Origin of the sequence: Streptomyces sp. NPDC000594, assembly GCF_040299965.1 — a bacterium.
Classification (GTDB): Bacteria; Actinomycetota; Actinomycetes; order Streptomycetales; family Streptomycetaceae; genus Streptomyces.
Window position 1 is genome coordinate 171,474 of the sequence record NZ_JBEPCY010000002.1, and the last position, 57,671, is coordinate 229,144.

The 57,671-nt window shown below is 72.7% G+C and carries 43 protein-coding genes and 1 tRNA gene (2 of these 44 cut by a window edge); 30 read left to right on the forward strand and 14 right to left on the reverse strand.

Annotation, left to right across the window (positions count from 1 at the left end; translation table 11 throughout):
* From ABT354_RS03510 to ABT354_RS03520, 3 genes are all read right to left on the reverse strand, one after another.
* Positions 1–1,453, reverse strand: the 5' portion of a protein-coding gene (locus ABT354_RS03510) for a glycoside hydrolase family 3 protein (RefSeq protein WP_351488407.1). It extends 392 nt beyond the left edge of the window; only the first 1,453 of its 1,845 coding nucleotides appear in the window; its start codon is at positions 1,451–1,453; its stop codon lies off the left edge, out of view.
* A 664-nt stretch (positions 1,454–2,117) separates the two neighbouring features.
* The gene (locus tag ABT354_RS03515) at positions 2,118–3,053 is read right to left on the reverse strand and encodes a sugar phosphate isomerase/epimerase family protein (protein WP_351488409.1); all 936 of its coding nucleotides are present in this window, start codon (positions 3,051–3,053) and stop codon (positions 2,118–2,120) included.
* Between the two features lie 483 nt (positions 3,054–3,536).
* Positions 3,537–4,667 carry a LacI family DNA-binding transcriptional regulator gene (locus tag ABT354_RS03520; RefSeq protein WP_351488412.1) on the reverse strand — a complete coding sequence of 377 codons (1,131 nt, stop codon included), beginning with the start codon at positions 4,665–4,667 and terminating at the stop codon, positions 3,537–3,539.
* Positions 4,668–5,294: 627 nt separating this feature from the next.
* Between ABT354_RS03520 and ABT354_RS03525 the strand changes: the two genes are divergently transcribed.
* From ABT354_RS03525 to ABT354_RS03555, 7 genes are all read left to right on the forward strand, one after another.
* Entirely contained in the window at positions 5,295–6,455 is a 1,161-nt protein-coding gene (locus ABT354_RS03525; RefSeq protein WP_351488414.1) for a Gfo/Idh/MocA family protein, read from the forward strand.
* Positions 6,452–7,639 carry a dihydrodipicolinate synthase family protein gene (locus tag ABT354_RS03530; RefSeq protein ID WP_351488417.1) on the forward strand — a complete coding sequence of 396 codons (1,188 nt, stop codon included), beginning with the start codon at positions 6,452–6,454 and terminating at the stop codon, positions 7,637–7,639. Before ABT354_RS03525 ends, ABT354_RS03530 begins: the two co-directional genes overlap by 4 nt.
* Positions 7,636–8,502, forward strand: a complete 867-nt coding sequence (locus ABT354_RS03535; RefSeq protein ID WP_502983308.1) for a sugar phosphate isomerase/epimerase family protein — start codon at positions 7,636–7,638, stop codon at positions 8,500–8,502. The genes ABT354_RS03530 and ABT354_RS03535 overlap by 4 nt, the downstream gene beginning before the upstream one ends.
* 290 nt (positions 8,503–8,792) lie before the next feature.
* The gene (locus ABT354_RS03540) at positions 8,793–9,293 is read left to right on the forward strand and encodes a SigE family RNA polymerase sigma factor (RefSeq protein WP_502983325.1); all 501 of its coding nucleotides are present in this window, start codon (positions 8,793–8,795) and stop codon (positions 9,291–9,293) included.
* Complete coding sequence (locus tag ABT354_RS03545) at positions 9,290–10,096, forward strand: hypothetical protein (protein ID WP_351488422.1); 807 nt, start codon at positions 9,290–9,292, stop codon at positions 10,094–10,096. Before ABT354_RS03540 ends, ABT354_RS03545 begins: the two co-directional genes overlap by 4 nt.
* A gap of 350 nt (positions 10,097–10,446) precedes the next feature.
* On the forward strand, positions 10,447–12,654 hold the full coding sequence (recD2, locus tag ABT354_RS03550; RefSeq protein WP_351488425.1) for an SF1B family DNA helicase RecD2: 2,208 nt from the start codon (positions 10,447–10,449) through the stop codon (positions 12,652–12,654).
* A 227-nt stretch (positions 12,655–12,881) separates the two neighbouring features.
* Positions 12,882–14,171 carry a citrate synthase gene (locus ABT354_RS03555; protein WP_351488428.1) on the forward strand — a complete coding sequence of 430 codons (1,290 nt, stop codon included), beginning with the start codon at positions 12,882–12,884 and terminating at the stop codon, positions 14,169–14,171.
* A gap of 754 nt (positions 14,172–14,925) precedes the next feature.
* Here ABT354_RS03555 and ABT354_RS03560 read toward each other — a convergent pair.
* The 3 genes from ABT354_RS03560 to ABT354_RS03570 form a co-directional block, all read right to left on the reverse strand.
* Positions 14,926–15,249: a heavy-metal-associated domain-containing protein gene (locus ABT354_RS03560; protein WP_351488431.1), complete on the reverse strand. Its 324-nt coding sequence runs from the start codon at positions 15,247–15,249 to the stop codon at positions 14,926–14,928.
* Positions 15,250–15,479: 230 nt separating this feature from the next.
* Complete coding sequence (locus ABT354_RS03565) at positions 15,480–15,674, reverse strand: helix-turn-helix transcriptional regulator (protein WP_351488433.1); 195 nt, start codon at positions 15,672–15,674, stop codon at positions 15,480–15,482.
* Positions 15,675–15,976: 302 nt separating this feature from the next.
* A complete protein-coding gene (locus ABT354_RS03570; RefSeq protein WP_351488436.1) occupies positions 15,977–16,888 on the reverse strand; it encodes a sugar phosphate isomerase/epimerase family protein in 912 nt (303 codons plus the stop codon).
* A gap of 147 nt (positions 16,889–17,035) precedes the next feature.
* On the opposite strand from ABT354_RS03570, the gene iolC reads away from it, so the two are divergent.
* The 5 genes from iolC to ABT354_RS03595 all read left to right on the forward strand — a co-directional run bounded on the left by iolC (position 17,036) and on the right by ABT354_RS03595 (position 23,576).
* Positions 17,036–18,118 carry a 5-dehydro-2-deoxygluconokinase gene (iolC, locus tag ABT354_RS03575; protein WP_351488439.1) on the forward strand — a complete coding sequence of 361 codons (1,083 nt, stop codon included), beginning with the start codon at positions 17,036–17,038 and terminating at the stop codon, positions 18,116–18,118.
* Positions 18,115–18,999, forward strand: a complete 885-nt coding sequence (locus ABT354_RS03580; protein ID WP_351488441.1) for a Cgl0159 family (beta/alpha)8-fold protein — start codon at positions 18,115–18,117, stop codon at positions 18,997–18,999. The genes iolC and ABT354_RS03580 overlap by 4 nt, the downstream gene beginning before the upstream one ends.
* 82 nt (positions 19,000–19,081) lie before the next feature.
* Complete coding sequence (iolB, locus tag ABT354_RS03585) at positions 19,082–20,080, forward strand: 5-deoxy-glucuronate isomerase (protein ID WP_351488443.1); 999 nt, start codon at positions 19,082–19,084, stop codon at positions 20,078–20,080.
* On the forward strand, positions 20,077–22,020 hold the full coding sequence (iolD, locus tag ABT354_RS03590) for a 3D-(3,5/4)-trihydroxycyclohexane-1,2-dione acylhydrolase (decyclizing) (RefSeq protein WP_351488445.1): 1,944 nt from the start codon (positions 20,077–20,079) through the stop codon (positions 22,018–22,020). Before iolB ends, iolD begins: the two co-directional genes overlap by 4 nt.
* A 53-nt stretch (positions 22,021–22,073) precedes the next feature.
* On the forward strand, positions 22,074–23,576 hold the full coding sequence (locus tag ABT354_RS03595; RefSeq protein ID WP_351488448.1) for a CoA-acylating methylmalonate-semialdehyde dehydrogenase: 1,503 nt from the start codon (positions 22,074–22,076) through the stop codon (positions 23,574–23,576).
* 132 nt (positions 23,577–23,708) lie between these two features.
* Here ABT354_RS03595 and ABT354_RS03600 read toward each other — a convergent pair whose 3' ends face one another.
* A complete protein-coding gene (locus tag ABT354_RS03600) occupies positions 23,709–24,902 on the reverse strand; it encodes a S8 family peptidase (protein WP_351488450.1) in 1,194 nt (397 codons plus the stop codon).
* Positions 24,903–25,436: 534 nt separating this feature from the next.
* On the opposite strand from ABT354_RS03600, the gene ABT354_RS03605 reads away from it, so the two are divergent.
* Positions 25,437–28,172 carry an alpha/beta fold hydrolase gene (locus ABT354_RS03605; protein ID WP_351488452.1) on the forward strand — a complete coding sequence of 912 codons (2,736 nt, stop codon included), beginning with the start codon at positions 25,437–25,439 and terminating at the stop codon, positions 28,170–28,172.
* Complete coding sequence (locus tag ABT354_RS03610; RefSeq protein WP_351488455.1) at positions 28,169–29,029, forward strand: ABC transporter permease; 861 nt, start codon at positions 28,169–28,171, stop codon at positions 29,027–29,029. Before ABT354_RS03605 ends, ABT354_RS03610 begins: the two co-directional genes overlap by 4 nt.
* A gap of 121 nt (positions 29,030–29,150) precedes the next feature.
* Here the strand turns inward: ABT354_RS03610 and ABT354_RS03615 are convergent, their stop codons facing one another.
* Positions 29,151–29,915: a class I SAM-dependent methyltransferase gene (locus tag ABT354_RS03615; RefSeq protein ID WP_351488458.1), complete on the reverse strand. Its 765-nt coding sequence runs from the start codon at positions 29,913–29,915 to the stop codon at positions 29,151–29,153.
* A gap of 227 nt (positions 29,916–30,142) precedes the next feature.
* On the opposite strand from ABT354_RS03615, the gene ABT354_RS03620 reads away from it, so the two are divergent.
* From ABT354_RS03620 to ABT354_RS03645, 6 genes are all read left to right on the forward strand, one after another.
* Positions 30,143–30,601 carry a hypothetical protein gene (locus ABT354_RS03620; RefSeq protein ID WP_351488460.1) on the forward strand — a complete coding sequence of 153 codons (459 nt, stop codon included), beginning with the start codon at positions 30,143–30,145 and terminating at the stop codon, positions 30,599–30,601.
* Between the two features lie 47 nt (positions 30,602–30,648).
* Entirely contained in the window at positions 30,649–32,133 is a 1,485-nt protein-coding gene (locus tag ABT354_RS03625) for a sensor histidine kinase (protein ID WP_351488463.1), read from the forward strand.
* Positions 32,036–32,695: a response regulator transcription factor gene (locus ABT354_RS03630; protein ID WP_351488465.1), complete on the forward strand. Its 660-nt coding sequence runs from the start codon at positions 32,036–32,038 to the stop codon at positions 32,693–32,695. Before ABT354_RS03625 ends, ABT354_RS03630 begins: the two co-directional genes overlap by 98 nt.
* Before the next feature lie 281 nt (positions 32,696–32,976).
* A complete protein-coding gene (locus ABT354_RS03635; protein WP_351488468.1) occupies positions 32,977–33,579 on the forward strand; it encodes a carbonic anhydrase in 603 nt (200 codons plus the stop codon).
* 284 nt (positions 33,580–33,863) lie between these two features.
* Positions 33,864–35,795 (forward strand): SulP family inorganic anion transporter, encoded by a 1,932-nt coding sequence (locus ABT354_RS03640; protein ID WP_502983326.1) that lies wholly within the window; start codon positions 33,864–33,866, stop codon positions 35,793–35,795.
* Entirely contained in the window at positions 35,792–36,133 is a 342-nt protein-coding gene (locus tag ABT354_RS03645) for a hypothetical protein (RefSeq protein ID WP_351488470.1), read from the forward strand. Before ABT354_RS03640 ends, ABT354_RS03645 begins: the two co-directional genes overlap by 4 nt.
* Before the next feature lie 399 nt (positions 36,134–36,532).
* Here ABT354_RS03645 and ABT354_RS03650 read toward each other — a convergent pair whose 3' ends face one another.
* Positions 36,533–37,453 (reverse strand): AurF N-oxygenase family protein, encoded by a 921-nt coding sequence (locus ABT354_RS03650; protein WP_351488473.1) that lies wholly within the window; start codon positions 37,451–37,453, stop codon positions 36,533–36,535.
* A gap of 88 nt (positions 37,454–37,541) precedes the next feature.
* On the opposite strand from ABT354_RS03650, the gene ABT354_RS03655 reads away from it, so the two are divergent.
* From ABT354_RS03655 to ABT354_RS03665, 3 genes are all read left to right on the forward strand, one after another.
* The gene (locus ABT354_RS03655; protein ID WP_502983309.1) at positions 37,542–39,500 is read left to right on the forward strand and encodes an acyl-CoA dehydrogenase family protein; all 1,959 of its coding nucleotides are present in this window, start codon (positions 37,542–37,544) and stop codon (positions 39,498–39,500) included.
* Between the two features lie 82 nt (positions 39,501–39,582).
* The gene (locus ABT354_RS03660) at positions 39,583–40,644 is read left to right on the forward strand and encodes an NAD(P)-dependent alcohol dehydrogenase (RefSeq protein ID WP_351488478.1); all 1,062 of its coding nucleotides are present in this window, start codon (positions 39,583–39,585) and stop codon (positions 40,642–40,644) included.
* A gap of 277 nt (positions 40,645–40,921) precedes the next feature.
* Entirely contained in the window at positions 40,922–41,725 is an 804-nt protein-coding gene (locus ABT354_RS03665; RefSeq protein ID WP_351489166.1) for a nucleotidyltransferase domain-containing protein, read from the forward strand.
* Between the two features lie 41 nt (positions 41,726–41,766).
* Here ABT354_RS03665 and ABT354_RS03670 read toward each other — a convergent pair whose 3' ends face one another.
* A complete protein-coding gene (locus tag ABT354_RS03670; protein ID WP_351488481.1) occupies positions 41,767–42,459 on the reverse strand; it encodes a response regulator in 693 nt (230 codons plus the stop codon).
* Positions 42,444–43,667 (reverse strand): sensor histidine kinase, encoded by a 1,224-nt coding sequence (locus tag ABT354_RS03675; RefSeq protein WP_351488483.1) that lies wholly within the window; start codon positions 43,665–43,667, stop codon positions 42,444–42,446. The genes ABT354_RS03670 and ABT354_RS03675 overlap by 16 nt, the downstream gene beginning before the upstream one ends.
* 111 nt (positions 43,668–43,778) lie before the next feature.
* On the opposite strand from ABT354_RS03675, the gene ABT354_RS03680 reads away from it, so the two are divergent.
* From ABT354_RS03680 to ABT354_RS03700, 5 genes are all read left to right on the forward strand, one after another.
* Complete coding sequence (locus tag ABT354_RS03680; protein WP_351488485.1) at positions 43,779–44,549, forward strand: ABC transporter ATP-binding protein; 771 nt, start codon at positions 43,779–43,781, stop codon at positions 44,547–44,549.
* A complete protein-coding gene (locus ABT354_RS03685; RefSeq protein WP_351489168.1) occupies positions 44,549–46,930 on the forward strand; it encodes an ABC transporter permease in 2,382 nt (793 codons plus the stop codon). The genes ABT354_RS03680 and ABT354_RS03685 overlap by 1 nt, the downstream gene beginning before the upstream one ends.
* 102 nt (positions 46,931–47,032) lie before the next feature.
* On the forward strand, positions 47,033–47,512 hold the full coding sequence (locus ABT354_RS03690; protein WP_351488487.1) for a MarR family winged helix-turn-helix transcriptional regulator: 480 nt from the start codon (positions 47,033–47,035) through the stop codon (positions 47,510–47,512).
* Positions 47,509–48,399: an ATP-binding cassette domain-containing protein gene (locus ABT354_RS03695; RefSeq protein ID WP_351488489.1), complete on the forward strand. Its 891-nt coding sequence runs from the start codon at positions 47,509–47,511 to the stop codon at positions 48,397–48,399. The genes ABT354_RS03690 and ABT354_RS03695 overlap by 4 nt, the downstream gene beginning before the upstream one ends.
* Before the next feature lie 166 nt (positions 48,400–48,565).
* Positions 48,566–49,366: an ABC transporter permease gene (locus tag ABT354_RS03700; protein ID WP_351488491.1), complete on the forward strand. Its 801-nt coding sequence runs from the start codon at positions 48,566–48,568 to the stop codon at positions 49,364–49,366.
* A gap of 66 nt (positions 49,367–49,432) precedes the next feature.
* On the opposite strand, the gene ABT354_RS03705 is transcribed toward ABT354_RS03700, so the two are convergent.
* The 3 genes from ABT354_RS03705 to ABT354_RS03715 form a co-directional block, all read right to left on the reverse strand.
* Positions 49,433–50,662 carry a right-handed parallel beta-helix repeat-containing protein gene (locus ABT354_RS03705; RefSeq protein WP_351488493.1) on the reverse strand — a complete coding sequence of 410 codons (1,230 nt, stop codon included), beginning with the start codon at positions 50,660–50,662 and terminating at the stop codon, positions 49,433–49,435.
* A 613-nt stretch (positions 50,663–51,275) separates the two neighbouring features.
* Positions 51,276–53,147 (reverse strand): TerD family protein, encoded by a 1,872-nt coding sequence (locus ABT354_RS03710; protein ID WP_351488495.1) that lies wholly within the window; start codon positions 53,145–53,147, stop codon positions 51,276–51,278.
* A 675-nt stretch (positions 53,148–53,822) separates the two neighbouring features.
* Positions 53,823–53,895 (reverse strand) — tRNA-Arg (locus tag ABT354_RS03715).
* A gap of 307 nt (positions 53,896–54,202) precedes the next feature.
* Here ABT354_RS03715 and ABT354_RS03720 point away from each other — a divergent pair.
* Together ABT354_RS03720 and ABT354_RS03725 are read left to right on the forward strand one after the other, a co-directional pair.
* The gene (locus tag ABT354_RS03720; protein WP_351489170.1) at positions 54,203–55,810 is read left to right on the forward strand and encodes a dynamin family protein; all 1,608 of its coding nucleotides are present in this window, start codon (positions 54,203–54,205) and stop codon (positions 55,808–55,810) included.
* 2 nt (positions 55,811–55,812) lie between these two features.
* Positions 55,813–57,671, forward strand: the 5' portion of a protein-coding gene (locus ABT354_RS03725; RefSeq protein WP_351488497.1) for a YfjP family GTPase. 148 nt of this gene lie beyond the right edge of the window; only the first 1,859 of its 2,007 coding nucleotides appear in the window; it begins with the start codon at positions 55,813–55,815; its stop codon lies off the right edge, out of view.

Consider the following 57,671-nt stretch of genomic DNA (forward strand, 5'->3'; position numbering starts at 1 on the left):
AGCCCTGCTCGGTGAGGGCGGCGGTCAGGACCGGTACCGAGCTGACGGTACGGCTGGTGGGAAGGATCGGATCCGCCCCGGTGACCAGCAGCTTCCGCTGTCGCCGACGGCTCAGCGGCAGCACCCCGCCCCGGTTGACCAGCAGGGTGAGCGAGTTCTCGGCGATCCGGTCGGCCTTCGAGCGGTGGCGGCGGGCGCCCACCACCCGGTCGACCTCCGAGACCGGTACATAGGGGCGGCGCAGCAGCCCGAGCCGGTCCTTCAGCCGCAGCAGCCGAAGGATCGATTCATCGAGACGGGCCTCGGTGATCTCCCCGTCGCGCACCGCGGCCAGGACCGCGTTCCAGGCGAGCGGCAGATTGTTGGGGTAGAGCAGCTGGTCCACGCCCGCCTTCAGGGCGAGCACCGGGACGCGCTCCTCGCCGTACTTGGTGAGCACCCCCTGCATGTTCAGGGCGTCCGTCACGATCACACCGTCGTAGCCGAGTTCCCGGCGCAGCACCCCGTCGATGATGGGGCGGGAGAGCGTGGCCGGGTCGCCGGACGGGTCCAGGGCGGGGACCTGGAGATGGGCGGTCATGATGGAGTCGGCGCCCGCGGCGATGGCGGCGCGGAACGGCGGGGCGTCCAGCCTGCTCCATTCCTCCCGGGTGTGGTTGATGACCGGCAGGCCGTAGTGGCTGTCCACGGAGGTGTCCCCGTGGCCGGGGAAGTGCTTGGCGCAGGCGGCGACGCCCGCCCGCTCGTACCCCTGGACCTGGGCGGCGACCAGCCGGGCGGCGGCCCGGGGATCGGCGCCGAAGGAGCGGACGTTGATGACGGGGTTGGCCGGGTTCACATTGACGTCGGCGACGGGCGCGTAGTTCTGCCGGATGCCCAGCGCGGCCAGTTCGGTACCGGCGATCCTGCCCGCGGTACGGGCGTCCTGGACGGAGCCGGAGGCGCCCAGCCCCATCGCGCCGGGGAGTTGGGTGGCCGGGGCACCGATCCGTACGACCGCGCCGTGCTCCTGGTCGATGGAGATCAGCAGCGGCAGTCCGGATGAGGTGTCGGCGGCGGCGCGCTGGAGGCCGTTGGACAGCTCGGCGATCTGGCGGGGGGCGGCGAGATTCCCCGACCAGAGGAAGTAGATGACCCCGCCGAGATGCCAGCGGGCGATGGCCTCGGCGCCGGTACGGACGCCCAGGAGCTGCTGGTTGACCTCGGCGGCCTCGTCACTGGGCTCGGTGGCGTGATGGCCCGCCACCCAGGTGCAGAAGACCTGTCCGACCTTCTGTTCCAGGGTCATACGCGAGACGATGCCGCGCAGCCGTCGGTCGCGGGCGGTCGTGGACTCGGCGGGGGCGGCGGTCCCGGTGGCGCCGGCCGGGGCGGCCGTGGTGGTGGCGTAGAGGGCGGCGGTGGCGGTGGAGGCAGCGAGGAGGGTGCGTCTGGAGACTCTCCGGTGGAGCATGGTTCCCCTTCCGGCCTTTCGCGAAAAGAAAGTTGAAGGAAACTTTCAGAGATATACGGATAGTCGGAAAGTAACTAACCCGTCAATGGTCCGGCAAGCAAAAACGCACACGGTGAAGAAAAGGTCACCGATACGGCTGGGGTTTGTCCGTGAACGAGGGGTGGGCCGACCCGGGCGTATGAGAAGTACGGGAAGTACGGCGGGAAGTACGGCGGGATGGGTGGGGAAGGGGGCGGCGGGGGTGGCTCGGCGGGGTCCCGTGGGAGCGTCGGCCGGGGTGGCGCGCGGGCGGCCGGCCGAGAACGCGCGCGGCACAGGAAAGCGCCTGCCACCGGCGCGATCAGGAGGTGACGCACCGATGGCAGGCGAGGATCCACCGACCGTGCGCGGCTGGAGAGGGGTGCCGTGGCGGGACGCACCGAACGACCCGGGACGGCGCCGCGCGCGGACCCACCCGGCGGAACCGGTCGGTTAGACGGAAAGTCCGGGCGCCGGGTTCCCCTGATTCCGTGATGACTGGTCAGCGCGGTGTGATGCACCGCGTGATGTCCGCGTGATGAAATCGTGCCCGGCGATCACGTGATGGGATCATCCGCTGGAGAGGGAAAAGGGGATCAGGCTGTTCCGGTTATCCCGGCGGAATTAAACGAAACATGGAATCCGATCAGACGGGCCCGCCCGCCCCCACCGCCGCGATCAGGGTCTCCAGATGGATCCGCCCCGGTACGAGCAGTTCCGGCAGTTCCGCCGCCCCGGGATACCAGCGCTTCTCGTACTCCCAGCTGATCCAGGTGCCGGGGGCGAGCGGCGCCAGGCACGCGGCGAGCGGTACCGCGCCGGCGCCCAGCCGCAGCGGGGTGAGATCGTCCGGTCCGGCCACATCCTTCACCTGGACATAGCCGAGGAAGGGGGCGAGGGCGGCATGGGTGACGGCCGGGTCCTCGCCGCCGAGCCAGGGGTGGAGCACGTCCCAGAGCGCCCCGGCGCCCCGGTGGCCCACGGGGCCGAGCACCCGGGAGACATCGACACCGGTGCGGTGCGAGTCATGGGTCTCCAGGAGCAGCCGGACACCCGCGCTCGCGGCGGTCCCGGCCGCCCTGCCGAGCCTGCGGGCGGCGAGGGCGTCGGCGCCCCGGGGGAAGGGCCGGGGCTCGTCCGCCACGGGCCCGTCGTCCGGGGACCCCTCCTCCGGCAGCGCGGCCTCCAGGGGGCCGGTCTCCATCGGGCCGGCCGATCCCACCGGGCGGGGGCCGGGGATCTCCGCCTCGCCGGCCTCGGGGTCGGCGCCGGGGAAGACCCGTACATAGGAGGCCCCGAGATCCCGGGCCAGCCAGATCAGCTCCCCGATCTCGTGCAGCACCCGGGTGTCGTCGTCCGCCGCCGCGACCCGGGTGTAGCCGCAGACGGAGAGGATCTCCACACCGGCCCGTGCGAACTCCTCGGCCACCTTGTGGCGATCGTGCTGGGTGAGACCGGGGTGGACCGGCTCATCCGGGGCGCACCTCAGCTCCACCCCCTGGTAGCCGCTGTCGGCGGCGAGGGCGGCCACCTCGGCCGGGGGCAGATCGGGGACTCCGAGTGTCGAGAACGCGTACCTCATGGCACGCGCCTGCCCGCCCACTCCCGGTCCATGCCCCCGCTCACCCGTCCGGCCGCCACCTGGCCTTCCGCCCCGGAGGTGTGACCGGGCGCGGGCTGGTCGTGTCCGCGCACGGGTGCGGCGGCTCCGGCCCGAGGTGCGCGGCGGCGGCACGACGACGGCGGGTGACCGCCCCGGCCCTGCGGTCTCCCTCCCGGGCCGGCCGACATCCGGCCCCGGGGTACCCGAACCGTCGCCCCGGGTGCGCGGCACGGTCGCGGGCCTCCGGTTTCCGGCCCGTGCCCCGCGCGCGGAAGCGGTATCGCGATGCCCCGGGACGCCGGACAGCGGTCCGGTGCGCCGGTGCGCCGGTGCGGTCGTCCGAGCCCAGGGCCGCACCCCTGGGCGTCAGCGCCCGCGCGGTCCGGGCGGACATGCGCGGCGTACGGGGGCGGGGTGGCGCCCACGGGGGCGGGGTGCGGTGTACGGGCGCGCGGCAGGGGCTCAGTCGTGGGGGCGGGCCGTCGAGGCGCGCGGCAGCAGGGTCGCCGGCAGCATGGCGATGCCCCCCTGCGGCACCCGCTCCCGGCCCCGGGCCAGCCGCCCGGCCCGCGCCCCCGCCTCGATCAGCGGCAGCCGTACCGTCGTCAGCGCCGGACCCATGTCCCGGGCGAACGGCAGATCGTCGAAGCCCGCCACCGCGATGTCCTCGGGGATCCGCAGCCCCAGCTCCCGCAGGGCCGCGTACGCCCCCAGCGCCACCGTGTCATTGGCCGCGACCACGGCGGTCAGCCCGGGGTCCCGCAGCAGCAGCTCCCGGGTCCCCTGCTGGCCCGCGTCCCGGGTGTAGGGGCCATGGACGGTGACACGGTCCTGGTCCCCGGTGATCCCCGCGGCGGCCAGCGCCGCCCGGTGGCCCTCCAGCCGGTGCCGGGTGGTGGTGCGCCCGGCGGGCCCCGCGAGATATCCGATCCGGCGGTGGCCGAGGGCGATCAGATGGTCCGTCAGCAGCCGCCCGCCGCCCCGGTTGTCGAAGGTGACCGCCGCCGGTATCCGGGCGGCCAGGGGCCCGGCGCCCGCGCCCGACGCGCCGGCCGGGCTCCCGGCGCCCGGGGCGGGCAGCGGCGGGCGCCCGCAGAGCACCACCGTGGTCCCCGCCTCCATGAGCCGGGTGAGCTTCGCCGCCATCGCCGTGATGTGCGCGGGGTCCTCCAGCGCGCCCCCGGTGATCACGACCGCCGAGGCGCGCTGCCGCTGGAGCAGGGTGAGATAGGTGAGTTCGCGCTCGGGGGAGCCGCCGGTGTTGCAGACCACCGCCAGCTTCTCGCCCCCCGCCCGGCCGTTGCCGTTCGGTCCGCCGTCCCCGGCCGCCCGGCCGATCTCCGTCTGGGCCGCCCCGGCCATGATCCCGAAGAAGGGGTCGGCGATGTCGTTGACGAGGATGCCGACCAGATCGGAGGTGGCGGCGGCCAGCGCGCTCGCCGGTCCGTTGAGGACGTAGTCCAGCTCGTCCACGGCGCGCAGCACCCGTTCCCGGGTCTCGGCGGCGACGGGATAGTTCCCGTTCAGCACGCGGGAGACGGTCGCCGGGGAGACCCGCGCACGGGCCGCGACATCCGCCAGGGTGACTGTCATCGCTTCCTCCGGGGAGAAGGGACGGGGTCTTGTCCGCGCCGCTGTCGGCAGGCTAGCGTCTCCTCTCGTAGAAAGCGCTTGCTATCGCCCTGCCCCGACATGCCCCGCTCCGGCACGGTCCGTTCCGGCACCCTCCGTCCCGGCACCGCGGTAAGCCCCGTAGGTCGTCTCTTTCGGGTCTTGCTGGGCTCGCGTGCCCTGGCACCGCACCTCGCGGCGTTGTCGTCAATCACCAATGCTCCGCAGTGGCTCAATCCTCCGCCTTGCGATGCACGTCACCAGACCCCGCTCCCTGATCCAGCCTGATCCGAAAGAAACTCCCTAGGCGCCCCGGGTGCCCGGCGCCCCGGCCCCCCTCTCCCGTACCCCCGTACATCCGTCCACCCATGCCCCGCCGTCCGGCGGCCCGCCCTGGGCCGGGCCAGGGACGACAGGGCGGTTCCCCGGCACGGTCGCCCCCCGCGCACCACCCGTCCCGTATCCGCCGCAGACGCGCGCCCCGTCCCGTATCCGCGGCGGATACGTCCGCCACGCTCCCGCCGCACCCGGCGGCCACCGGCCCGCGCCGCCCCCCGTACCGCAGCGGCCCGGACGCCCCGGGTGCCGCCGTCGCAGAAAGGACAGGTCATGACCCGCAGAACCGTGCGGATCGCCATGAACGGCGTCACCGGCCGCATGGGGTACCGCCAGCATCTGGTCCGGTCCCTCCTCGCCCTGCGCGAGAGCGGCGGACTCGACCTCGGCGGCGGCGACACGCTCTGGCCCGAGCCGGTGCTGGTGGGCCGCCGCCCCGACGCGCTGCGCGCCATCGCCGAACGCCATGGCCTCGCCCACTGGACCACCGACCTCGACGCGCTGCTCGCCGCCGGCGGGGAGGACGCCGTCGACATCTACTTCGACGCCCAGATCACCTCCGCCCGCCCCGACGCGGTCCGCCGGGCCATCGCCGCCGGGAAACATGTCTATGTCGAGAAGCCGACCGCCCCGGACCTCGCCGGTGCCCTGGAACTCGCCCGGCTCGCCGAGACCGCCGGGGTGTGCCACGGCGTCGTCCAGGACAAGCTCTTCCTCCCGGGGCTGCGCAAACTGAAACGCCTGATCGACGGCGGCTTCTTCGGCCGGATCCTCTCCGTGCGCGGCGAGTTCGGCTACTGGGTCTTCGAGGGCGACTGGCAGGCCGCCCAGCGCCCCTCCTGGAACTACCGCACCGCCGACGGCGGCGGGATCGCCGTCGACATGTTCCCGCACTGGGAGTACGTCCTCCACGATCTCTTCGGCGGGGTCACCAGTGTGTACGCGCAGACCGCCACCCATCTCCCGGACCGCTGGGACGAGCGCGGCGCCCCGTACACCGCCACCGCCGACGACGCCGCCTACGCCGTCTTCCAGCTCCGGGGCGGCGCGGTGGCCCAGATCAACTCCTCCTGGGCGGTACGGGTGATGCGCGACGAACTCGTCGAGTTCCAGGTCGACGGCGTCCAGGGCTCGGCCGTCGCCGGACTGCGCCGCTGCCGGGCCCAGCACCGCGCGGCCACCCCCCGGCCGGTCTGGAACCCGGATCTGCCCACCGGCGAACCCTTCCGCGAACAGTGGCAGGAGATCCCCGACAACCAGGAGTTCGACAACGGCTTCAAGGCCCAGTGGGAGCTGTTCCTGCGCCATGTCGCCCTCGGCGGCCCCTACCCCTGGGATCTGCGGGCGGGCGCGCGCGGGGTGCAGCTCGCCGAACTCGGGCTGCGCTCCTCCCGGGAGGGCCGCCGGATCGCGGTGCCGGAGCTGGCGCCATGACCCTGCTGCTGCCCGCGTCCGACGGGACCCTGCGCGCCCACACCCCGAACCCCGCGCCCCGGGTCTTCCCCCCGGGGCCGCCGCCCGTCTCCCGTACCGTCCTCGCGGCGGCGCATGTGGTGGCCGACCCCCGCGCCGACCCCGCCGGGCCGCCCGCCGTGGACTGGGAGGCCACCCTCGCCTTCCGCCGCCATCTGTGGTCGTACGGGCTGGGGGTCGCGGAGGCGATGGACACCGCCCAGCGCGGTATGGGCCTGGACTGGCCCACGGCCGCCGAACTGATCCGGCGCAGCGCCGCCGAGGCGAAGGCGGTGGGCGGGGAGCTGGTCTGCGGGGTCGGCACCGATCAGCTCCCGGACCCGCCCGCCCGCCGTGCACCGGACCCGGCCCGCCGGGGGCGACACGCCCTGGACGCGGTCCGCCGCGCCTACGCCGAACAGCTCGCCCTGGTCGAGGAGGCGGGCGCGCGGCCGGTGCTGATGGCCTCCCGGGCGCTGGCGGCGGCGGCCCGGGGCCCGGAGGACTATCTCGCCGTCTACGGTGAGCTGCTGCGGCAGTCGGCCACCCCGGTGGTGCTGCACTGGCTCGGCCCGATGTTCGATCCCGCGCTCCAGGGCTACTGGGGCAGTGCCGACCCGGACCGGGCCACCGACACCCTGCTGGAACTGATCGCCGCGCATCCCGGACGGGTCGACGGCGTCAAGATCTCCCTGCTGGACGCGGAGCGGGAGCGGGAGGTGCGGCGCCGGCTCCCGGCGGGGGTCCGCTGCTACACGGGCGACGACTTCCACTACCCCGAACTGATCGCGGGGGACAGCGAGGGTTTCAGCCATGCCCTGCTGGGGGTGCTGGACCCGCTGGCGCCGGTGGCGGCGGACGCCCTGCGCGCCCTGGACGCGGGTGACACCGCCGGGTTCCGGGAGCGGCTGGATCCCACGGTGCCGCTCGCCCGCCATCTCTTCGCCCCGCCGACCCGCTACTACAAGACGGGTGTGGTGCTGCTGGCCTGGCTCGCCGGCCATCAGCGGCACTTCACCCTGGTCGGCGGTCTCCAGTCGGCGCGCTCCCTGCCCCATCTCGCCCGTGCCTACACCCTCGCGGACGGGCTGGGGCTCCTCCCCGATCCGGAGCTGGCCCAGGCCCGGATGCGGGCCCTGCTCACGGTGTACGGGGTGGACGCGTGACGCCCCCGTCCGCCGGGGCGGTCCGGCCCCCGGCCGCCGGACGGGAGCGGCTCAGTGTCAATCAGATGACGGTCCGCCAACTTTCCCTGCCGGAGCTGGCGGACGGCTGCCGCCGGCTCGGGGTCACCGGGGTCGGGCTCTGGCGCGAACCCGTCCGCGCGTACGGGGTGGCCGCGGCGGGCGCTCTCCTTCGGGACGCCGGGATCGCCGTCACCAGCCTCTGCCGGGGCGGCTTCCTCACCGCGGGCGACCGGGCCGGGCGCCGCCGCGCGCTGGACGACAACCGCGCCGCGCTGGACGAGGCCGCCGGGGTGGGCACCGACACCCTGGTCCTGGTCTGCGGCGGGCTCCCGCCGGGCGACCGCGACCCGGCCGGGGCGCGGGAGCGGATCGCCGACGCGATCGGCGAACTCGTCCCGTACGCCGCCGAACGGGCGGTGCGGCTGGCCGTCGAGCCGCTGCACCCGATGTACGCCGCCGACCGCTGTGTGGTCTCCACCCTCGGCCAGGCGCTGGAGCTGGCCGGGAGATTCCCGGCGGAGCGGGTGGGTGTGGTCGTGGACACGTACCACGTCTGGTGGGACGACACCGCCCCCGCCGCGCTCGCCGCCGCCGGTGCGGCCGGGCGGCTGGCCGCCTTCCAACTGGCGGACTGGGTCACTCCGCTGCCCCGGGGGGTTCTCGACGGGCGCGGCCAGCTCGGCGACGGCTCGGTGGAATTCCGTTACTGGAGACGGCTGATGGACGCGGCCGGATATACCGGGCCCATCGAGGTGGAGCTGTTCAACGACGGGCTCTGGGTCCGGGACGGGTTCGAGGTGCTGCGGGAGACGGTCGCCCGCTTCCACGCCCATGTGCTGTGACCAGCAGGGCGGGTACGGGGCCGGCCCGCTCGGCGCGGGTGCTGTGACCCGTCCCGGGAGCCGCCCGCGCACCACCCGTACCGGCGGCGGGGAAATTTCTCGCCGCGTATGACATAGCCGCGGGGGTCCGCGACCGTCTGAGGGGTGTACGGGTTCACACGGCGCGGGCTCCGGGCGCGTGGCGCGTGGGCCCGTCCGGCGGATTTGCGGCCCCCGACGGGGAGGACCGGACGGTGAATTCGAGCACGGAGGCGGAGTTCCGGGCTTTTGTGGCGAGCCGATGGCCACGGATGCTACGGACCGCCCGCCTCTTGACGGGGAACCATCACGATGCGGAGGACCTGGTGCAATCGGCGCTGGTCAAGACCTATGTGAAATGGGAACGGGTGCGCCGTGCCGAGGAACTCGACGCCTATGTCTGGCGCATCATGATCAACACCAATAGGGACCGGGTCCGGCTGAACCGGGTGCGCGAGTGGCTCACCACCCGGTTCCCGGAGACGGCCGCTCCGGAGCGCGCGGACGGCATCGCGGAGGCCGGGGCGCTGGCCGAGGCGCTGTCACTGCTGCCCGCCCGTCAGCGAGCGGTGATCGTGCTCCGCTATCTGGAGGACCGCAGCGAGACCGAGGTGGCCAGGATCCTGGGCACCCATGTCGGTACGGTCCGCAGCCACGCCGCACGCGCCCTCTACCGGCTCCGGGAGCAGCCCGGGGTCCTGGAGGAGTGGGCGGGCCTTCCCGACCGGGCCCGTACGGGGGTCGGGCCGAGGGTCGAGGAGGCCCGCTCATGACCGGCGGCGAGGACGAACCGGGAGGTACCAGGCGGGCCGGAGGAGGCCGGATCAACGGCACACCGATCTCCGGGGCGCGTCTCCTGGTGGACCCGGAGGCCGCCCTGAGGGCAGCCCTGTTGCGGGAGGCGGCGGCCTTCCCGCGGGCGCCCGCGCCGGTGCTGCGGGTGGTCCGGCTGGGCCGGGAGGCCCGCGCCGCCCGGGCCCGGCGGGGCGGTTCGGTGGCGGTCTCGGTGGCGGTCTGTCTGGTCCTCGGGGTGCTCACGGGGGTGGCCTGGCCGGGGTGGATGAAAGGGCGGGACACCGGCGGCGGGAGCAGGGTGACCCCGCTGCACGCCGTCGAACCCTCCGTCGCGGCCGTGGAGGAGAGCGGCGCCGCCCCGGGAACCGTGCTGGTGCGCCCCGGTGAGACGATCCGCCCCGGTCCGGGGATCGAGGTGCGGCTGGGGGCGGGGGAGGACGCCAACTACTCCGTCGAGCAGACGGACGGCAACAGCACCCGGTGCACCAAGTGCGTCGCCGGGGAGAGCGTGACGCTCGCCTTCTGCACGAAGTCGGGGCTGATCAGCGGGGCCTTCCGGACCACCGAACCGCCCCGGCGGATCGTCGTCCGGTACGGCGCCGAGTCCCATCGCGCCACCGTCGTGCGGCTGCGCGGTGCCTATCGGGGATGGGGGATCTTCTACGCCCTCGCGATTCCGCTCAAGGGGCCGTCCCCGATGGAGGTATCGGTCTACGGGGCGGGTGCGAAGCCCCTGATCCAGCAGGAGCAGCTCGTTCCCGGTACGGGGGAGATCCCGTAGGACCCGGCGGGCCGGGCCGGGCTCGCGCGGAACGTAAAGAATGGGCTCCGGGCGCAACCACGGCCGCGCCGGCGGAGTCCTCAACGACGGCAGGGATCCCGGGGGAAACGGTTCGGGGGGACCGGGGAGACCTGCGGGGGGAAGGCGGGGCCCGGACCGAGCGTCCGGGCCCAGTGCCCCGCTCCCGCCCCTTTTCCCGCTCCCGCCCCTTTTCCCGCTCTCGTCCCGCAGCCGTCGCGTACCTGTCCGGTGCCTGCCGTACGGCCGTCGCGCACCCGCTCCGAGCTGCGCGGGGCCGGAGTTATCCACAGGCCGCCCCGAGTGTCCGAGCGCGGCGGTAGCGTCGGGGCATGTCCAATCTGGCAGTGCTCGAAGGCGTTCTGGAGCGCATCACCTACGCCAATGAGGAGAACGGCTGGACGGTGGCGCGGGTCGACACCGGCCGGGGCTCCGGCGATCTCCTCACGGTGGTCGGCTCGCTGCTCGGCGCGCAGGTGGGCGAGTCGCTGCGGATGGAGGGCCGCTGGGGCTCCCACGCGCAGTACGGCAAGCAGTTCACCGTGGAGAACTACACCACCGTCCTGCCCGCCACCGTCCAGGGCATCCGCCGCTATCTCGGCTCCGGCCTGATCAAGGGCATCGGACCGAGGATCGCCGAGCGGATCGTGGACCACTTCGGCGTGGAGACCCTCGATGTCATCGAGGAGCGCCCCGAGCGGCTGATCGAGGTCCCCGGCCTCGGCCCCAAGCGGACCCGGCTGATCGGTGACGCCTGGGAGGAGCAGAAGGCCATCAAGGAGGTCATGGTCTTCCTCCAGGGCGTCGGGGTCTCCACCTCCATCGCCGTGCGCATCTACAAGAAGTACGCGGACGCCTCGATCTCCGTGGTGCGGCACCAGCCCTACCGGCTCGCCGCCGATGTCTGGGGCATCGGCTTCCTCACCGCCGACCGCATCGCCCAGGCCGTCGGCATCCCCCACGACAGCCCGGAGCGGGTCAAGGCCGGTCTCCAGTACGCCCTCTCCCAATCCACCGACCAGGGCCACTGTTTCCTCCCGGAGGAGCGGCTGATCGCGGACGCCGTGAAGCTGCTCCAGGTCGACACCGGTCTGGTCATCGACTGTCTGGGCGAGCTGGCGGCCGAGGAGGAGGGCGTGGTCCGCGAGCCGGTGCCCGCGCCGGACGGCGGGGAGCCGGTGACGGCGGTCTATCTGGTCCCCTTCCACCGCGCCGAGCTGTCGCTCTCGGGCCAGCTCCGCCGGCTGCTGCACGCCGAGGACGACCGGATGCCCGCCTTCCAGGACGTGGACTGGGACCGGGCGCTGAAGTGGCTGGCCACCCGCACCGGGGCGGAGCTGGCCCCCGAGCAGGAGGCGGCCGTCCGGCTCGCGCTCACCAGCAGGGTCGCCGTGCTCACCGGGGGACCGGGCTGCGGGAAGTCCTTCACCGTCCGCTCGGTGGTGGAGCTGGCGCGGGCCAAGCGGGCGAAGGTGGTGCTCGCCGCGCCCACCGGGCGGGCGGCCAAGCGGCTGTCGGAGCTGACCGGGGCCGAGGCGTCCACGGTCCACCGGCTGCTGGAGCTGAAGCCCGGCGGTGACGCCGCCTTCGACCGGGACCGCCCGCTGGACGCGGATCTGGTGGTGGTCGACGAGGCGTCCATGCTGGATCTGCTCCTCGCCAACAAGCTGGTCAAGGCGGTCGCCCCGGGGGCGCATCTGCTGCTGGTCGGGGATGTGGACCAGCTGCCCAGTGTGGGGGCGGGGGAGGTGCTGCGGGATCTGCTCGCGGAGGGCGGCCCGGTCCCCCGGGTGCGGCTCACCCGGATCTTCCGGCAGGCCCAGGAGTCCGGTGTGGTGACCAACGCCCACCGGATCAACTCGGGTGTGCCGCCCCTCACCTCGGGCCTGCCGGACTTCTTCCTCTTCGCCGAGGAGGAGTCGGAGGACGCGGGACGGCTCACCGTGGAGGTGGCGGCCCGTAGGATCCCGGCCAAATTCGGTCTCGATCCCCGACGGGATGTTCAGGTTCTGGCCCCTATGCACCGGGGTCCTGCGGGCGCGGGCGTCCTCAATGGCCTGCTCCAGCAGGCGATGACACCCGCCCGCCCCGATGTGGCCGAGAAGCGCTTCGGCGGACGGATTTTCCGGGTCGGCGACAAGGTCACCCAGGTCCGCAACAACTACGAGAAGGGGGCCAACGGCGTCTTCAACGGGACCGTGGGCGTGGTCACCGCCCTTCATCTGGAGGAACAGCGGCTGACCGTGCGCACCGACGAGGACGAGGAGGTCCCCTACGATTTCGACGAACTGGACGAACTGGCCCATGCCTACGCGGTGACCATCCACCGCTCCCAGGGCAGCGAGTATCCCGCCGTGGTGATCCCGGTCACCACCGGGGCCTGGATGATGCTCCAGCGGAACCTCCTCTACACCGCTGTCACACGTGCCAGGAAGCTGGTCGTGCTGGTCGGTTCCCGCAAGGCGATCGGGCAGGCGGTACGGACGGTTTCCGCAGGCAGACGCTTTACCGCCCTCGATCACCGGCTCTCCGGAGGCTGAGCCGGAGGGCTGCGCCGGGCGGGGGAAGCCCCCGGGTGCCGGGGTGGGAAACGCCACCTGGGCTTCCGGAATCAGGGCGAACGGGGCAGGATGAGCAGGTTGGCGGCACTCAGTGCCGCCAATAGGCCCAACGGTCGACCCCGAGTGCACTCTGCTGGGCCAAATGGGGGATGGTAGAGACAGTCAGGGCACCTCGAAGAAGAGGCACTACGTCGGTGAGGGATGACGTGAGCGACAACTCTGTAGTACTGCGGTACGCGGACGGTGAATACACCTACCCGGTGGTCGAGAGCACCGTCGGTGACAAGGGCTTCGACATCGGGAAGCTCCGAGCCCAGACCGGTCTGGTGACCCTGGACAGCGGCTACGGCAATACGGCCGCCTATAAATCCGCGATCACCTACCTCGACGGCGAGCGGGGCATCCTGCGCTACCGCGGTTACCCGATCGAGCAGCTGGCGGAGCGGTCCAGCTTCCTTGAGGTGGCCTACCTCCTCATCAACGGCGAGCTGCCGACCGTGGACGAGCTGGCGGCGTTCAAGGGTGAGATCACCCAGCACACGCTGCTGCACGAGGACGTCAAGCGGTTCTTCGACGGCTTCCCGCGCGACGCCCACCCGATGGCCATGCTCTCCTCGGTGGTCAGCGCGCTGTCGACGTTCTACCAGGACAGCCACAACCCGTTCGACGAGCAGCAGCGCCACCTCTCCACGATCCGGCTGCTGGCCAAGCTGCCGACGATCGCGGCGTACGCCTTCAAGAAGTCGATCGGCCACCCCTTCGTCTACCCGCGCAACGACCTGGGCTATGTCGAGAACTTCCTGCGGATGACGTTCTCCGTCCCCGCGCAGGAGTACGAGCTGGACCCGGTGGTCGTGGCGGCCCTGGACAAGCTGCTCATCCTGCACGCGGACCACGAGCAGAACTGTTCGACCTCCACCGTGCGGCTGGTCGGCTCCTCGCAGGCGAACATGTTCGCCTCGATCTCCGCGGGTATCTCCGCGCTCTGGGGCCCCCTGCACGGCGGCGCCAACCAGTCGGTGCTGGAGATGCTGGAGGGCATCCAGGCCGACGGCGGCGACGTCGACACCTTCATCCGCAAGGTGAAGAACAAGGAGGACGGCGTCCGGCTGATGGGCTTCGGCCACCGGGTCTACAAGAACTTCGACCCGCGGGCGCAGATCATCAAGGCGGCGGCCCACGATGTCCTCTCGGCCCTCGGCAAGTCCGACGAGCTGCTGGACATCGCGCTGAAGCTGGAGGAGCACGCGCTCTCCGACGACTACTTCGTCGAGCGCAAGCTCTACCCGAACGTGGACTTCTACACCGGTCTGATCTACCGGGCCATGGGCTTCCCGACCGAGATGTTCACCGTGCTCTTCGCGCTCGGCCGGCTGCCCGGCTGGATCGCCCAGTGGCACGAGATGATCAAGGAGCCGGGCTCCCGCATCGGCCGTCCGCGCCAGATCTACACGGGTGTCGTCGAGCGCGACTTCGTGCCGGTCGAGGCCCGCTGAGGGATTCCGCCGAGCGCCGGGGAGTGCATGGCCTGTACGGCCCTGTGACGGGCGATGCGCCCCCCGGCCCTCCCGCGGGTCCCCGGTGGCCCGTTTCGGCCCCTGCGGGGCCGTCGCGGCCCCCGGACAGACGAAAGCGCCCCGCCGCCGATCCCCCCACGGGTCGACGGTCGGGGCGCTTCCCATATCCCCGGAGCGGATTCCCCCCACGGGATCCGGCCGGGTGTCCTGGGCGCGGAGTGCTCCGCGCGGTCTGCCGGGGTACGTACGCACGGGAGGGCCGCTCAAAGCTCCCCGGGCACGTGCCCCGGCCAACGCTTGCCTGGGACGTCCCCCAAGACATCCCATGAACGTCCCCCAAGACGTTCTCGGCATCGCCCACATAGACTCGCGAAGAGCCTCGATGGTTACCCCCAAATATCTGTGATCTAGGTCTCCTTGTGAAGGTCTTGTGCGTCACATGTAGTCGACCGAAGTGTCACAGCTCTGTGTCGGCCGACGGGCAAAAGCGGGCGAACCGCAGTCGCCTTTCCTGGCGCCCAAAGCCCTGAACAGGATGGATTCCGTTCGGTAGTCGGACGGTCGCAGCAGGCCCGGCGGGCGAAAAGATTTCTGCCGCTGTCCGGCACGCGGGACGCCCCGGGCCGGATCGGGCCGGATCCGGGCGTCATCCGGCGGGACCGGACGGAAGAACGGGCCGTACCGGCCGGCGGGTGCCGGCCGGTACGGCCCGTGTCTGGTCTCCCCGGCCGGGTCAGGCGGCCTGGCCCACCAGCTCGTATCCGGCCTCGTCCACGGCGGCGCGCACCGCGGCCTCGTCCAGCGGGGCCTCGGAGACCACGGTGACCTTGCCGGTCGCGGCGACGGCGGTCACGGAGGTGACCCCGGCGAGCGCGGAGATCTCCGCGGAGATCGAGCCCTCGCAGTGGCCGCAGGTCATCCCGGAGACCTCGTACACGGTGGTGACGCCGGCCGCCGGGGCCTCGGCCTCCCCGGTGCCGCAGGAGTGCCCGCCGCAGCAGCCGGAGCCGGAGGCGGAGTCGTTTTCGGTGATCTCGATCTCGGTCTTCGCGGTCATGTCGGTCTCCTCGCGGAACGTCTGGGGTGCGCCGGACGGCGCGCGTTCGGGCTGTGGTGGGGGCCGCGTTCTCCCGGCTCCCGGTGACTCTCACCCTACAATACCCCTAGGGGGTATGGCGAGTAAGGGTGTCCGGGGAGTGCGGCTCAAGGAGTGCGGCAGGGGGAACGCGGACGGCCCCGCACCCGGTGGGGGTGCGGGGCCGTCCATCGGCCGGGCGGGTGCCCGGCTCAGCCCCTGCCGCGCCGCCCCGGGCGGCTGGCGACCCAGGCGTGGATCGTCTCCGCGTACCAGAACGGCCTGCCCCCCTCCACCGCGTCGGGCGGCGGCAGCATTCCGTGCTTGCGGTACGAGCGGATGGTGTCGGGCTGGACCTGGATGTGTGCGGCGATGTCCTTGTACGACCAGAGCGTGCGATCCGTCATCGGTGGTACCCCTCCCCGCGCGCCCGGCAGCGGCGGCCGGGGGGACCGCCGGGGATCTGCCGTGCGAGCGCTGACGATCACAGAGCCTGCGCCCGAGGGGCACCCCGCGTGGAGAGGGAGGACCGGGATGTCGAACGGCTGTGACGGAAGGTCCGCGCGATGGAGACACGTGTGATGAGCGGGCGACAATTCACCCGACCGGCGGATGCCGTTCGACCGCCCCGGTGGACACCGCCGCGCCCGGGGCGAAGCCCGCCCGGAAGAGACCGGAAGAGACCGGAAGAGACCGGAAGGGAGGGGCCCTAGACGCCGCAGGAACGCAGGAATCGCCGCGTCCGGCGGGCGATCGGGAGGGGCCGGTCCGGCGGGCACGGGTACATGTCCTGCTCCACGATGGCGAAGAGGTCCACATCGAGCGCCCGCGCCGCCGCGAGGACCGGTTCCAGCGCGGGCACCCCGGCCGGCGGCTCGCACATCACCCCGCGCCCGACGGCGGGCCCGAAGGGCAGCCCCTCCGCCACCACCTCGGCCAGGATCCGCGGATCCACCTGCTTGAGGTGGAGATAGCCGATCCGCTCCCCATAGGTCTTGATCAGCTCGACACTGTCCCCGCCGCAGTAGGCGTAGTGGCCGGTGTCCAGACAGAGCGAGACCAGCTCGGGGTCGGTGGCGTCGAGGAGGCGGTGCACATGCTCCTCGGTGTCGACATGGGTGTCCGCGTGCGGATGGACGGCGATCCGCAGCCCGTACCGCTCCCGCACCTCATGGCCGAGCCGCTCCGTCTGGGCGGCGAGATCCCGCCATTGCGCGGCCGTCAGGGTGCTGCTCTCCAGCACCCGGCCGGTCCGGTCGTCCCGCCAGAAGGAGGGGATCACCACCAGATGCTCCGCGCCCATCGCCCGGGTCAGCTCCGCGATCTCCGCGACATGCGCCCAGGTCTTCTCCCAGACCGCCGGGCCGTGGTGGAGCCCGGTGAAGACCGTGCCCGCCGACACCTTCAGCCCGCGCCGCCCGGTCTCCTCGGCCAGCAGGGCGGGATCGGTGGGGAGATAGCCGTACGGCCCCAGCTCGATCCAGGCGTACCCCGCCTCGGCGACCTCGTCCAGAAAGCGCCGCCAGGGCACCTGACCGGGATCGTCGGGAAACCAGACCCCCCAGGAGTCGGGGGCCGAACCGACCCGGATGCGCTGCGGGGGAGGGGCCATGGAGGTCATGGCCGAGAGCTTTCCGGCTGGTTCTGAGGGGTGTCAAGACAACGTCCGAATGTCAGGACAAAATGTTGACAGGGTTCCGTCCGGACCATTAGACCTGGAGAGGCCGGTGGACCTGGAGGGGCCGGGCACCGGAGCGAAGGGGCGCAGATGACACAGGCGTACGCCACCCAGCCGTACGACGTGATCGCCATGGGCCGGATCGGGGTCGACCTCTATCCGCTGCGGACCGGGGTCTCCCTGGACCGGGTCGATGTGTTCGGCAGGTTCCTCGGCGGCTCCGCCGCCAATGTCGCCGTCGCCGCCGCCCGGCTCGGCCGCCGTACCGCCCTCATCAGCCGCACCGGCCGGGACCCCTTCGGCGACTATCTCCACGAGGCCCTGCGCGGATTCGGTGTGGACGACCGCTGGGTGACCCCCGTCGACGCGTACCCGACCCCCGTCACCTTCTGCGAGATCTTCCCCCCGGACGACTTCCCGCTCTACTTCTACCGGCGCCCCAAGGCCCCCGATCTGGAGATCCACCCCGACGAACTGGACCTCGACGCGGTGCGCGGCGCCCGGATCCTGTGGACCACCGGCACCGGGCTCTCGGCCGAACCGAGCCGGGCCGCCACCCTCGCCGCCCTCGCCCACCGCGACCGCGCCGGGACCACCGTCCTCGACCTCGACTGGCGGCCCATGTTCTGGACCGACCCCGCGTCCGCCCGGCCCCACTACCGCCGGGCCCTCGCCCATGCCACCGTCGCCGTCGGCAACCAGGACGAGTGCGAGATCGCCACCGGTGAGCGCGAACCCGCCGCCGCCGCCGAGGCGCTGCTCGCCACCGGGGTCGAGCTGGCCGTCGTCAAACAGGGCCCCCGGGGCGTCCTCGCCGTCCACCGCGACGGCACCCGGGCCGAGGTGCCGCCCGTCCCCGTCGAGGTGGTCAACGGCCTCGGCGCGGGCGACGCCTTCGGCGGGGCGCTCTGCCATGGCCTGCTGGCCGGCTGGGACACCGCGCGGATCATGCGGTACGCCAACGCCGCCGGGGCGATCGTCGCCGCCCGGCTGGCCTGTTCCAGCGCCATGCCGCTGCCGGCCGAGGTCGAACAGGTCCTCGCGGGCGGCCCCGTACCGCCGTCGCCCACGCCCCCGCCGGAGCCCCCGCCCGTACCGCCGGACCGCACAGGCGCCCTGCCCGCGACCCTGCCCGGGACCGTGCCCGTGGCCGCCCCCGGGGACCCCTCGTGAGCCGCGTCGACATCGCCGAGCTGGTCGGGATCCGCACCCGCCACCCCGAGGCCGTCGCCGAGGCCGCGCTCCGCCGGCGCACCCGCCCCGGGCTGCTCGGCCCCAGCGGCCGGCTCATGATCGTCGCCGCCGACCACCCGGCCCGGGGCTCGCTCGCCGTCGGCGACCGCAGACTCGCCATGGCCAACCGCCTCGACCTGCTGGAACGGCTCTGTCTCGCGCTCTCCCGCCCGGGGGTCGACGGGGTGCTCGCCACCGCCGACATCCTGGACGACCTGCTGCTGCTCGGCGCGCTCGACGACAAGGTCGTCATGGGGTCGATGAACCGGGGCGGTCTCGCGGGCGCCTCCTTCGAACTGGACGACCGCTTCACCGGACACCGCCCCGAGGACCTCGTCCGCCTCCGCTTCGACGCGGGCAAACTGCTGCTGCGGATCGACTACACCGACCCGGCCTCCGCCGACACCCTGCACACCACCGCACGGGTGGTGGACGAGATGGCCGCCCACCGCCTGCCCGTCTTCGTCGAGCCGTTCATCTGCCACCGGGTCGACGGACGGCTCCGCACCGATCTGGGCGCCGAGGCCGTCACCCGTTCCATCGCCATAGCCTCCGGGCTCGCCGGGACCTCCGCGTACACCTGGCTGAAGGTCCCGGTCACCGAGAACCCCGACGACATGGCGTCCGTGATGGAGTCCTCCACCCTCCCCGCCGTCATCCTCGGCGGCGAGATCGGCGGGGACCAGGACGGCGCGTACGAGAAGTGGCGCGGCGCGCTGCGACTGCCCACCGTCCAGGGACTGGTGGTGGGGCGTTCGCTGCTCTACCCGGTCGACGGGGACGTGGCGGGCGCGGTCGACACCGCCGTGGGACTGCTCTGAGTGCTCCGGGGAGCGCACACCGAGGACACCGACCGGGGACACCGGACCGGCGGCACACAGCGACAGGGGGTATACGGAAGGCATGAGCACCCACCACACACCAGCGGCGGCGACCGGCGGCGCGGGCCATCTCCCGGCGGGCAGCGCCGCCGACGGCCCCTACGCGGTCCGGGTCGACCCCCGGCACGCGGGGTGGACCCACTCCGCGCTGCGCGTCCTGGAACTCGCCCCCGGCGCGGGCCACAGCCTGGACACCGGTGACAGCGAGTGGATCGTGCTGCCCCTGAACGGCGGCTGCGCCGTGACCGTGACCGTGGACGGGGCCACGGAAGCGGCCGGGGGCACGGTCACGGACGGGGCCACGGACGGGGCCACGGCTGGGGGCATCACCTTCGAACTCCTGGGCAGGGAGAGTGTCTTCAGCGGGGTCACCGACTTCGCCTACCTCCCCCGGGACGCCCGGGCACAGATCACCTCCGGCGCGGGAGGCCGCTTCGCCCTGGCAGGAGCGAAGTGCGGGCGACGACTCCCCGCCCGCTACGGCCCCGCGCCGGAGGTCCCCGTGGAACTGCGCGGTGCGGGGGTCTGCTCCCGCCAGGTCAACAACTTCGCCGCCGCCGACACCTTCGACTGCGACCGGCTGATCGCGGTCGAGGTGCTCACCCCCGGCGGCAACTGGTCCTCGTACCCGCCCCACAAGCACGACGAGCACCACCCCGGCAGCGAGTCCGTACTGGAGGAGATCTACTACTTCGAGGTCGACGGCGACGGCCTCGGCTACCAGCGGGTCTCGCCCTCCCACGACGGCGGTACGGATGTCCTCGCCGAGGTGCGCGGCGGCGATGTGGTGCTCATCCCCGACGGCTGGCACGGGCCCTCCATCGCGTCGCCGGGCCGGACCCTGTACTACCTCAATGTGATGGCGGGGCCGGGGGAGACCCGGGAGTGGCTGATCCGCGACCACCCCGACCACGGCTGGGTCCGCACCACCTGGCCGGGGACGGCCGTCGACCCCCGGCTCCCCCTCTACACCGCCCCCGCACCGCAGAGTGCCGCGTCCCCCGAGGGAGGCCCCCGATGACCGCCCCCGGCACCGGCCCGGAGTCCGGCACCGCCCCCGGCACCGAAGCCACCCGGCGGCTCACCGTCGCCCAGGCCCTGATCACCTTCCTGGGCCGCCAGTACACCGAGCGCGACGGCCGCCGCCACCGCCTGATCGCCGCCACCTGGGGCATCTTCGGCCATGGCAATGTCGCCGGACTCGGCCAGGCGCTGGTGGAGTCCGGCACCGGACCCGACGCCCCCATGCCCTACTACCAGGGCCGCAACGAACAGGCCATGGTCCATGCCGCCGTCGGCTACGCCCGCCAGTCCCGCAGGCTCTCCGCCCACGCCGTCACCACCTCCATCGGACCCGGCGCCACCAATCTGGTCACCGGGGCCGCGCTGGCCACCGTCAACCGGTTGCCGGTGCTGCTGCTCCCCGGTGACACCTTCGCCACCCGGCCCGCCGACCCCGTGCTCCAGCAGCTCGAAGTACCCGGCGCGGGCGATGTGTCGGTCAACGACACCCTCCGCCCGGTCTCCCGCTTCTTCGACCGGATCACCCGTCCCGAGGCGCTGATCCCGGCCGCGCTCCAGGCCATGCGGATCCTCGCCGACCCCGCCGACACCGGCGCCGTCACCCTCGCCCTGCCGCAGGACGTCCAGGCGGAGGCGTACGACTGGCCGGAGGAGTTCTTCGCCGAACGGATCTGGCGGGTGGGCAGGCCCCGGCCGGACGCCGACGCCCTCGCCGACGCCCGCCGGGCGCTGGCCGGTGCCCGCCGCCCGCTGATCGTGGCCGGCGGCGGGGTCCACCACAGCGGGGCCGAGGCGGCGCTGCGGGCGTTCGCCGAGGCCGGCTCGATCCCCGTCGCCTCCACCCAGGCGGGCAAGGGCTCGCTCCCGTACGACCATCCCTGCGACATCGGCGGGATCGGCCACACCGGCACCGCCACCGCCGACGCCCTCGCCCGCCGCGCCGATCTGGTGATCGGGGTCGGCACCCGCTGGTCCGACTTCACCACCGCCTCCGCGACCCTCTTCCAGAACCCGGACGTCCGCTTCCTCAACATCAACATCACCGGCTTCGACGCGCACAAGATGGCCGGGCTCGCCCTCACCGCCGACGCCCGTACCGCCCTGGAGGAGCTGACCGCCGCGGCGGGCCCCGACGGTACGGCCCCCGCCGCCGAACCCGGCTACCGGGACGCCTACCGGGCCGCCAAGGAGGAGTGGGAGCACCTGGTGGACCGCGCCTACGCCGCCGACCCGGACGCCCGCCCCACCCAGAGCCAGCTGCTCGGCGCCCTGGACGCCCTGGTCACCGGCGACGACATCGTCATCAACGCGGCCGGTTCGCTCCCCGGCGATCTGCACAAGCTGTGGCGGACCCGTTCGGCGGACCAGTACCACGTGGAGTACGGCTACTCCTGCATGGGCTACGAGATCCCGGCCGCCATCGGGGTGGCGCTGGCCGCCCCCGGCCGCCCGGTCTGGGCGCTGGTGGGGGACGGCACCTATCTGATGAACCCCACCGAGATCGTCACCGCCGTCCAGGAGAACATCCCCCTCACCGTGGTCATCGTGCAGAACCACGGCTATGCCTCCATCGGCGGGCTCTCCGAGGCCGTCGGCGGCGAGCGCTTCGGCACCGCCTACCGCCACCGCGCGGCGGACGGCACCTATACCGGAGCCCCGCTCCCGGTGGACCTCGCCGCCAACGCCGAGGCCCTCGGGCTGCGGGTGCTGCGCGCCGCCACCGTGCGTGAGCTGGGCGAGGCCCTGGCGAAGGCCCGTACCGCCACCGTCCCCACAGGTGTCTACATCGAGACCGCAACGCCTGACACTGTGTCGGGCCCGCCCCCGGCACAGGCGTGGTGGGATGTGCCCGTGGCGGCGACCGCGACCCGTCCCGCCGCCGTCAGGGCCCGGGAGGAGTACGAGGAGCAGCTCACCGCCCGCCGCCGCCATCTGTGAGAGACCGCTGTGAGAAGCCGGGGCCTCCGGCATCGCTGAAGGAGCCTTTCGTCATGACCAAGACCGTCAACCACTGGATCGGTGGCCGGGCCGTCGAGGGCGCGTCCGGCAACTGGGGTCCGGTCACCGACCCGGCGACCGGAGCCGTCACCACCCGGGTGGCGCTGGCCTCGGCCGACGAGGTCGCGGCCGCGGTCGCCGCGGCGAAGGCGGCGTTCCCCGGCTGGGCCGCCTCCTCGCTGGCGCGGCGGACCGCGATCCTCTTCCGCTACCGGGCCCTGCTGGACGCCCACCGTGACGACATCGCCGCGCTGATCACCGCCGAGCACGGCAAGGTGCACGCGGACGCGCTGGGCGAGGTGGCGCGCGGTCTGGAGATCGTGGAGCTGGCCTGCGGGATCACCACCCAGCTGAAGGGCGAGCTGTCCACGGAGGTGGCCGGCCGGGTCGATGTGGCGTCGATCCGCCAGCCGCTGGGCGTGGTCGCGGGCATCACCCCGTTCAACTTCCCGGCGATGGTGCCGATGTGGATGTTCCCGCTCGCCATCGCCTGCGGCAACACCTTCGTCCTCAAGCCCAGCGAGAAGGACCCCTCGTCGGCCAACTTCCTGGCGGAGCTGGCGACCCGGGCGGGGCTCCCGGACGGTGTGCTCAATGTGGTCCACGGCGACCGGGTCGCGGTGGAGGCGCTGCTCGCCCACCCGGATGTGGCCGCGGTCTCCTTCGTGGGCTCCACCCCGATCGCCCGTTCCATCCATGCCACCGCCTCCGCCCACGGCAAGCGGGTGCAGGCGCTGGGCGGGGCCAAGAACCACATGCTGGTCCTGCCGGACGCGGATCTGGACGCGGCGGCGGACGCGGCGGTCTCGGCGGCGTACGGGTCGGCGGGGGAGCGCTGTATGGCGATCTCCGCGGTGGTCGTGGTCGGCGCCATCGGGGACGCGCTGGTGGAGCGGATCCGGGAGCGGGCCGAGAAGATCGTGATCGGACCCGGTGACGACCCCTCGTCGGAGATGGGGCCGCTGATCACCCGGGCCCACCGGGACAAGGTCGCCTCCTATGTGACCGGTGCCGCCGCCCAGGGCGCCGAGGTGGTCCTCGACGGCACCGGGCACACCGTCCCCGGGTACGAGGACGGGCACTGGATCGGGATCTCGCTGCTGGACCGGGTCTCGCCCGACGCGGACGCCTACCGGGACGAGATCTTCGGCCCGGTGCTGTGTGTGCTGCGGGCGGAGAGCTACGACGAGGGGCTGGCGCTGATCAACGCCTCGCCGTTCGGCAACGGCACCGCGATCTTCACCCGGGACGGCGGCGCGGCCCGCCGCTTCCAGCTGGAGGTCCAGGCGGGCATGGTCGGGGTGAACGTCCCGATCCCGGTCCCCGTCGGCTACCACTCCTTCGGCGGCTGGAAGGACTCCCTCTTCGGCGACCACCACATCTACGGCACCGACGGGGTGCGCTTCTACACCCGGGGCAAGGTGGTCACCACCCGCTGGCCCGACCCCTCGGAGCCGCACTCGGGCGTCGACCTCGGCTTCCCCCGTAACCACTGATTTCCCGGACGGGTACGGGGGCGCCCCCGGGCGCGGCGGCACCGGCCACGCCCGGGGGCACGAGGGGTGCCGGTGCCCGCCGGTTCGGGGGGCACCGGCGGGCACACCGGCGAGGAGTCGTCCGTCCGGAGGCTAGAAGAGCGAGTAGAGCAGCTTGTTCGGGGAGCCGGTCCCCGGGTTGACGACCTTGTTGTTGGTGGCGTTGTTCACGATCGCGTCCCTGACCTGGGCCGCGGTCGCGGTGGGGTTGGCCGCCAGATGGAGCGCCGCCACACCCGCCGCGTGCGGGGCCGCCATCGAGGTGCCGGAGATGGTGTTGGTGGCCGTGTCATTGGTCGCCCAGGCGGAGGTGACCTGCACCCCCGGCGCGAAGATGTCCAGGCAGGTGCCGAAGTTGGAGAAGGAGGCCCGCCGGTCGGTGCGGTCGGTCGCGCCGACGGTGATGGCGGTGGGCACCCGGGCCGGGGAGATGGTGCAGGCGTTCACCGGCTGGCCGAAGATATTGCCGTTGCCCGCGGCGATGGCGTAGCTGATGCCGGAGGCGATCGAGCGGGTGACGGCGTTGTCCAGGGTGGTGTTGGCGCCACCGCCCAGGCTCATATTGGCCACGGCGGGCTTGCGGGCGTTGGCGGTCACCCAGTCGACCCCGGCGATGACCCCGGCGTTGGTGCCGGAGCCCTGGCAGTTGAGGACCCGTACCGCGATCAGGTTGACCGCCTTGGCGACCCCCCAGGTGGTGCCGCCGACGGTGCCCGCGACGTGGGTGCCGTGGCCATGGCAGTCCTGGCCGTTCTGGCCGCCCCCGACGGTGTCGGTGCCGACACTGGCCCGGCCGCCGAAGTCGCTGTGACCGGTGCGGATGCCGGTGTCGATGATGTAGGCGTTCACCCCCGCGGCGGTGGTGTTGTACGTGTACGTGGTGGAGAGCGGCAGATCGCGCTGGTCGATCCGGTCGATGCCCCAGGTGGCGTTGGTCTGGGTGGCGGCGAGGCGCACCCGGGAGTCCTGCTCGACATAGGCGACCCGGGGGTCGGCGGCCAGCCGGGCGGCCCGGTCGGCGGGCATCTTCGCCGCGAAGCCCCGCACCGCGCTGCGATAGGTGTAGGTGGGGGTGACACCGAAGTCGGCGGCGCGGGTGCGGCCGTCCTTCAGCACCACGATCCAGCTGCCGGGGACGGCGGTCGCGGACGGGGCGAGCCGCAGATCCCCCCGGGTGGGCTCGGGCGCCGGGGCGGCGTGCGCGCCGGGGGAGAGGGCGAACTGAAGACCGGCGGCGAGGGCGACCACGGGCAGCAGGGCGCCCAGACGGCGGGCGGTTCTTCTCATTCTCGTACACCTGACCTCTCGTTGACCGGATCACGGGCGAGTGCGGGTGCGGATACGGGTGCGGTGGGTGTGGGTGTGGGTGTGACGGGTGCGCGTACGGATGCGGATGCGAATGCGGGTGTGACGGGAACGGGTACGGGTACGGGTACGGGTGCGGCGGACACGGCGGACGGGAGCGTGCGCCGGGGTGTGCGCGGACGCGCGGTGCGGGTGGCGCGGGGGTGTGCGGACCCGCGGGGTCTGCCGGTCGGCCGGTGAGGGCGGGACCGGAGTGAACGGGCGCGACGAACACTGTCGCCTGTCATGTCACATGACACAAGACTCGGGAGCGGGACACCGCGCCGCGGCGCCCGCCTTGGCCGAAGAGCCGCGCCCCCGGGCCCGCCCCGCCCCCGCCGCCCCGGGCTCCCCGGCCCGCCCCCGACCGGCCCGGTCGCCCCCGTACCCGCCCCCGGGCCCCGCCGGGACCCCGCAGGGCGGCCCGGCTCCCGGGGCGGCCGGAACCCCACAGGCGGCCCGCTTAAGGTGGCCAGCATGCAAATCCGAATCCCCCGGCCCCGCCGCCGGGGCCGATGGCTCGCGGGGGTGGCCGCCCTCGCCGTACTCGCCGGAGCGGGCACCTGGACCGCCGTCGCCGAGGACAGCGACCCCGAGGTGCACCGCGAGGACCGGGTGCACCGGATGCCGGGGGCCGGTGTCGACACCTCGTTCTTCACCTCGGGGGACCCCGACCGCAAGCGCCCCGCCGTCCTCCTCGGCCATGGCTTCGGCGGCAGCAAGGACGATGTCCGAGACCGGGCCGAGCGGCTCGCCCGGGACGGCTATGCCGTACTGACCTGGTCCGCACGGGGCTTCGGCGCCTCCACCGGAAGCATCGGACTCAATGACCCCGACCATGAGATCAAGGACGTCTCCCGGCTGATCGACTGGCTGGCGAAGCGGCCCGAGGTCCGGCTCGACGGGGCCGGCGACCCCCGGGTGGGCATGGCCGGCGCCTCCTACGGCGGCGCCGCCGCCCTGCTCACCGCCGGACACGACCGGCGCGTCGACGCCATCGCCCCCTCGATCACCTACTGGAACCTCGCCGACGCGCTCTTCCCCGGCGGGGTCTTCAAGAAGCTCTGGGCGGGTGTCTTCTTCTCCGCCGGCTCCGCACCCGGCGCCGGACCCGGACGCCCCTTCACCGACCCCGCCACCCGGGACACCGCCCCGGGCCGGCCGGGCACCGCGAAGGCCCCCACCGACCCCGAGGGATGCGGCAGGTTCACCGCCGAGGTCTGTGCGATGTACGAGCGGGTCGCCGTCTCCGGCCGGCCCGACAGCGCCGCCCGCACCCTGCTGGAGAGCCGCAGCCCGGTCGCCGTCGGCGACCGGATCAAGGTCCCCGCCCTGATCGTCCAGGGCCAGTCCGACTCGCTCTTCCCGCTGGACCAGGCCGACGCCATGGCCCAGCGGATCCGGGCCAACGGCGCCCCCGTCGCCGTCGACTGGATCTCCGGCGGCCATGACGGCGGGGACACCGAGGACGAGCGGATCGACGCCCGGGTCACCGCCTGGTTCGACCGCCACCTCGGCGACGACCGGTCCGCCGACACCGGACCCGCCTTCCGGGTCAGCCGCACCGGAGGCGTCGACTCCAGCGACGGCCGGGCGGTGCTGCGCGGCGCCGAGGCCGCCACCTACCCCGGGCTCCACAGCGGCGCCCGGCGCTTCCCGCTCACCGCCGGGGAGCAGCGCTTCTCCAATCCGGCCGGGGCCGCCCCGCCCGCCATCTCCGCCGTCCCCGGGGTCAGCGGAGCCCTGGGCGACCTCTCCGCCCTCGGGGTGGGGATCGCCACCGACTTCCCGGGCCAGCACGCCCGTTTCGACACGCGACCCCTCGACGGGGTCGTCCGGATCACCGGAACGCCCCGGGTGCGGGTGAAGGTCGCCTCCTCCAGTGGTGCGGCGGTGCTCTTCGCCAAGGTGTACGACGTGGGCCCGGACGGGCGGCAGCAGGTGCTCCCCGCCCAGCTGGTCGCCCCTGTCCGGATCACCGGGATCCGGGAGGCCAAGGAGGTCACCCTGACCCTGCCCGCCGTGGACCACCGGGTGGACGCCGGGCACCGGCTGCGGCTGGTGCTCTCCGCCACCGACCTCGGCCACGCCTCCCCGGCCGAGCCCGCCCGCTACACCGTCGGTCTCGCCGGGGCGGGCGAGCTGTCCGTCCCCACCGCGCCCGCCGTCCGCAACCCGGACGCCCAGGTGGCCTGGTGGACCTGGGCGCTCCCGGCCGCCGGGGCGGTCCTCGCCGCTCTGCTGATCCTCGCCGCCCGCCGCCGCTCCGCCGCTCCCGCGCCCGATCCCGAGCGCGCCGATGTCCCGCTGGAGATCACCGGGCTGAGCAAGCGGTACGCCCGCTCCAGCGACCGCTATGCCGTCCGGGAGCTGTCCTTCCGGGTCGAGAAGGGCCAGGTCCTCGGCCTGCTCGGCCCCAATGGCGCGGGCAAGACGACCACCCTGCGGATGCTGATGGGGCTGATCCGCCCCGACGAGGGCGAGATCCGGGTCTTCGGCCATGCCATCCGGCCGGGCGCCCCGGTCCTCTCCCGGGTCGGCGCCTTCGTGGAGGGCGCCGGATTCCTGCCCCATCTCTCCGGGCGGGAGAATCTGGACCTCTACTGGCAGGCCACCGGCCGCCCGGCGGAGGACGCCCGGATGGAAGAGGCGCTGGAGATAGCCGGTCTCGGCGACGCCCTCGCCCGCGCCGTGCGCACCTACTCCCAGGGCATGCGGCAGCGGCTCGCCATCGCCCAGGCCATGCTGGGCCTGCCGGATCTGCTGATCCTGGACGAGCCGACCAATGGACTCGACCCGCCGCAGATCCGCGAGATGCGCGAGGTGATGATCCGGTACGCCGCCGGGGGCCGCACGGTCATCGTCTCCAGCCATCTCCTCTCCGAGGTGGAGCAGTCCTGCACCCATCTCGTCGTCATGGACCGGGGGCGGCTGATCCAGGCCGGACCCGTCGCCGAGATCACCGGCGAGAGCGACACCCTGCTGGTGACCCTCTCCGACGGCCTCTCCGATCCCCTGCTGGAGAAGATCGCCGCGCTGCCGGGGATCGGCTCCGCCCGGCGGATCGAGGAGGGGCTGCTGGTCCGGCTCGACGGCGCCACCGCCACCGAGCTGATCGGTGAACTCGTCCGGCTGGAGGTCCCGCTGACCGGCGCCGGGCCCCACCGCCGGCTGGAGGACGCCTTCCTCACCCTGATCGGAGGTTCCGCGTGACCACCCTGACCGAGGCCGCGCCCGGCTACCGCGCCCGGCGCACCCTGCCGCTGCGGGTGGAGGCGGTCCGGCAGCTCAAGCGGCGCCGGACCCTGGTGATGGCGGGGGTCCTCGCGGCACTGCCGCTGGTGCTCATCGCCGCCTTCGCCCTCGGCGGCGACCCCTCCGACGGCGGACCGGGCGACCGGATCACCCTGATGGACACCGCCACCGCCTCCGGGATCAACTTCGCGGCCACCTGCCTCTTTGTCTCGGCGGGCTTTCTGCTGGTGATCCCGGTGGCGCTCTTCCACGGCGACACCGTCGCCTCGGAGGCCAACTGGTCCTCGCTGCGCTATCTGCTGGCGGCGCCCGTGCCCCGGAACCGGCTGCTCTGGTCCAAGCTGGCGGTGGCGCTCGGCTTCAGCGCGGCGGCGATGGCGCTGCTGCCGGTGGTCGCCCTGGCGGCGGGCACCCTCGCCTATGGGTGGGGGCCGCTGGAGCTGCCCACCGGGGGCTCGCTGGCGGCCGGGACCGCGCTGCCCCGGCTGGGCGTCGCGGCGCTGTACATCTTTCTCTCCCAGCTGGCCACGGCGGGGCTCGCGTTCTGGCTCTCCACCCGGACCGACGCCCCGCTGGGCGCGGTGGGCGGGGCGGTCGGGCTGACGATCGTGGGCAATGTGCTGGACGCGGTGACCGCCCTCGGCGACTGGCGCGAGATCCTGCCCGCCCACTATCAGTTCGACTGGATCGACGCGCTCCAGCCCCGGCCGGAGTGGGGTGGGATGGTGCAGGGGGCCTCGGTCTCCGTCACCTATGCCCTGGTCCTCTTCGCACTGGCCTTCCGGCACTTCGCGCGCAAGGACATCGTGTCCTGACGGGGGGCGGCCCCGGGGTGCACGGGGACGGCCCTGGATGTACGGGGGAGGCCCTGGATGTACGGGGGAGGGCGCACGGTCACCGTGCGCCCTCCCCCGTACCCGTGCCGGAGGGCCTGTGTCAGCGGGCGGGGCCGCGCCGGGCCACCGTGATGATCTCGGGCGAGGCGTCGGTGACCGGGGAACGGTCCCAGTCCCCGTACTGTTCCTCCACGACCAGACCCGCCCCGGCGAGAAAGCGCCCGAGGGACTCCTGGTCCAGGAAGCGCAGAGTGCTGCGGCTGGTGCGCGGCGCGTCCCACCCCGTACCGATGAGGGTGCAGACAAAGGAGACGAGGTCCCCGCGCGGCGGATCCACCGTGTACCAGGTCCGGACGACCGCGCCGGTGGCGTCCGTGATCTCGGTGTCGTACGAGCCCTCGCCCGGCGCCCCGGTGTCCCAGGTCTCCCACTCCCGGGCGGCGGGGTTACGGGTCTCGAAGGCGAACCGCCCGCCCTCCTTCAGGGCGGTGGCGATCCCGCCGAGGACGGTGCGCAACTCTTCGTCGGTGAGGAAGACCTGGAAGGCATGGCCGCTCATCACCACGAGGTCGAACTCCCGCTCCCAGCCCACCGTGGAGAGATCCCCGAGGATCCACTCCACATCGGTACGGAGGCGGGCCTGCTCCAGCATCCCCACCGCCGGGTCCAGCCCGACCAGGCGCCCGGTGTGCCCGGCCTCCCGGGCGAGCTTCAGCAGGCTCCCCGTACCGCATCCGACATCCAGGACGGCGGGGGCGGACATCAGCAGCGGCAGCTGGAAGGCGAAGTCGGCGCGGCCCTCGGTGGGGTTGAGCCGGTCGTAGAGGGAGGCCAGGTAGGGATCGGCGTAATCGTGATCGACCATCGGGTCAGGGTGACACGGCGACCCGGCGCACTTCACCCGGTTTTCCGCCGCCCGGCCCCCGGGGGTCCGCCCGGGGGTCCGCCCGGGGGTGCGCCCGGGGGTGCGCCGCCACCCTCGCGAGGCCCTCGCTCACGCTCCGTCGAGCGTGAAGGGCCGCTGGTGGAAAGGGACATGAGAATCCTCTCCTCTTCGGACCACCTGATCGCTCCAGGACGCAGACTCTCCGCATGACATGGAGGAGAGTCCAGGTGGTGGCCGTGATCGTCTGCGCCCTCGGGGGCGGCGGGCTGATGGCCGGACGCCTCTGGGCCGGCGCCGGGGCACCGCCCGATCTCGGCCCCGGGATCGTGGTGCGGCCCACCACTCCACCGCTGCCCGACGCCACCTGGCGCGCCCGCCCGTCCTCCTCGATGGAGCCGGCGTCGACGCCCCCCACCCTGCTGCCCACCCTCTCCCGGCCGCCCTCGCCCGGCGGGTTCACCGCCCTGACCGCGCCGCCGCCCGCGCGGGAGGGGGGCCGCCCGGTACGGACCGTGCCGCCCCCGCGCAGCGACGACGACCCGCCCTGGTCCCCCGGCGACGACGACGAGGAGAGCGACGAGGGCGAGGAGGGCGAGGGCTCCGGGGAGGACGACCACGAGGAGTACGAGGAGTACGAGGAGTACGGGGACGGCGGGGACGACTAGTGGTACGCCGCCGTACGCGCAGCGCGCGTTCCCGCATCGTCGGCTGGATGCTGCTGCTCGTCGGGGCGGCGATGGCCGCGCCCACGATCGGTATCACCGTCGTCTGGCAGGCCCAGCTGGACCGTCAGATAGACGACCGGCTGGAACGCGAGGTCGACAAGGTGCGACGGTTCGCCCGGACCGCCCATGACCCGGCGACCGGCGGCCCGTTCCAGGACGGGGCCACCCTGCTGACCCAGTTCATGACGGTCAATCTGCCCAACCGCGACGAGACCTTCTTCAGCATCGTCGACGGCCGGGCCGACCGCCGCAGCTCCGCCCCCGCCCCGGTCCTCCTCGACCGCGACCCCGAGGTGGTGCGCCGGCTGTCGAATCTGCCCGGTCCCACCGTCGGCTGGCTGGACTCCCCGGCCGGGCGGGTGCGGTACGGGGTGATGCCGGTCCGGGTCGCCGGGGACCGCCGCGATGTACGCCTGGTGGTGCTGGAGTTCCGCGACCGCCAGCTCCGCGAGGAGCGCCGGATGATCGAGATCCTGCTGGTGACCTCCTTCGGCGCGCTGGTCTGCGCCGGGTTCGCGGGCTGGCTGGTGGCGGGACGGATCCTGGCACCGGTCCGGCTGGTCCGGCAGACCGCCGCCCGGATCGGCGAGTCGGATCTGACCCAGCGGCTCGACGTCCAGGGCGACGACGATGTGGCGGCCCTCGCCCATACCTTCAACCACATGCTGGACCGGCTGGAGAGCGCCTTCACCGCCCAGCGCAGGTTCCTGGACGAGGTCGGGCACGAGCTGCGCACCCCGATCACCGTCGTCCGGGGCCATCTGGAGCTGATGCGGGACGACGGCCTGGACGAGGAGCGCGCCTCCACCCGGGCCCTGCTGGTGGACGAACTCGACCGGATGAGCCGGATCGTGGGCGATCTGCTGCTGCTCGCCAAGGCCGAGCGCCCCGACTTCCTCACCGTCGGCGAGACCAATCTGACCGATCTGATCGTGGACTCGGTGGCCAAGGCGCGCGCCCTGGGCCACCGGCACTGGCGGGTCGCCGCCGTCGCCGAGGAGGTCGTCCTGGTCGACGGCCAGCGGCTGGCCCAGGGGCTGATCCAGCTCGCGGCCAACGCGGTCCGGCACACCCTGGACGGGGATCTGATCGAGATGGGGTCGGCCGTCCGGGAGGGCAGGGTGCTGCTCTGGGTCCGGGACACCGGCCCCGGGGTCGGCCCCGTCGACCGGGAGCGGATCTTCGGCCGCTTCGTCCAGTCGGGCCGGGCCGCCTCACCGGAGCGGGCGGGGACCGGGATCGGCCTGGGACTCGCCATCGTCAAGGAGATAGCACAGGCCCATGGCGGCACCGTCTGGGTGGAGGACGCCGAGACCGGCGGCGCCCGGTTCGTCATGGACCTCCCCGCGTACCACCCCTGGCAGAAGGGACATCATGCACCGGATTCTCATAGCGGAGGACGAGGCCGGAATCGCCTCCTTCGTCGAGAAGGGACTGCGTGGCAATGGCTTCGCGACCGCCGTGGTCGGTGATGGACTCTCGGCGTACGAGCATGCCCGCGCGGGCGGCTGCGACCTCATGATCCTCGATCTGGGGCTGCCCACCGTCGACGGGCTGACCGTGCTGCGCAAGCTCCGGGAGGTACGGGTGACGCTGCCGGTGGTGATCCTCACCGCCCGGGACAGCGTCTCGGACGTGGTCGCGGGGCTGGAGGGAGGGGCCGACGACTACATCTCCAAACCGTTCGCCTTCGAGGAGCTGCTCGCCCGGGTACGGCTGAGACTGCGGGCCGAGGGCGGTCCGGAGGGGTCCGTGCTGCGGGTCGGGGATCTCGCGCTGGATCTGCGCACCCGGCGGGTCCATGTGCACGGGCGGGTCGCGGAGCTGTCGGCGCGGGAGTTCGCGCTGGCGGAGGTCTTTCTGCGCAACCCGGACCAGGTGCTGACACGGGAGCAGCTGCTCAGCCGGGTCTGGGGGTTCGACTACGACCCGGGGTCGAACATCGTCGATGTGTATGTGCGCTATCTGCGGCGGAAGCTGGGGGCGGACCGGGTGGAGACGGTCCGGGGGGTGGGGTACCGGCTGCGGGCCTGAGGCGGGCGCCGCCCGTACCGCCGCTCGGACACCCGGACCCGTACCGCCGCACGCGTACCGCCCTGGTCGTGGAGGCCGTTGGCCTGGGGGAGGGGGCCGGGCGGGGCCGTCCGGGCCGCCGGGACATCGTTGTCAGAGGGCGTTGTCATGGGCATGAGAGCTGTCTCACGGTGATCTCACCGCCGGCTCATGGCACGGGCGCATGCTTCCGGCCGGGACCTCCCCCGAGGGATGTCCTTCCGTCCCGGCCGCCCCGGCCGGCAGAGCCCGGAGTACCCCCCATGAAGCGACTGCTCGACAACGCGCGCACCTTCCGGCACCGGATCGCCCCCGAGAGCGAGACCTTCCGCCGCTTCGCGACCGGCCAGAAACCGGGAACCCTCTTCATCACCTGCTCGGACTCCCGGGTGATCCCCGCGCTGATCACCGGCGCCGTCCCCGGCGAGGTCTTCGAACTCCGCAACGCGGGCAACATCGTTCCCCCCTACCGCCCCGGGCTCCCCTCCGGCGAGGCCGCGACTATCGAGTACGCGGTGGATGTGCTGAAGGTCAGGGACATCGTCGTCTGCGGCCACTCCCACTGCGGCGCCGTGGGCGCCCTCGCCGCCGCCCAGGACCTGAGCGCGCTGCCGAGCGTCGCCCGCTGGGTGGAGGTGGCCCGGCCCGCGCTCGCCCCGCTGCTCGGGGTGCCGCCCGAGGACCCGTCCCTCGCCGCGCATGTCCAGTGCCATGTGGTGGCCCAGCTGGAGACGGTACGGAACTACCCCACGGTCCGGGCCGCCGTCCTCGACGGCCGGCTGCGGCTGCATGGCTGGTACTACCGCGTCGACACCGCCGAGGTGCTGGAGCTGGACGAACTGAAGGGCGAGTTCCACCGCAACTGACGCCCCCACCGGCCCGGCCGCCCTCCCCCCCCGGCGGCGGTGCCACAGCTCCCACCCCCCACTCGCACCCGGCCCGCCCGGCCCGAGCACCCCGGCCCGCCCCGGCCCTGCGCTCGCCCGGCCCCGGATGCGGCGAAAGGAACACTGTGCCGATCGAACGAACGCGTCCCGGCGCGGGACGCCATGCGCGAAGGAGCGGTGGCCGCCCGGCGGCGGGAACCACCGGCGCCGCCCCGCCCGGCGGCCGCACCGGCTCCCTGGGCGCGGACCTCACCGCCTCGATCGTGGTCTTTCTGGTCGCCCTGCCGCTCTGTATCGGGGTCGCGGCGGCCTCCGGCGTCCCCGTCGCCCTCGGCATCGTCTCCGGCATCGTCGGCGGACTGGTCGTCGGCTTCCTCCCCGGCAGCAGCCTCCAGGTCAGCGGGCCCGCCGCCGGACTCGCCGTCCTGGTCCTGGAGTTCGTCACCGAACACGGGGTCGGTCTGCTCGGCCCCGTCGTCCTGATCAGCGGGCTGCTCCAGATGGGGCTCGGCATGCTGCGGATGGGCCGGCTCTTCCAGTCCATCTCGGTCTCCGTGGTCCAGGGCATGCTGGCGGGCATCGGCGTCCCGCTGATCCTGAGCCAGACCTACGCACTGGTCGACTCCAAGCAGCTCGGCACCGCCCTGAAGAACATCGGCGGACTGCCCCAGCTGGCCTCCGACGTCCTGGCCGACCGGGACAAGCTGGCCGCCCTCGGCCTCGGTCTGATGGCGCTGGTGCTCTGCTTCCTCTGGAAGAAGGTCCCCGCGCCGCTGGGCAAGGTGCCCGCCCCGCTGGTCGCCGTGGTGCTGGGCGCCGCCATCGCCGCCCTCCCCGCCGTCGAGGTCAAGAAGGTCTCCTTCGGCTCCATGGTGGACAGCATCGACATCGTCGGCCCCTCCGCGCTGAGCCATCTCGTGGACCCCGCCCTGCTCACGATGATCGTCACCTTCACCGTGATCGCCTCGGCGGAGAGCCTCTTCAGCGCCGCCGCCGTGGACCGGATGCACACCGGGCCCCGTACCCGCTACAACGCCGAACTCTTCTCGCAGGGCGTCGGCAACACCCTCTGCGGAGCGCTGGGCGCACTGCCCATGACGGCGGTCATCGTCCGCAGCGCGGCCAATGTCCAGGCCGGGGCGCGCACCAAGGTCTCCCGCATCCTGCACGGCGCCTGGCTGCTCGGCTTCGGTCTGCTGCTGCCCGGACTGCTCGGGCTGATCCCGGTGACCGTGCTCGCCGGGGTGCTGCTGCACGCCGGGTGGAAGCTCTTCAACCCGCCCGCCTTCGCCCAGATGTGGCGGACCGACCGGGGCGAGGGCGTGGTCATGTTCGTCACCACCCTCGCCATCGTCGTCGCCAACCTCCTCGAAGGGGTGCTCGCGGGGCTGGCCGTCGCCGTGGTGCTGGTCGCCCTGCGGATGTCCCGGATGACGGTCCGCACCACCCGGGAGGGTGACAGCGGACGGCTGGAGCTGCGCGGCAACGCCACCTTCCTGCGGCTGCCCCGGCTCATCGACGAGCTGGACTCCCTCGCCGATCTGAACCGGGTGGTGGTGGACGCCCGGGGGATGTCCCATCTGGACCTCGCCTGCCGCAGCCAGCTGGAGGAGTGGGCGGAGCAGCGCCGCAAGGGCGGGGCGGAGCGGGTGGAGCTGCTGCTGCCGGGCGGGTCCGGCGACGACGTCTCCCCGGCGGAGACCGGAGCCGGTGCCGCCGCCGACTTCGACGCCACCGCCGATGTTCCGGGTACGGGTACGGGTACGGGTGCCGGCACCGGTACGGGTACGGGTACGAGTGCCTGGGCCGTCCCGGGTGGCGACCCCGGGCCCGCAGGCCCCCACCCGGACCCGTGGTCGCGGCCGCACCGGCCCGAACCGGCCGTCCCGTACGCGATGGCCGCCCATCACCCGGGGTACCCCCCATCCCCGGGGCACTCCCCGTACCCCGACCACACCACCGGCCCGGCCCACCCCTCGTACCCCGCGCATCCGTCGTACCCCGGCGGTCCGGCGTACGGACCCACCCCGCACCCGGCGTACACCGCCCCGCCCCCGGCCGCCGGGGCGCCGGGTGCCCGCCCCTGGGAAGGGGTGCCCGACCCCCGGCTGCACGACCGCCCGGCGGCGGGCGTCTCCTGGGGCCCCGAGGACGACTGGGCCGTCCAGCGCTACGGAGAGGAGACCCGGCGATGAAACCCCTGAGGACCGCACTGGCGGACGCGCTGCACCTGGGAGCGGTGGGACGCACCGGCGGCCGGGGAGCACCCCGGACACCCCGCCCCCGGGGCGCGGGCTGCGCCCGGACCGACTGCCCCCTGACCGAGGGCCCCGCCACGGGCCCGGGAACAGCCGGGGCGGCGGGGTTACGGCGGGGCCCGGCGGCCACCGGAGCCGCGCGCCGCTCCCGGGCGGGACAGGGCTGTGAGCGGGATCCGCTCTTCGAGTTCCTCCGCTCGCTGCACCAGTTCCTGACCGCCCCCCAGGACACCGCCGGATCCGGGGACCCGGGCGAACGCCCCGGCCCCCGGTAACGCCCGGAACCCCCGGGTCCGGCGGTCCCCAGGGCCATGAACAGTGCTTCCCCTCACTGGGCCCTGACCCGGCCCCCTCTTCCGCACCCCCTGGCGGAGAGGGGGCCTCCCGCGCGCGGGGCGCGGGGATACGGGACCGGCCACGCCGGGCGGGGGTCTCGTGTGCCCCGGCGGCCGTACCCACTAGCCTGATACCGCCGGTACGCCGCCCCTTGGGGGACCGTGGTGGTGTGCGCCGCCCCGCTCCGGGGCGCGCCCCGGCATGACCACCCGCCGGCGAGGGCCGGCCGGGCGACCCGGAATGCGGCCGGGTCGCCCGGCCTTCCGCCGTCACAGCGGTCCGGCGGGCCCGAGCCTCCGTCCCCCGTCACTGCGGCGGGCCGGAGTCTCCGTCTCCCGTCACAGCAGTCCGGCGGCGCGCCAGAGCCTCCGTCCCCGCTCGTCGAAGACGCCCACGTCCTCCAGGAAGGACGCGAGCCGGGCCGCCCCCATGCGCAGCACCTCACGGCGGTGCTCACTGGCGCGGGACTGCCGTACGGCGGTCCGGCGGTCGAGGCCGCAGTCGGCGTAGACCTCCGGGTTGACCAGGGAGCGGGCGAAGAGCCGGCCCAGCTCCCCGGTGACGCTCCGGGTGATCCGCAGCTCCATCCGGCCCGCCCGCTCCATCTGCCGCCGCAGCTCCTCGCGTGCGTACCGGACATGACGTGCCTCCTCGACGACATGGATCCGGGTGACCCCCCGTACCAGCGGCTGCACCCGGTCGTCGGGGAAGGTCAGCCGCTGCATCCAGTCGATGACCTCCTCGCAGAGGAGGGTGAAGACCAGTGAACACGCGGTGCTGGAACAGGATTTGAAGACGCGGGTGAGATTCTGGACGAAGGGTGACACCGGATAGACCGGGGTCCCCGACTTGGCGAGAAAGCGGGAGAACATCATGGAGTGGCGGCACTCGTCGGCGATCTCGGTGAGTGCGTAACGGACGTGTTTGCTGGCGATCGGCCGGTCGTAGACATGCCGCAGCAGCAGCTGCATGACCACGATCTCGAACCAGATACCGATCGAGGCGAGTGACGCGCTTTCGACCCGGGCGAGCCGATGGCGCCGTTCGTCGTCCATGGCCCACCACAGCGGGGTGTCGTAGAGCGAGAGGAGTTCCGGCGGCCAGAACCATTTCCCTTCCTCGAAGGGCGCGTCCCAGTCGAGGTCCCGGTCGGGGTCGAAGGTATGCCGGGCGCTCGCCTCCAGAAGCCGCTGCGCCACCTCTTCCCGATCCCTCAGATTGAACTTTCCGGCCAATTTCTCCGGTGATTTCACAGTCACGGTGATCCCTTTAATATGTCATATCATCCGATGTGATGTCGAACGGTTGGATACGGTCCGCCATCCGGCAACGGTCTTTATAGCGCCCATGGAAGACCGTTTCGCCCGCTATCTCCGTAACTCATGCGCTCTGACGGACCTGACGGGTGATCATCACTCAAATGAGGGACAGAGTGGGCGATTACCACGGGGACGCATGATCGTTGAGAACGCCGTGTTCACCCATGCCGACACCCCAGCCTGTGCCCGTGCCGACATCTCAGCCGACGCCGCCGGGTCGGCGTCGCCCGTCCGACGTGAACTGACCGCCGCCCTGTTCAAGGACGGCCCCGCCGAATCCCACCGGAAGTGGCGGAAAGCCATCTCGGCAGAGCCCTTTCGATTCCGGGCCGAGCTGCGCACCGAGGAGCGCTGGGAGCAGTCCTACGCCCGGCTGCGCACACTCAATGAGGAAATCGAATCACCCGAAGAGCTGGCCCGCGATCCCCGGGGACTCGCCGCGATGCATGAATGGGCCGCCGTCGTTGACGGAGCCCTCGCCACCGTGGCCGGAATCCACTACAACCTCTTCCTCGGCAGCCTTGTGGATGACAAATCCATGGAGCGCGACCTGGTGCCCTTCCGTACGCTCGCACGTACAGGAACGTTCCTCTGCACGGAACGCGGGCACGGAAATGACGCGGCGGCGCTGGAAACCACCGCGACCTACGACCGGCGCACCCAGGAATTCGTTCTCCACACACCGCACGAACGCGCGCAGAAGTACATGCCCAACACCAGCCCCGCGGGCGGCCCCAAGTCCGCCGTGGTCGCGGCCCGGCTGCTGGTGGACGGGCGGGACCTCGGGGTCTTCCTCTTCCTCACCCCGCTCACCGACACCGGGGGCACCCTCCCGGGTGTCACCGTCGAGCCGCTGCCCGACCGCGTCGGCAGCCCCGTCGACCACTGCGTCACCTCCTTCGACCGGGTACGGCTGCCGCGCACCGCCCTGGTGCAGGGCCCGCACGGCCGGCTCCTGCCCGACGGCACCCTCCACAGCGACCTGGGCAGCCAGCGCAAACGCTTCCTCCAGGCCATCGGCCGGGTCACCACCGGCAAGCTCTGTATGAGCGCCAGCACCCTCGGCGGCTGCCGCGCCGCCCTCGCCATCGCCGTCCGCTACGCGTACACCCGCCGGATCTCCGGCCCCACCGCGGGCAGCAGGATCCCGCTCGCCGCCCATCGCAGCCATCACTCCAGACTCCTCAGATCCCTGGCCACCGCCTACGCCATGACCTTCCTCCACCGCAGCGTCACCCACACCTGGATCGTCCATGAACCCGCCGAACGCGACCACGCCGAACGGCTGGTGGCCGTCGCCAAGGGCTGGATCACCTGGCACGCCCGCGCCCTCACCGTCGAGGCACGCGAGCGGTGCGGCGCACGGGCCCTCTTCCCGGTGAACGGACTCGCCGAGTATCCCGCCAACGCCGACGGCGCCATCACCGCCGAGGGGGACAACCTCGCCATCTGGTGCAAGGCCGGCGCCGAGATGATCTTCGGCCACACCCCCGCCGAACCGACCCCCCGGCGCACCCCCGCCCCCGGGGGCACCGCCGCCCTGGAGGACCCCGGCTTCCTGCGCGACCTGCTCGCCGTCGCCGAGGGCCGCTGGCACCACCGGGCCCGGCTCAACCTCAGGTCAGGGCCGTCGGGGGACGCGCTCGGCCGCTGGAACAACGCCTCCACCGCCGCCCTGGAACTCGTCGGCACCCATGCGACGCTGCTCGCCGCCGACGCCTTCATCGCGGCCCTGGAAACGGTCGCGCACCCCGGCACCCGCGCCGCTCTGCGCCGTCTGTGCGCCCTCTTCCTGCTCGACACGATCGCTCCGCGCACCGGGGAACTGCTCGCGGACGGCCATCTCACCGCCGTACAGGTGCGGGCCGTTCCCGATACGGTCGAGCGGTTGACGGCGGAACTGGCGCCGCATCTCGCCGTGCTCGCCGAGGCCTTCGACGTACCCGAGGAACATCTGGGCGATCTGCCGATGCTGAGCGCCCCCTGAGCCGCCGGCCGGGAGCCCGCAGCGGCCCGGGCCCCGAGGGAGCCGCAGGAGTCACCGCAGGAGTCACCGAAGGAGAGAACGCATGAGAGCCGTTCAGTACCGGACCCCGGGGAAGGGCCCCGAACTGGTCAGTGTCCCCGATCCCGAACCCGGACCCGGACAGGTGCTGCTCCGGGTGACGGCGGCGGGCATCTGCCACTCCGATCTGACCGTGATGGCCGCCGAGCCGGGCAGCCTCTCCTTCGGGTTGCCGGTCACCCTCGGCCATGAGGCGGCCGGGGTGGTCGAGGCGCTGGGCCCGGGGGCGGGCACCGCGAGCGCCGACAACCCCGCCGGCTGGCCCGCGGTGGGCGACGCCGTCGCCGTCTACGGCGCCTGGGGGTGCGGGGGGTGCCGGGCCTGCGCCGCGGGCCGGGAGAACTACTGTCCGTACGCCCCGGCACAGGGGATCCATCCGCCGGGGCTGGGCGCGCCGGGCGCCCTCGCCGAGTATCTGCTGGTCGACCACCCCCGCCATCTGGTCTCCCTCGGGGGCCTCGACCCGGTGCGGGCCGCGCCGCTCACGGACGCGGGGCTCACCCCGTACCACGCGATCCAGGCCAGCCGGCACAAGCTGCTGCCCGGGGGCACCGCCGTGGTCATCGGCATCGGCGGCCTCGGCCATCTCGCCGTCCAGATCCTGCGGGCGCTGACCCCGGCACGGATCGTCGCCCTCGATCTCACCGGGGAACGTCTCGCCCTCGCCCGGAACGCGGGCGCCCACCACACCGTGGTCGCCGACGAGGGGGCCCGTGCGGCGCTGGACGAACTCACCGGAGGGCTGGGCGCGGACGTCGTCTACGACCTGGTCGCCTCGCCGGAGACCACCGCCCTGGCCGCCGCGGTGGCCGCCGCCGACGGGCATATCGCCCTGCTGGGCATCGGCCGGGGCAGCGTGCCGGTGGCCTTCGGCGTGACCCGCCCCGGGGTGACGGTGAGCGCGCCCTACTGGGGCACCCGGCAGGATCTGCTCGATGTGCTCGCCCTCGCCCGGGAGGGCAGGATCAACACCCTCACGGAGATCTTCACCCTGGACCAGGCGCCCCTGGCGTATCGGCGGCTGCACGACGGCACGATCCTGGGGCGGGCGGTCGTGGTGCCGTGACCGGGGAGCGGGCCCGGCGCGATATCCGGTGGCTGGGCGGGGGCGAAAGACCCTAGGGTCGGGGGTGTGGGAGCTTCCTGAGCCTTGGGCCGTATCGCAGAGCCGCCCGGCGGACGCCGCCGGGTGATGCCCGTATGCCCGTGCCGCCGCTCAGGAGTTCGTCATGCCGTGTCCCACCCCTTTCCCCACCCCTTTCCCCGCCCCTTTCCCCGCCCCTTTCCCCGCCTCCTCGCCTTCTTCCGCTTCTTCCGCCGCCTCCGCTTCGTCGTCTCCCGTGCTGGACGGGAGGATCGAGCGGCTGAGGGAGATCGCGACGGCCGAACCCCGGCTGGAGGGGGTGCTGTTGTACGGCTCCTGGACCGTCGGCGAGGCGGACGCCCACTCCGACATCGAGGCGTATCTCTACCTCCGCGACGGCGCGGAGCCCGGGGCCTTCGACGCGCCCGCCTTTCTCGCCGGGCTCGCCCCGCTGACCCTCGCGTACACCAATATGTACGGGATCCTCGCGGTGGTCTTCGACGATCTGATGCGCGGCGAGTTCCATGTGGAGACCGCCTCCTCCGGTGTCCCCGGGATCGCCGACTGGGTCGGACAGATCCATCTGCCCGACCCGGAACGGGCCGTTCTGCTCGACCGCACCGGCCGGCTGACCCGCGCCGCCCACGCCCTCGCGGAGATCGCGCCGCCGGACCCGGCCCCCACCGCGCAGCTGCTCGCCGATGAACTCGCCAACTGGACGCTGATGTTCGCCCAGCTCCTCGCCCGGGGCGAGACCGCCCGTGCGCATGCGCTGCTCCAGACCACCGTCGCCCCCCAGCAACTCCGGCTCCTCCGCCTGCTGCGCGGCTCCACCGCCCACTGGCTGACCCCCAGCCGCGCCCTGGAAGCGGACCTGCCCCCGGGCGACCTCGCCCGCTACACCACCACGACCGCCCCGGCCCGCACCCCCGACGTCCGGGCGGCGGGCCTCGCCTCCTGGCGCTGGAGCCGCGAACTCGCCGCGGAGGCGGCGGCCCGCTGGGGGATCAGCCCGGCCGTGCGGGTGTACGAGGGGATCGGCCGGCTGCTCGGCGCGGGCTGAGCCCCAGGCCCGGCGGGGTGCCTCAGCCCCGGCGGGGTGCGTCAGGCGCTCCGCCGGGCGGCGGGGGTCCCGCCGCCCGGTCCGGAGCCGGCGCGCAGAAAGGCCAGCACCGCCAGGACCCGGCGGTTCCCGTCCGTCGAGACCGGCAGATCCAGCTTGCTGAAGATATTGCCGATGTGCTTGTTCACGGCGGCGTCACCGATGAAGAGGCGGGCCGCGAGATTGGCGTTCGAAGCGCCCTGCGCCATCAGCCCCAGCACCTCCCGCTCACGGGCGGTGAGCCGGGCCAGCGGGTCGTTCCGGAGGCGGACCAGCTGCTGCACCACTTCGGGGTCGACCACGGTGCCGCCGTTCGCGACCCGCTCCAGACCGGCCATGAAGTCGGCCACCGCGCCGATCCGTTCCTTGAGCAGATAGCCGACGCCCGCGCCGCCGCCCGAGTCCAGCAGCCGCGTCACATACGACCGTTCTATGTACTGGCTGAGGACCAGGACCGGGAGGTGTGGATCGGCCTCGCGCAGCTCCAGGGCGGCGCGCAGCCCGTCGTCCGCCAGCTCCGGCGGCATCCGCACATCCGTGACGACCGCGTCGGGGCGTTCCGCGCGTACCGCCTCCACCAGCGACACGGCGTCGCCGACGGCCGCCAGGGTCGTATGCCCGAACCGCTCCAACAGGCCCACCAGGCCCTCCCGCAACAGGACCGAGTCCTCCGCGACGATCAGGCGAAGTGGCACGGCACCTCCACATGGAGCAGGGTGGGGCCGCCGGGCGGGCTGGACAGCCGCATCCGGCCGTCGATCGCGGCGATCCGGTCGGCGAGGCCGGTGAGACCGCTGCCGTGCTCCGGGTCCGCGCCGCCACGGCCGTTGTCGGATATCTCCATGACCAGCATCTCGGCGTGGTAGCGGCCATGGATTCCCGCCTCGGTGGCACCGCTGTGCCGGGCGATGTTCGTCATGGCCTCGTTGATGATGAAGTAGAGATGCGACTCGACCTTGGTGTGCAGGCGGCCCGGAAGGTCGAGATCGACGGTGAACGGGACGGTGAGCCGGCCCGCGTTGTCCGCGACCGCGGCGGCCAGACCCTGGTCGGCGAGGGTCGGCGGGTTCAGTCCGCGGATGAGCCCGCGCAGCTCCTGATGGGCCCGGGAGAGCTGCTGTTCGGCCTCGGTGATGCCGTCGATCAGGGCCTGGTTCCCGGGCGGGGCGTCCAGCCTCATCAGACCCAGCGTCATCCCCAGGGAGACCAGGCGCTGCTGGGCCCCGTCATGGAGATCCCGTTCGATACGGCGGCGCTCCCCGTCGAAGGAGTCGATGAGGCGCACCCGGGAGGCGCGTACCTCCCGCAGCTCGGCGCCCAGCTCGTCGTCGCGGGGGGCGAGGATCGTCCGGGTCAGCGCCGCGCGGGCACCGGCCCAGGAGGTGACGGTGTACGGGGCGGCCAGCAGGACGAGGACGGCGAAGACCGTCCAGGGCCAGGTGGTGCCGTCGGTGGCGGCGATGAGCAGCGCCGGGAGGACGAAGGAGAAGCCGAGGACCAGGGCGTCCAGCCACCACAGGGAGACGGCGGAGAGCAGGGTGAAGCCCACCTCCCGCCAGGTGACGGCCTCCGACACCCGGGTCCGTACCCATGCCCTCGCCCCGGGCCCGTCGGGGGTGCGGTGCGATGCGGGCATCGGGTCCAGGTCCACGAGGAGCAGCCGCCGCCGCTCGACCGCCGCCACCACCACCGACCACCCCACGACACCGGCGAGGAAAGCCGCGCCGATCACCAGGACGAGGAGGACCAGTCCGGCGGCGAGCAGGGCGAGCAGGACCGCCATGGCGATCGAGCCGGCCAGGACGCCGCTGGTGAGATAGGCCATCGCCCGCCAGGGCCAGGGAGAGGTCAGAAAGCTCAGCGGGTGCTGCGCCATGGCTTGCCAGGCCGTTCTGGGTCGCATGGCGCAAACGCTAGTCGATCACCCGGGCCGTGCCGGTGGAGCCAGCTCTACCAGGAGGGGTAGAGCTGCGGTCAGTGTGCCCGTACCCCGGATTCCGGTGGGATCTGCGGTGTGGCGACAGGAAAAGAGCATCAGGCGGTCGACCCGGTCCGGCTCCAGGCCGTGCGCAGGGTCCATGGAACAGGCGAACACGCGGTGGTGGCGCTGGACGATGTGTCGGTCTCCTTCCGGCAGGGCACACTGACGGCGATCATGGGACCTTCGGGTTCCGGCAAGTCGACCCTGCTCCAGTGTGCGGCGGGGCTGGACAGCCCGGACAGCGGCCGGGTCATCCTGGCCGGCCGGGACATCGGTTCCCTGGACGAGAGAGGGCGCACCGAGCTCCGCCGGGACCGGGTCGGGTTTGTCTTCCAGGCGTTCAACCTCGTGGAGTCGCTGACGGCGGCGCAGAATGTGGAGCTGCCCTCCCGGTTCGCCGGGAAGAGGGTGGACCGTACGCGGGTGGCCGCCGCTCTCGGCGCGGTCGGGCTGCTGGACCGGGCGGGGCACCGGCCCGGTCAGCTCTCCGGTGGTCAGCAGCAGCGGGTGGCGCTCGCACGGGCGCTGGTCACCCGGCCGGCGGTGCTCTTCGCGGACGAGCCGACCGGGGCGCTGGACACCGCCACCTCCCGTGAGGTGCTCCGGCTGATGCGTTCCCTGGTGGACCGGGAGGGCCGGACCACGCTGATGGTCACCCACGACCCGATGGCCGCGGCCGTCGCCGATGTGGTGGTCTTCCTCAAGGACGGCCGGATCGCCGATGAGATCGAGCTGAACCGTCATGACCCGGACGCCCGCAAGGCCGCCGCCGTCGCCGCCCATATGACGACGCTGGAGGCGTGATGCTGGTCCTCGCCAACATCCGGGAGCGGTGGAGCAGCCTGCTGGCGGCGTTTGTCGCGGTGGGCGTGGGGGTCACACTGATCACCACCACGCTGGTCATCCATGACTCGGCCCGCCCGGTGCCGCAGAAACGGCTGGCCGCGGCCCCGGTCCTGATCCTGCCCGAGCAGGCCCGGGACCAGGACGGACGCGACGCCGACCGGGTCCCCTGGAGCGCGGAGCGGGCCGATGGGCTCCGCCGGGAGCTGAACGCCCTGCCGGGGGTGGCCCGGGCCGTCGCCGACCGCTCCTTCTACGCCCAGATGTTCGACGGTGACCGGCCGGTCGCGGACGCCGCCGCCGAGGAGGCCGGGCACGGCTGGTCCAGCGCCGCGCTGGCCCCGTACCGCCTGGTCGACGGTGCCGCCCCCGCCGGTCCCCGGGAGATCGTGGTGGACCGGGGGCTCGGCCCGGCGGTCGGTGAGAGGATCTCCGTCAACCTGGCCGCCGGCCGTGCCGAGTTCCAGGTCGTGGGCACGGTCGACGGGCCCGGTCTCTACTTCACGGACGCCGTAGCCCGTACCCAGCGGCCCGGTGTCTCCGTGCTGGCGCTCGTACCGGAGAAGGGCGCGTCGGTCTCCGCCGTCGCCTCCGGTGCCGGGAAGGCCGTGGACGGGGACGGCACGGTCCTCACCGGTGACGAGCGGTCCGCCGTGCAGCCCGCGCACATCGAGCACCGGCGGTTCCTGGGTACCCAGCTGATCGCCGCGATGGCCACCCTCGCTCTGTTCACCACGGGCTTCGTGGTCGCGTCGATGCTGGTCCTCGCGACCGGTGCGCGCCGCCGGGAGATCGGTCTGCTCCGGATGATCGGCGCCGACCCGCGGCAGATCCGCCGGATGGTGCTGGGCGAGGCCGCCGCGGTCGGTGCCCTCGGTTCGCTCGTCGGCTGTGTCGCCGGTGTCCTGCTCTCCCCGCTGCTGCGGGAGTGGCTGCTGCGGCTGGATGTCGCCCCGCCGGAGCTGGAACTGCGGTTCGCCGCCCGGCCGCTGCTCGCCGCGACCGCCGTCGGTGTCGGGGTCAGCCTGCTCGGCGCCTGGGCCGCCGGCCGGACGGCCGCACGGGTCGCCCCCCTGGAGGCGCTGCTCGACGGCGGGAACGACAACAGGGCGATGGGCCGGGGCCGCTGGATCGCCGGGCTCGCCCTGCTCGGCCTGGGCGTCCTCGGCGTCGTACTGACCGCCGTCGCCAGGAGCGACGCCCGGATCAACACCGCGGTCGTCGCCACCATGACCCTGATCGCCGCCGCCGCGCTGCTCGCACCGGTCCTCATCGTCCCGGTCACCCGTGCGATCACCGCGCCGTTCTCCCGGGGCACCTCGGCGGTGCCGATGCTGATCCGCGCCGATATGAGCGCGGGCGTTGGGCGGGCCGCCTCCCTGGCCGCCCCCGTGATCGCCGCGGTCGGCTTCGCGGTACTGCTCAGCGGCGCCGTCGAGACGATGCGGGTCGCCTACCCGGCGGGGGAGGCGCAGCGGCTCCGGGGCGAGGCCATCGTCACCCCGAAGGGCACCCCCGGCCATAGCGACGAGATCGTCGCGGCGACCCCGCCGGGCCGATCGTCGCTGCTCAGCCGCGCTTTTGTCGAGCGCGGCGACGGCACCCCGGCCGTGGTCGACGCCCTCGGCTCCCAGGACCCGCGCTGGGATGTGCCCGGTGAGGCGGTCCTCGGCCGGAGCCTCGCGGACTTCCTCGGGGTACGGGCCGGTGAGAACCACCCGGTGACCATGGCCGACGGCACCACCGTCACCGTACGGATCTCCCGGGTGCTCGCCGACGACCCGGCCCGTGGTGACTTCGTCCTCCCCCGTGACCTGGTCCGCGAGCACGACCCGGCCGCCCTGACCGGTGACATCTTCGTCCCCGAGGAGCAGCGCCCCGCGAACGCGCTGCCCGGGACGGCGGTGCACGACGCCGTGGCGTACGCGCTGGAGGACTACGGGACGGACGCCCGGCTCACCGACCGTCTCGCGCTGATGCTCATCCTGATCGGGGTCGGCTACAGCGCCGTCGCGGTCGCCAACAGCATGGCGATGGCCGCGCACGCCCGGCGCCGGGACTTCGCGGTCATGAAGTCGGCGGGCGGCACCCGGGGGCAGCTGCTCTGCTTCGCGGTCGGTGAGACGGCCCTGGTCGTCGCGGTCGGTGCGGGCCTGGGGCTGCTGGTGGCGCTGCCACCGCTGGCCGGGATGGCCGCCGGGTTCTCCGACGCCACCGGGACCGATGTCGGGCTCCATCTGAGCGGTCCGGTGGTCGTCGGCGCCTCTGTGGGCTGCCTGGTCCTGGCCACCGGGGCGAGCGCGCTGGTGACCTGGTGGACGATGCGCCGCGGAGCCGCCTGAGAGCGCGGACCGCCCGCCCAGGGTGTGGGGCCGGGCCGGGCGGGTGCCGCGCCGCCGTCGCCCGGCCCTGCTGTTGCTCTCAATAAGAGCTAATCTGGATATATGGGTGAAATAGCCCCGGCCGCCGAGTTCGGTGTCCTGTTGGTCGGCGTCGGCCGGCTGGTGCGGAGAAGACTCCGCCGGGACCTCGTGGGCCCGCCGTTGCGCGGCGGACAGGTCGAGCTGCTGCGGCTGGTACGGGAGACCCCCGCCACCCGGGTCTCCGACGCCGCCCGTGAGCTGGGCCTCGCGGGGAACTCGGTCTCCACCCTCGTACGGGAACTGACCGGGCTCGGCCTGCTGGAACGCGCCGCCGACCCCCGTGACCGGCGGGCGGTGCTGCTCAGCGTCACCCCCGAGGCGTCCCGGCGGCTGGCGGAGTGGGACGACCGCAGGGCCGCCCTCTTCACCCGGGAGTTCACCCGGCTCGCCGGGTCCGAGCGGGCGGCGCTCATCGCCGCGCTGCCCGCGCTGCGCGCCCTCGCCGCGAACCTCCGCGAGGAGGCCGCGCCGCCGGGGCGGGAGGAGGCCCTACCCTCATGACCCGTATCCACCACGGCCCGTCCCCCGCGCCTTCCCCTTCCTCTTCCTCGCCGTCCTCCCCTGCGGGCGCCGCGATCGAGTGCACCGGCCTGGTCTACCGCTTCGGCGAGACCCGGGCCGTCGACGGCGTGGACTTCACCGTCGCCGCGGGCGAGGTCTTCGGCCTGCTCGGCCCCAATGGCGCCGGGAAGACGACCACCCTCCGGGCGCTCACCACCCTGCTGCCCGTACCCCAGGGAATGCTCCGGGTCTTCGGCCATGACGTCGCCCGGGAACGGATGCGGGTCCGGCGGCTCCTCGGCTATGTGCCCCAGCAGCTCTCCGCCGACAGCGCGCTCACCGGCCGGGAGAATGTCACCCTCTTCGCCAAGGTCTACGACATCCCGCGCCGCGACCGCCGCCCCCGGGTCGACCGGGCGCTCGCCGCGGTGGGCCTCGTGGACACGGCGGACCGGCTGGTCGCCACGTACTCCGGCGGCATGGTCCGCCGGCTGGAACTCGCCCAGGCCCTGGTCAGCGCGCCCCGGCTGCTGATCCTGGACGAGCCGACCATCGGCCTCGACCCCATCGCCCGTACCGGGGTCTGGGACCGGCTCACCGAGATACGGCGGGCCACCGGGATGACCGTCCTGGTCACCACGCACTCCATGGACGAGGCGGACCGCTACTGCGACCACATCGCCCTGATGCACCTGGGCCGTATCCGCGCGCTCGGCACCCCCGCCCAGCTCAAGGAGGAGCTGCGGACGACGGCCGGCGGGCCACGGGAGCCCACCCTGGAGGACGTCTTCCGTCATCACGCGGGCAGCGGCCTCGGCAACGACGACGCGGGAGGAGGGTTCCGCGATGTGCGCAGCACCCGCCGCACGGCGTCCCGGCTCGGTTGAGGCATCATCCGGAGCACCCGGGACGCCTGGAGCACCCGGGGCGTCCGGAGCACCCGGTCCGGGCTCGGCAGCCGACCCGGGTTCGGCAGCCGACTCGGGTTCGGTCGCCGGTCCGGGTTCGGCCACGGGCCAGGGTTCGGGGGTCCCCGGTGACGGCGCGGACCCCATGAGCCACCTGGACACCACCCCGCGCGCCCGCCCCGGCTGGATCGCCCTGCCCTCCCGGGTCGCCGCCCTGTGCGCCGTCGAACTCCAGAAGCTGCGCCATGACCGGACCGAGCTGTACACCCGGGCCGTACAGCCCGCGCTCTGGCTGCTGATCTTCGGCGAGACCTTCACCCGGCTGCGGGCCATCCCCACGGGGGACGTCCCCTACCTCGACTATCTGGCGCCCGGGATCATCGCCCAGTCCGCGATGTTCATCGCGATCTTCTACGGGATCCAGATCATCTGGGAGCGGGACGCGGGCATCCTCAACAAACTCCTGGTCACCCCGACCCCACGGGCCGCCCTGGTCACCGGCAAGGCGTTCGCCGCCGGAGTGAAGGCGCTGATCCAGGCGATGGTGGTCATCCTCATCGCCGCCGCCCTCGGCGTCGCCCTCAGCTGGAACCCGCTGCGCCTCGCCGGGGTGGCCCTCGCGGTCGTCCTCGGCTCCGCCTTCTTCTCCTGTCTCTCCATCACCATCGCCGGGATCGTGCTCACCCGGGACCGGCTGATGGGCATCGGACAGGCCATCACCATGCCGCTGTTCTTCGCCTCCAACGCCCTCTACCCGCTGGCGCTGATGCCCGACTGGCTCCGCGCCGTCGCCCTGGTCAACCCCCTGAGCTACGAGGTCGACGCCCTGCGCGGCCTCCTGATCGGCACCCCATCCCACCTCGCCCTCGACTTCGCCGTCCTGACCCTGGCCGCCGCCCTGGGCATCACCGCAGCCTCCTCCCTGATGGGCCGCCTGGCCCGCTGACCCGGCGGCCTTCCCTGTGACGGCCGGCGGGTCCGCCGCCCGCCGGCCGCTCGTCATGGGGTGGTCTCAGGGGGTGCAGACGACGCGCAGGCACTGGCCGGCCTGGCCGTTGCCGCTCGCCCGGTTGCCTCCGCCGTCGATGTTGCGCAGGTCGACGTGGACGCCCCAGCTCTTGTTGTCACGGGCGATGTTGCCCTGGAGGGTGTGGGCGGCCTTGGAGACGTAGATGCCGTCGCCCTGGTTGGCGCTGGTGGTGTTACGGACCAGCTGGTTGCCGGCCCCGGCCGCCGCGTCCCCGGTGACATGGATGCCCCGTGACTTGTTCTGGTTGGCCTGGTTCTCCCGCACGGTGTTGTTGAGGGAGAGCCCCAGGCTGATCCCGTCCCCGGTGGTGTTGCTCGCGATGTTGGACTGGATCAGGTTGTTGTTGGAGGAGCTCAGCTCGATGCCGCCGGTGTTCAGACTGACGTCGTTGCCGGTGATGGTGGAGCCATGGGACGCCTGGAGCACGATCCCGCTGTCACCGCTGCCCTGGAGGGTGTTGGAGATCAGACGGTTCCCGGTGGAGTTGGAGACGTTCATTCCGGCGTCCTGGCTCTGGGTGGACGCGTTGCCCTGGACGAGGTTGTTGTTCGAGCCGAGCTGGATCGAGATCGCGGCGTCGCTGCTGATGCCGACGGTGTTGGTCAGCAGGGTGTTCCCACTGGCCCCCTCCAGGGCCAGCCCGGCGCCTCCGCTGCCCGTGATCCGATTCCCTTCGAGACGGTTGCCGGCGGACTGCTGAACGAAGATGCCCTGCCCCTGGTTGCTCGTGATCGTATTGTTGGCGATGGCATTGGTGCCCGCTCCGCCGATGATCGTGACGCCTCGGTGCGACTGTCGTTCGATGATGTTGTTGCGCACCTGGTTGTTGCTGAGGGTGGCGTTCAGCTCGACACCGGAGAATTCATTGTTCTGAATGGTGAGTTTTTCAACGATATTGCCTGCTGTGCCCGCGTTGAGCCGTACCCCGTAGTCGAACTGCTCCACCCGCCCGGGAGCGGCCGCGCTGTTGGTGACGGTGACGTTCGCGAACCCGTTGTTCCGGATCCCGGCCCCCAGGCCGACCCCGTCGACGGTGTGCCCATTGAGATCGACGGTGATACCGGCGGCCCCGATGACCAGCCCGTCACCCGGACAGTTGACCAGCCCGGCACTGAGGACAACGCTGGTCGTCACCGTCTGCCCGCAGGAGAGAACGGTGGCGTGCGCCGTCTGCCCGGGAGCCAGCACCCCGAACAGCGCACCCGCCCCCACCGCTGCGAACCACCTTGAGGAATGCGTCCTGAAAAGGCGGATCATGTCGAGACTCCTTTGTCATGGAGTTGCTCACCAGCCTCGCGGGCCCGGCATGAACCCGTGAGGTCCACGACGGACCCAACGGGCCCGCCCCGCACAGGGTCAAGCGAAAACCTTCCCGAGGCTATGAGGTGGCAAAGAATGACCAAAGTCGAGGGAATGTTGACCGAATCCCCAGCCCACCCCCCACACCCACCGGCCCCACCCGCCCGTGAACGATCCCCCCGGCCCCGCCCGCCCTCTCCCGGCTTCGGCAGCGGCCGCCGCTCACCCACCAGGGCCTATGGCGACACAGTGTCCGGATGGGAATCGCCCACAAAGCCGACGTTGCGAACCCATCAGGGTTGATGACGGCCAGGGGAAAGCCCCAGGTCGGAGGCTGCTTGTACGTCGTGTGAGCAAGGCCCGCCGGGCGGTTCCGCCGTCCACATCCACGGTTCGTCGATGGGACGCACGTTCACGACCCACGACACACCTGCTTGACCACCTTGCTGAACAACGGAGTTCCGCCTGGTCGGGGTCGCCTGGGTCGGCACGGGAGGGGGGATTCGCTGAGGTCTCGGCCGTGAAGTCAGTCGCTGATGGTCACACCGTAGCTGCGGGCGAGAGCGTCGAGCCCGCGGTCGTAGCCTTGGCCGACCGCACGGAAGCGCCAAAGGGGACCGCGGCGGTAGATCTCGGCGAGGAGCAGGGTGCGTTCCGTGGTGGCTGCGTCCAGGGTGGACCGTGCCAATGGGGCAGCGCCCGTTCCGAGGGATACGGAAACCTGCACCGCACCGACATCGCCGAAGGCCACGCTTCCATCGATGGCTGCGGCCACAACGACCTTGTGACAGGAGGGAGGGAGCGAGGCGAACTCGACAGCAATGGTCTGCTCGGACGGCCCGCCCGTAAAGAGGTGCACTGTACCTGCGGGGTTCTCCGGGGCTCCGTAGAAGATGAAGTCCTCGTCGAAGGTGACCTGTTCGTCCTCATCCAGTGCGAAGGCGACGACATCGATCTCGCAATGGTCCTGCGGGGCCCAGGTCGCGGTGATGTGCCATGGGAGCGAGGACGTTCCGGGCGGCGGTGCGGGCAGGTTGACGACGCCGCCGCGCGGCAGCACGTGCGGAGTTTGTGGCCGTGATGCCTGCGTCTCCCCGGCTCTGTCCGCACCGGGAGCTTTGTCGCCAGCGGTCGTTGGATTGGAGAGCCAGTGCATGTCGCGCAGTGGAAGCCCCAGGCCCGTGATGCGGCTTATACGGGAATCGCTTTCCCCGCCGCTCAGGAGGACCGCGTCGGTGACGCTGCGCGAGAGGTTGACGGCGGCGGAGCCACCCAACTCGACGATGCGAGTGCGCGCGGCGACCGCGTCAGGGTGTGTACCGCCGAGGACGAGTACCCGCCGTCCGGCCAGCGGCCTGATCGCTGGCTCCGTACCCGCCGGCTCCGGCCGGGACGGAGACGGAACGGTCGTTTCCCGCCCTGCGGAGAGGGCTGCTCCGGATACCGAACGGCCGACTGGCTTCGGAGCCGCTGCTTGGTGAAGTGTCCCCGGACGCACATGGTCGAGCAGTCCGAGGAAGGCATGCTCGTCGATGATCGGCACACCTTCGGCGGCGGCGCGCCTGGACTTCGTCGACTGTGAGGCCTTCTCATTGGTGATCAGCACGCTGGTGTGGCGGCTGACCGATGTCATCATGTTCAGCCCGGCTGCGACCGACCGGGCGACCAGCTCGGCCCGCGAAGTCGCGGTGTCCCCGGTTATAGCGATCTTCATTCCTTGAACGAGTGCTCCGCCGGGTTCGAACTGCCCCGGGTTGCGGTATGCGCACGGCGTCTTTGGCGGTTGGGGTGCGAACTGCGAGTCCTGCCGAGGGGGGCAGGCCACCAATGGCAGCGGCAGATCAAGCCTCGCCGCTTCCTGCAGCGTGGCCCGGAAGATGCCGGTCAGTACCCGTGTGTCGTCCACCGCGTCATGGGCTCTTGCCTGTGGCACCCCGTAGTGCGCTGCCAGTGTGCCCAGCCTCATGTCCGCCGTGGGCGGGTCCACCTGCCGGTTGAGGGCGAGGGTGCACAGCCGCTGTGAGACAGGCAGGAAGAGGCGGGCGCGGGCGAACTCATGGGCCAGAAAGTCGTAGTCGAATTGCGCGTTGTGGGCAACGAGGACGCGGTCCTGCAACAGTGCCCCGATCCGGCCCGCGATCTGATCGAAGGTCGGTGCCCCGCGTAGCCGCTCGGCGGTGAGGCCATGGACCTGTACGGGCCCAGGGTCGCACCCGGGATTCAACAGTGTCGAGAACTCCTCGATCCGCTCCCCGTTCGGTCCGAGTGTCACCACCGCGATTGACAGCACCCGGTCTCGTCGTGGGATGAGGCCAGAGGTTTCAACATCCACGAGAGCCCAGTCAAAGGCATAGTCGCGCAGGCTGGACACATCGAGAGCAGAAAGTCGGAGGCTCATGCCCGCAAGGATGATCCGGGATTCGTTACCCCTTCAACCGGAATGACCTTTTGTCCTGCTGTGTGCATGTTGCAGCGGTGACCATCAGCGGCAGGTCGGTGGTGGGGGAGTGGCAACAGAGGCTTCGACCAGCTTCGGGGAAAACGGCGACCCTGGGTCGATTTCGGTTGGGCCCTGGAGGGGGTGGTGACAGTTCGCCAAGTGTGTGGGTCGGGGCTGGGCAAGCCCCTGTCGATGTCGCCTGACCTGGCGGGTGAAGTCCTGGTGACTTCGGGAAGCCCTGGTGCGCGAGGTCATGAATCCACCTGGGCAGATGGCGACTCCTCGACCTCCCGCCCGTTCAGTACCTCCTACGGTTGCGAACACGCCAGTGCTGATGGCGACCCGAGAGTAAAGTCGCAGGTCAGGGGTTATCGCCGACTCCCTTGGGTGACCATTCTCGCGGTATCCCGACAGTGATGTATCCGCGCGGGTCAGAAGACTCGATCAAGCTCTACTGGTGCCGGACCAGGGGCCTGTGGAAGGGCTGACCGGCCCGATGCTGCACCCTTGCGCATGAGGCATCCACCGCAGATCACCGCTCCACCGGCCCTGGCGGCCCCGCGTCCCTGTTGAGCGCCCTGAACAGCAGAAAAGCCCTCCCGGGCGGGAGGGCCGTGACATAAAAGGGAAGAGCGCCCCCGGCAGGACTCGAACCTGCGGCCAAGCGCTTAGAAGGCGCCTGCTCTATCCACTGAGCTACGGGGGCCAATGGTGGCCATGGTGCCCGGAGCCCAGGGGTCCGCGACCTTGCCGGGACAAGGATAGGGCTCCGAGCGCCTTGCCCCGGTTGCTTCACCTCCGTGGCACGATGTGGAGGTTCGGTGAAGCGAACCGATAATCGCAGGCAGGTGCGATTCCCGCAGCGCTTTTCGCGTCTCGCGTCCCGGGTGTTGTGCAGTCGTTATGCCTGCGTCCTACTCATCCCCTCTGCCCCAAGTGTCCAACCGGCGCGCAGGTGGCGTCATACGCTTCAAAAAGCGGGCGAAATTGGGCATTCTTCGCATGTGGTGACCTTGGATGCACGGCCTCAGCTGATCAACGCACTAACCGCCCTGCGCGACCGCGTCGCCGCCGTGCGTCTGCCCCTGCCCCTGCCCGGTGCGCCCCGGGCACGACAGACGCGGGTGGAGCTGCTGGCGCAGCTCGACGACTATCTGCTGCCCCGGCTGCGGGACCCCGGGGCCCCGCTGCTCGCCGTGGTCGGCGGCTCGACCGGGGCGGGGAAGTCCACGCTGGTGAACTCGCTGGTGGGACGGAGGGTCAGCGAGGCGGGGGTACTGCGGCCGACCACCCGGATCCCCGTGCTCGTCTGCCACCCCGATGATCTGCACTGGTTCGACGGGATGCGGGTGCTGCCCCACCTCACCCGGGTCTGGCTGCCCCGGCAGGAGGAGGACGGCGACGAGGGCTCCGGCGCCGGGGAAAACACCCCCGAAGGAGGGAACCGGCTGCGGGTCGAGAAGGCGTCCTCCCTGCCGCGCGGGCTCGCGCTGCTCGACGCGCCCGACATCGACTCCCTGGTCGTGGAGAACCGGCTGCTCGCCGCGGAGCTGATCTGCGCCGCCGATGTCTGGGTGATGGTGACCACGGCGTCCCGGTACGCGGACGCCGTCGCCTGGCATCTCCTGCGTACGGCGAAGGAGTACGACGCCACCCTGGTCACCGTGCTCGACCGGGTGCCGCACCAGGTGATCTCCGATGTGTCCCGGCAGTACGCGGCCCTGCTCACCAAGGCCGGGCTGGGGGAGGTCCCCCGCTTCACCATCCCCGAGCTGCCCGAGTCGGCCGGGGGCGGAACAGGGCTGCTGCCCACCACCGCCGTGGCACCGCTCGCCACCTGGCTCGCCCACCGGGTGCAGGACCCGGCCGCCCGCCAGCAGGCGCTGGGGCGTACCGCCACCGGGGTGATCGACTCCCTGCGGGCCCGGATGCCGGAGCTGGCCTCCGCCGTCGCCGGACAGTACGCCACCGCCGTTCGTCTGATGGGTGTGGTGGAGGAGGCGTACGAGACCGAGCGCGCCCGGCTGGACCGGCAGCTGGCCGCCGGGGCGGTGCTCGCCGGGGACGCCCGGACCCGCTGGCGCGGCTTTCCCCGCGACAGCGCGGCCGGGGAGGTGCTGGACTCCCTGGCCGGGAGTCTGTGCTCGCTGGTGCAGTGCGCCGTCGCCGCCGCCGACGAGCAGATCTGCGAGGCCTGGCGGCGGGAGCCCGGAGCGGGCGCGCCGGAGCTCGCCGCACGGCTCGACCAGGAGGCGCCCGAACGGATCGGGATCGCCGTCCGGCGCTGGCGGCGCGAGCTGGAGGAGCTGGCCGAGGACGAGGTCCAGGACACCGACCTGAGCACCGCGCCGGACCCCGACACCGTCGCCGCCCTGCTCGCCGCCGCCCTGCTCGGCGGGCGCCGGGCCCGGGGCGCGGGGGAACGGCTGGCCGAGCGGATCGGCGTCCAGGGCGCCATCCGGCTGCGCGACCGGGGCGGGGCCCTGACGGACGGCTGCATCGACGGCGTCCTCACCGGGGAACGGGACCGCAGACTCGCCCCGCTCGACGCCCTCGACATCTCCCCCGAGCCACAGGCCGAGCTGATCGCCGCGCTCTCCGTACTCCAGAAGGTGAGGTAACCATGGCCACCACCGCGCACACCACGGACCGCGGCCAGGACGGTGGCCAGGGCGGCGGCGACCGCACGGGCCAGGACACAACCCTGGAGAGGAGGGAGGGCGCGGGGGAGGAACGGACCGGGGAAGAGGGGCGGGAAGGCCGCGAGGAGAAGGACAAAGGGACCCGCAATGGCGCCGAACGGCGGACCACCGTCCGCTGGGACGACGGCCTGATCGCCCGCCGGGCCCGCCCGGACGGCGTCCACACCGCCACCGGCGGCCCCGGGACGACCGACGGATCCCGTGACGGGCACCGCGAACCACCCGACGACCTCTCCGCCCCCTACGGCCCCCGCGACGACCACCAGCCCATCGGCGGCAGCTACGACGGCCCCCTCCGCACCCGCCTCGACGCCCTGCGCGAACTCATCGGACTCTCCCGCACCCGGCTGGAGAGCGACGCCCTCGCCGAGGGCCGCCGGGTCCTCGACGAAGCCTCCGCCCGGCAGCGGCTCTCCTCCCGGCACACCGTCGTGGCCATCGCCGGAGCCACCGGAAGCGGGAAATCCACCCTCTTCAACGCCCTCGCGCAAGTACCCCTCTCCGAGACCGGACTGCGCCGCCCCACCACCTCCGCACCGATCGCGTGCAGCTGGTCCGAGGGAGAGGCCGGACTGCTGGACCGGCTGGCCATCCCCCCGAGGCTGCGCCGCAGACCCCTCGCCGGAGGCGAGGACGCCCTCTCCGGTCTGGTCCTCGTCGATCTGCCCGACCACGACTCGGCGCTGCTGCGCCACCGCGAACAGGTCGACCGGGCCCTGGCCCTGGTGGACGCGGTGATCTGGGTCGTCGACCCGGAGAAGTACGCCGACGCCGCACTCCACGAACGCTATCTGCGTCCCCTGGCCGGTCATGCCGAGATCACCTTCGTCGTGCTCAACCAGGTCGACCGGCTCCCCGGCGACGCAGCCGACCAGGTCCTGGACGATCTGCGCGCACTCCTGGACGACGACGGCATGGCCCTGGGCGAACACGGCGAACCGGGCGCCACCGTGCTCGCGCTCTCCGCACTCACCGGCGAGGGAGTCGGCGAACTACGGGAATCACTCGGGGAATTCGTCCGCTCCCGGACCGCCGCCGGGCGCCGGCTCGCCGCCGATGTCGACGTGGCGGCGGAAGGGCTGCGCCCGGCGTATGTCGCCCACAGCCGCAACGGCCTGGACGAACGGGCCCGGGATGAGTTCGCCGCCCGGCTCGCCGAGGCCGTCGGCGCGGGGGCCGCGGGGGAGGCCGCCGAACGCGAGTGGCGCCGACACGCCATCCGGGCGTGCGGTACGCCCTGGCTGCGGCTGTGGCGCTGGTACGAACGGGTCCGCACCCCCGGCAGCGGGTCCCCGGCGGCAGCCGTCCCGGTGGAGGAGGAGCCGACCGCGCGCCAGCGGGTGGAGCAGGCGGTACGGGCCGTCGCCGACGAGGCCGCCGCGGGACTGCCCGCCCCCTGGTCCCAGGCCGTGCGCGAGGCCGCGGTGCGCGGTGCCGAGGGACTGCCGGAGGCCCTGGACACCCTGGCCGCGCGGGAGGCCGAGGAGGCGGTCAGCCGGCCGCTGCGCCCCGCGTGGTGGCCCGCCGCGGTGCTGGCACAGATGTCCATGACCCTGCTCCAGGTGTACGGGGGGCTCTGGCTGGTGGGGCAGATCATCGGGGTCCTTTCGCCGGGGCTGCTGGTGCCGGTGCTGCTGATGACGGCCGGGGTCGTGGGCGGTCCCCTGGTGGAGTGGGCCTGTACGGCGGCGGTACGTGGCCCCGCGCGGCGGTACGGGCAGGACGCGCGGCGGCGGCTGCGCGAGGCCGCCGCCGGGTGCGGCCGGGCCATGGTGCTCGA

Coding starts and splice junctions, on each gene's coding strand:
- ABT354_RS03515 (WP_351488409.1), bottom strand. CDS start 3,053: ATGAGGTACGCGTTCTCGACACTCGGAGTCCCCGATCTGCCCCCGGCC.
- ABT354_RS03520 (WP_351488412.1), bottom strand. CDS start 4,667: ATGACAGTCACCCTGGCGGATGTCGCGGCCCGTGCGCGGGTCTCCCCG.
- ABT354_RS03525 (WP_351488414.1), top strand. CDS start 5,295: ATGACCCGCAGAACCGTGCGGATCGCCATGAACGGCGTCACCGGCCGC.
- ABT354_RS03530 (WP_351488417.1), top strand. CDS start 6,452: ATGACCCTGCTGCTGCCCGCGTCCGACGGGACCCTGCGCGCCCACACC.
- ABT354_RS03540 (WP_502983325.1), top strand. CDS start 8,793: ATGCTACGGACCGCCCGCCTCTTGACGGGGAACCATCACGATGCGGAG.
- ABT354_RS03545 (WP_351488422.1), top strand. CDS start 9,290: ATGACCGGCGGCGAGGACGAACCGGGAGGTACCAGGCGGGCCGGAGGA.
- recD2 (WP_351488425.1), top strand. CDS start 10,447: ATGTCCAATCTGGCAGTGCTCGAAGGCGTTCTGGAGCGCATCACCTAC.
- ABT354_RS03560 (WP_351488431.1), bottom strand. CDS start 15,249: ATGACCGCGAAGACCGAGATCGAGATCACCGAAAACGACTCCGCCTCC.
- ABT354_RS03565 (WP_351488433.1), bottom strand. CDS start 15,674: ATGACGGATCGCACGCTCTGGTCGTACAAGGACATCGCCGCACACATC.
- ABT354_RS03570 (WP_351488436.1), bottom strand. CDS start 16,888: ATGACCTCCATGGCCCCTCCCCCGCAGCGCATCCGGGTCGGTTCGGCC.
- iolC (WP_351488439.1), top strand. CDS start 17,036: ATGACACAGGCGTACGCCACCCAGCCGTACGACGTGATCGCCATGGGC.
- iolB (WP_351488443.1), top strand. CDS start 19,082: ATGAGCACCCACCACACACCAGCGGCGGCGACCGGCGGCGCGGGCCAT.
- iolD (WP_351488445.1), top strand. CDS start 20,077: ATGACCGCCCCCGGCACCGGCCCGGAGTCCGGCACCGCCCCCGGCACC.
- ABT354_RS03595 (WP_351488448.1), top strand. CDS start 22,074: ATGACCAAGACCGTCAACCACTGGATCGGTGGCCGGGCCGTCGAGGGC.
- ABT354_RS03600 (WP_351488450.1), bottom strand. CDS start 24,902: ATGAGAAGAACCGCCCGCCGTCTGGGCGCCCTGCTGCCCGTGGTCGCC.
- ABT354_RS03605 (WP_351488452.1), top strand. CDS start 25,437: ATGCAAATCCGAATCCCCCGGCCCCGCCGCCGGGGCCGATGGCTCGCG.
- ABT354_RS03615 (WP_351488458.1), bottom strand. CDS start 29,915: ATGGTCGATCACGATTACGCCGATCCCTACCTGGCCTCCCTCTACGAC.
- ABT354_RS03620 (WP_351488460.1), top strand. CDS start 30,143: ATGACATGGAGGAGAGTCCAGGTGGTGGCCGTGATCGTCTGCGCCCTC.
- ABT354_RS03625 (WP_351488463.1), top strand. CDS start 30,649: ATGCTGCTGCTCGTCGGGGCGGCGATGGCCGCGCCCACGATCGGTATC.
- ABT354_RS03630 (WP_351488465.1), top strand. CDS start 32,036: ATGCACCGGATTCTCATAGCGGAGGACGAGGCCGGAATCGCCTCCTTC.
- ABT354_RS03635 (WP_351488468.1), top strand. CDS start 32,977: ATGAAGCGACTGCTCGACAACGCGCGCACCTTCCGGCACCGGATCGCC.
- ABT354_RS03645 (WP_351488470.1), top strand. CDS start 35,792: ATGAAACCCCTGAGGACCGCACTGGCGGACGCGCTGCACCTGGGAGCG.
- ABT354_RS03655 (WP_502983309.1), top strand. CDS start 37,542: ATGGAAGACCGTTTCGCCCGCTATCTCCGTAACTCATGCGCTCTGACG.
- ABT354_RS03660 (WP_351488478.1), top strand. CDS start 39,583: ATGAGAGCCGTTCAGTACCGGACCCCGGGGAAGGGCCCCGAACTGGTC.
- ABT354_RS03675 (WP_351488483.1), bottom strand. CDS start 43,667: ATGCGACCCAGAACGGCCTGGCAAGCCATGGCGCAGCACCCGCTGAGC.
- ABT354_RS03685 (WP_351489168.1), top strand. CDS start 44,549: ATGCTGGTCCTCGCCAACATCCGGGAGCGGTGGAGCAGCCTGCTGGCG.
- ABT354_RS03690 (WP_351488487.1), top strand. CDS start 47,033: ATGGGTGAAATAGCCCCGGCCGCCGAGTTCGGTGTCCTGTTGGTCGGC.
- ABT354_RS03695 (WP_351488489.1), top strand. CDS start 47,509: ATGACCCGTATCCACCACGGCCCGTCCCCCGCGCCTTCCCCTTCCTCT.
- ABT354_RS03700 (WP_351488491.1), top strand. CDS start 48,566: ATGAGCCACCTGGACACCACCCCGCGCGCCCGCCCCGGCTGGATCGCC.
- ABT354_RS03710 (WP_351488495.1), bottom strand. CDS start 53,147: ATGAGCCTCCGACTTTCTGCTCTCGATGTGTCCAGCCTGCGCGACTAT.